We start from the raw sequence: 55,138 nt of genomic DNA, 5'->3' as shown, positions 1-55,138 counted from the left end.
AGTCACTACTACGGACGCGAGGCCGGTCTTGAACTCCGCGAGGACATTGACACCGTCCTGGAGCCCGGCATGGTGGTGTCCATGGAGCCGATGATCACGGTGATGGACGGCCAGCCAGGTGCCGGCGGCTACCGTGAGCACGACATCCTGGTGGTCGGCGAAGACGGCGCCGAGAACATCACCAAGTTCCCGTTCGGCCCCGAGTACAACATCATCGGAGCCTAGTGACCAACCGGTGGGCGCAGTGCACGGCGCCCACCGGCTTCCCAGTGGAAGACCGGACCGAGACCCGAAATATAGTGAACCCATGACTCCCACGGAAACCAGCGAGACTTTTGACACCGGCAACAGCAACGGCGACGGCAAGGGAACCTCTGTCATCGTCAACGCCATCGCTGTGCTGAAAAGCTTCAGCGCGGATGAACCCCTGCTTGGAGTCACCGAGATCGCGGGCCGTGTGGGCCTGCACAAGAGCACCGTCTCCCGCATCCTTGCGACGCTGGAACAGGAGAACCTGGTGGAGCGCGACGTCGATTCGCGCAGGTTCCGCTTGGGGCTCGGAATGATCGCCATGGCGGGCCCGCTCCTGGCCGAACTCGAAGAGCGCCGGGTTGCCTACCCCGTACTGCGCGAACTGACCGAGCGCACGGGGGAGACCAGCGCGCTCATGGTGTGGAACGGCGTCGAATCCATGTGTGTGGAGCAGATTCCCAGCAGGCATCAGGTGAAGCACCTTGCTCCTTTGGGTGCCCGTTACAACGAGGCCCTGAGCTCTTCCGTGCAGGTGTTCCTGGCGGCTGAAAACAGCGACAGGGTGCGGAACCTGCTGCGCAGCAACGCGATCACCTTGCCGGGCCTGGACGACGACTCCGTGGAGGCCTACATGGCCCGGCTGGCGGAAGCGGCGGAACGTGGCTGGTCCGTGAACTTCGGGGAGACGTCCATCGAGGAAGTCGGTGTCGCCTCGCCGGTGTACGACCACCGCGGCGACATCGTGGCAGCCGTTCTGATCCCTGCGCCTAAGTTCCGGGTTTCGCAGGACACTTTGACGAGCCTTGGCGAAGCCTGTGCTGCAGCGGCGGCCAAAGTGACCACCCGCCTGGGTGGGCGCGCCCCGCGCTAGGTGGATGTGAGTGAGCGTTGGGGGGTAGCACAACGGTACGGCGACCGCCCCCTCAAAGGGAGCGGTCGCCGTCGTGGTTCAGGACGTGTGCGGAGGGCTTACATGCTCCTTCGCGCTGTGGTCCTTTCGTCCATGACATCCCGGCCGAGCCAAACGCCCAAACCGATCATGGCAACGCCAAGGATCAGGTGCAGCCAGTTGTCAGCCGTGTTGAACGGGATGAAGTTGGCGCCCGTTTCCTGGTTGATGACCAGGCCGTAGATCCAAAGAACGATGTATACGGCGCCGCCGCCCAGGAGGAACAGGCGGGCCATACGATCGTTCCTTGCCATGGCCAAGCCGGCCGCGCCAAACAGCAGATGGACGATGTTGTGGAGTATGGACACTTGGAAGACTCCAAGCAGCATGGCGCCGGAATCATGTCCCGCAAAGGTCATGGCGCCGTAATTGGTGGTGATTCCCGGGATGAAGCCCAGGACGCCAACCAGCAGAAATACAATGCCAACGCCCATGGCGGTGTTGCGAAGTGTCAACCCCATCATGTGGTGGTGTTCGGCGGGGTGCGAAGCGGTGGTCATCAGTCCTCCCTTTCACGCGGTTACCCGGCTCTTCTCATGGAGAGCCGACCTGCGGCAAGGGTGTGGCAAAACCTTGCCGACGCCGCCATAATACTCCTGAAATGCCTCCGATAGCAGGGGATGTGCCCAGTTCAGCGACGATTAGCATGGTCTTATGAGCCAAGCTCCCCACGGACGCGTGCACACGATCTTCCATGACACGCGGGATTTCACGCCTTTCCGCGATGGCCACGTCCGCACCCCGGTCCGGGGGCTCACGGACGGCGTGGGCGGAGTGCTGTCCGGCGTGCTCACTGGCCGGGACCAGGCGAGGATTTCCGTCGTCGGCAGTGTGCCGCGGCTGCGGATGTGGTCGTCCAAGCCCGCCAAGGCCATGCACGACGCTGTTTTCACCTCCACCGAGCCGGAGCGGCTCCTCGCGCTTGGCCGAATGTACCCGGGGTGGGCCGGGTTGTGCCTTGTGGTGTCGGGTCTGCTGACCTACAAGCATGGGGGCTACCTGCGGGCTTCGGAACTGCTGCAGCGCGGCTTAACAACAAGGATCGACGACGACGCCAGCCAGTTCTCGTCCATCTACCTTGGGCAGGTGGTCACCCGGGTGGAGGTTGCCGAGCGCATTGAAGTTCCGGTTCTGTTCAGCGAGGAGTCGGTGTTCCTGGCGTTGTCCCATTGCCTCCGGGAGATGGGGATGATGGAAGCCGCGCTGGAAGCGGTGGTGGGCCTGCCGCCGTCGTTGCCTTCTGCCTTGGCGCGTTGCACGGCTGCCTATTCGCTGGGCCGCCACCGGGATGTGGTGTTGTGGACCGAGGGCTTGCTCAACACAGACGACCTCTCTGCAGCGTTGCTCCTGATCCGGGCCCGGTCGCAGCGGGCGCGGGGTGACGTGGACTCCGCGCAGGCTGCCCTGAAGGAAGTGCTTCGCCGCCGTAAGACCAGCCTGGTGTTGCGGAACGATGCCATGACCGACAGGGCTTTGTTGGCCTTGGACCAGGGGCGTCGGACGTTGACGCCGTGGGCCAGGAAACCAGCCCCGGCCGATGAACTGGAAACCCTGGAAGTCATCCGTAAGGATGCCGAGATGCGCCGGCTGTGGGAAAACGACTTCAGGCAGCTGGGCGGCGAGTAAAACCCATTGTGCACCTTCGGGTAGAGGCGTAATGTTGTAATCAACCTTGAGGTTGATAAAGCCATAGGTTGATTACGAAAGGTTGAGTGGGTATGGACCCGGCAGAACTGGGGCCCGACGCGTTGGACAGGGCCTTCATGGCCTTGGCTGACCCCGTGCGGCGGGCAATCGTGGCCCGCCTTTCCCGCAGTGACGCCACCGTCAATGAACTCGCAGAACCTTTCGCCATTACTAAACAAGCGGTTTCCAAGCACATCCAGGTCCTCGAGCATGCGGGGTTGGTGACGCGTTCACGCGACGCTCAGCGCCGCCCCGTTCACCTCGACGCCGCAGCCCTTGAGCGGTTGACGGCCTGGCTGGACCAGTACCGGCTGATCGCCGAGCGTCGGTTCCGGCTGCTCGACGAACTCCTGGCCAGCGATGGTCCCACGGGAGCTGCGGAGAAATAGGGAAGAGGAACTGACATGAGCAATCCAACCACCATCACCGCTGACGACGGTGTCCCGTTCGTTGACACAGTCCGCGAATTCGATGCCCCGGTCAGCGCGGTCTTCAAGGCCCACGTGGACCCCGACCTCCTGGTCAAATGGCTGGGACCGCGCAGCACCACCATGAACGTCACGGAATACAATGCGGTGACAGGCGGCAGTTGGCGGTACGAGAGCGGCGATGGCAACAACCCGTTTTCCTTCCGGGGTGTCTTCCACAAGGTAGACCCTGACGCGCTGATCATCATGACCTTCGAATTCGACGGCGCCCCGGACCAGGTGGGCATCAGCACCACCACGTTCGAGGAAGTGGATGGGCGGACCCGGATAGTCGCCCACGAGGTCTACCCCTCAGTGGAAGCACGGGATATGGCGCTGGCGACCGGCATGAATTACGGCGTGATCGAGGGCTATGAGCGGCTCGACGAGTTGCTTTCTGCCTAGGCTGAAGCGCTGGCCCACGCCTGGACCAGCAGGGGAATGAGCTGTTCGGACAATAGCACTGCCCCCAGCCCGATCATGATGATCCCGCTGACCAGGGTGACCACCTTGGCTGCGCCAGGCCGTGACGCCAGCAGCTTCCGGGAGGTCAAGGCAACCGCTGTGTAGACCACTGCAGCAAGGAACACGAAGGTCAGGCCGAGCAGGCCGGACTGGACGGGGACGGGAAGTGCTGCTTCGGGGCTCACGAACTGCGGCACCAGCGCCACGAAGAACAGCAGGCCTTTGGGGTTGATGCCGCTGGTGCCCATTCCCTGCAGGAACGTCCGGAGCGGGTTGGCGGAATGCACGACGCCGGCTTCCCCACTGAAGCTGGCACCTCGCCACGACCGGATGGTTGCGACGCCAAGCCACAGCAGGTAGGCGGCTCCGGCGACGGTGAGCCAGCCCAGCAGCCCCGGTACACCCGCCAGGAGTGCGGCCAACCCTGCCGCCATCAGCACGGTATGGATGACGTACCCGCTGCACAATCCGGCCACTGCCGGGACAAAGCTGCGCTGGCGCAGTCCGGCGGAAATGGAGTAAGCCCAGTCGACGCCCGGGGTGCAGGCCAGGGTGACCGCAACGAGGATGAAGGCGAGGAACAGCTGCGGATTCACGGTTTTCTCCAAGGGTTGTTGAGCTAGGAAAACTCTAGGCAAATTCGGGCCAAAAGTGTTCGCTTATTTAGCTCAGTCGCTGCTGTTCTGAGTAAGATATTTGCGTGATTGACGGAATCGATAGAAGTATTTTGCGCCAGCTTCGTGAAGACGGAAGAATGACTGCGACGGCTCTCGCCTCGAAGGTGGGTTTGACCGTGGCGCCATGCCACCGACGTCTCCGGGACCTGGAGTCCTCGGGGGTGATTCGTGGGTATCGTGCGGACATCGATCCCGCGGCGCTGGGGCTGGGGTTTGAGGCTATTGTCTTCGTCACCCTGCGCCAGGTTGAGCGCACCATCATGGCGGAGTTCGAAGAGCGCGTTGCGGCGAGCCCCAACATCGTTGAGGCCCAGCGCCTGTTCGGCTCCCCGGACTATCTGCTGAAAGTCATTGCCGCCGACCTGCCCGCCTACCAGCGCTTTTACGACGACGAACTTGCGGCACTGCCAGCGGTGGAACGGCTGACGTCAACGCTGGTCATGAAGAATCTGAAGACCAACGTCGGGCCTCCCGTCTAGGACTAGTCCGACAACAAGCCGGTTGTCCTGTACGGAATCACTTCCCTGAGGAACATGCTGGTAGAGGTGCGCACAATCCCCGGACACAGCCGGATTTCCTCGGAAACGCGGTACAGATCGTCGGGGCTTTTGGCGACAACCCGGATGATGAGGTCGGTGTCGCCTGCGGGCGCATGGCATTCCAGGACTTCGGGGATCTTCCGGAGCGCGGCGATGGCTTCGTTCAGGTGGCTTTGGTCGAGTTCGGCACTGACCGCGGCTGCAACTCCGCGACCCAGCGCCGATGGAAGGACGCGGCTGCTGTTGGCTCGCAGGGCTCCGGACGCGCTCATTCGTTCAAGTCGGGACTGAACGGTCCCGCGGGCAAGGTGCAACTTTTGGGCAAGCACCATGATGGGGACCCTCGGGTCTTCGTCCAGTGCGGCGAGGATTCGGCGGTCCGTCGCATCCAGTTCCTGCAAAGTGACCACTTCCTGCCGTCTTAGCCTGGCCCGACTGGTCAAATCGACCAATCAAGTCACTGTCTGTTGCTCCAACTGTATGCCTTCTGCTGAAATGGTGGCAACGAAGCAGGGAGAAGCTACCGCTGATCCCGGCACGGCGCCAAGGCACCCGGAACACCACCCGGAGCCCTGTACAGGTTTCCCGCAAGGAAGCAGCCGCTGATTGACTCTTGTTCACAGCATTGTCATTCACCACTCGCCCGTTCGTTTGGGCAGCAAGTAAGAGCCCCTGAGCCACCGGATCGTTGCGGTAGCTGAGGGGCTCTTGCTTTGCCTGGCCCGCGCGCCCCGCCGCATAGGCTTGGACCATGACTTCCGCTGGACGCTTCGCCCCGAGCCCTTCGGGCGAACTGCACGTCGGCAACCTTCGTACTGCGGTCCTTGCCTGGCTCTACGCAAAATCCACTGCCCGGACGTTCCTGCTGCGCGTCGAGGACCTTGACCGCGCGCGGTCCGGTGCGGAGGCTGAGCAGCTCCGCGACCTGGAGGCCATCGGCGTAAGGTGGGACGCCGCCGTCGTACGCCAGACCGAGCGTACGGCTCTCTACGATGACGCGATCGCCCGGCTGACTGCCGAAGGCCGCACCTACGAGTGCTTCTGCACGCGCCGGGAAATCCAGGAGGCTCCCTCGGCCCCGCACGCTCCGCAGGGCGCTTATCCGGGGACGTGCCGGGAGCTGTCGCACGCCGAAAAGGAGATCCGCAGGGCCTCGCGTCCGGCGTCCATACGCCTGCGGTCGGACGTTGCCGAATGGGCTGTTGAGGATCAGTTGAGCGGGAAATTCGTGGGCATGGTGGACGACTTTGTGCTCCGTCGGAACGATGGCGTCACCGCCTATAACCTGGCCGTTGTGGTGGACGACGCCGAGCAGGGAATCGACCAAGTGGTCCGCGGCGACGACCTCCTCCCGTCCACCCCGCGTCAGGCGTACCTGGCCACGCTGCTTGGCGTGCCAGTACCCGAATATGCCCACGTTCCGTTGGTGGTAAACCACGACGGCGTGAGGCTGGCCAAGCGCGACGGCGCGGTGACGCTGGGCGAGCTCGCCGCCGTCGGAATCCCTGCCGAACGTGTTCGCGACCTGATACTCGATTCACTCGGCCTGCCGGCAGGTCCATTGCAGGGTGCGCTCCCGTTTTTCGACCCCACACGGCTGCCCCGGGAGCCGTGGGTGTGGAAAACTCCCGCAGCCTGAAGCGCAGTCCCAGTAGGCTGTCTGGATGCACTCTCAAGTGATCGCCCCGGGTTTCGAACCAGTTGCCGAGCTCTTCGGTCGTTTCCTTGACCAGGATTCCGAGTATTCCGCGCAGGTGGCGGCCTACCATCGGGGCGTTAAGGTGCTGGACCTCAGCGGCGGTCCGCACATCCGGCCTGATTCGGTCACCGGAGTCTTCTCCTGTTCAAAAGGTATGGCTGGATTGGTGATCGCGTTGCTGGTGCAGGATGGCGTGCTGGATCTTGACGCGGAGGTGGTCAAGTACTGGCCCGAGTTTGGTGCGCAAGGCAAGGAGTCCATCACCGTCGCGCAGCTGCTGTCCCACCAGGCCGGGCTCCTGGGGGTGGAAGGCGGACTGACTCTGGCGGAGGTCAACAACTCTGAACTCGCTGCGGCCAAGCTGGCAGCGCTTGCTCCGCTATGGAAGCCAGGGGCCGCCTTCGGTTACCACGCGCTCACCATCGGGATCTTCATGGAAGAGCTGTGCCGTCGCATCACTGGTTACACGCTGCAGCAGGTCTTCGAGCAGCGAATCCGGTCTCTTGCGGGTGCGGACTTCTACTTGGGTCTGCCGGAAACCGACGACGCCAAGTTTGCGCGTTTCCGGTGGGCCGCGGATCCGTCGTGGCCGTGGGTGGATCCTGCCAGCCACTTCGGCCTGGCGGCGAATTCTGCAGTGGGCGACATTCTGGACCTGCCGAACATCCCGGAAGTGCGGGCCGCGGGGCTGAGCTCCGCGGCGGTTGTCGCCAGCGCCGATGGTATGGCCAGAATTTATGCTGCCGCGCTGACCGGTTTGGCTGTGGACGGTGACGCCACAGCGGGTGGCGGCCAGCCCGCCGTCGGCCCCTTCCTGACGGAGGAAACCATCCGTACGGTGACAGCTGAGCAGGTGTTCGGCATCGACCGCGTGTTGGGGAGACTGGTTGCTTTGCCACTGTTTTCATGAAGTCGCACACCCGGATGCCCTTCGGCAGTTACCGCGCTTTCGGGCACGACGGCGCCAGCGCATCTCTGGGGTTCGCGGACCCTGTGTATGAACTCGGCTTTGGATACGTGCCGCAGCAGGCCGAGCCCGGGGGAGTGGGCTGCCGCAACTTCCTGTTGAGTTCAGCCGTGCGCCAGGCGATCAAGGGACGCGCCGCGCAGGAAAGCTAGTGCGTGAGCTTCGCTGCGTGCACGCCGGCTGCCATTCCGGCCCACAGGGTGTCCGTGGTGGCGTTCACGATGTCGTCCACGGTTGTGCCGTCCAGGTGATTCCCTGCGGCAAGAACGGCCGCTCCGTGCAGGCTGACGAAGCACACCATTGCCAACGTCCCGGGGTCGCCTTCGGCCAACTCTCCGGCGTTCTGGCCTTCAACGATCATGGCTTGGGCTACATGGATTCCCTGTTCTGCCGTGCTTCTCAGTTCGGCGCTGGAATCCGGATGGTGCTTGCTGGAATACATGACCGTCAGGAGGGCCGGGTGGGCAACAGCGAACTCCACGTACGCCTTTCCGACGCCGACAAAACGGCTCCGAAGCCCGAGGCCGGTTTGCGAGGCGTTACTGATGAGGTTGTTCATCAATTCAAAGCCGGCCAGGGCCAGGGCGTCGATCAGGGCCTGCTTGTCACGAAAATGCTTGGCCGGCGCGCCGTGGCTGACGTTCATCTCCCGCGCCAACTGGCGCAGGGATAAGCCATCCACACCAACGTCCTCGATGGATTCCATGGCGCGCTCCAGCAGGGCCTCGCGGAGCTTTCCGTGATGGTAGGGCTGCTGGGTCATGCTTCAAGTCTAAATGAAAGTAGTCATTGACAACAAAGTAGGCACTGCCTACCATGTAGACACCGACTACTTCAGTTACCCATCCAATCGATCGGAACCCACCATGACCATGACCTACAAAGGCACCACGGCGCTCATCACGGGCGCAAGCTCAGGACTCGGCGCCGAGTTCGCCCGACAGTTTGCTGCCCGGGGTGCCGGCCTCGTCCTGGTCGCGCGACGTGCGGACCGGATGGAAGAGCTGGCAAAGGAACTCCGCGCCAAGCACGGCGTCACCGTCACGGTACTTCCCATGGACCTGGGCCGCCCCGGCGTTGGCAAAGAACTGTTCGAGGAAGTCAGCAGCCGTGGGATCGCCGTGGACACGCTGATCAATAACGCAGGCTTCGGAACCCACTCGCCGTTCGTTGAGGAAGAGCCGGATGTCATTGCCTCCGAAATAGCCCTCAACGTGGCTGCGCTTGTTGATATCACCCGTTCATTCCTTCCCGGCTTGCTCGCCTCCGGAACCGGGGCCTTGGTCAACGTGGCCAGCACGGCCGCGTTCCAGCCCATCCCCGGCATGGCAGTGTACGGAGCCACCAAAGCGTTCGTGCTCAGTTTCACGGAAGCCGTTGCCCATGAAACCAAGGATTCCGGGCTCAACGTGCTTGCCCTGTGCCCCGGGGCGACCAGCACGGAGTTCTTCGACGTCGTGGGAAGCCAGTCCGCAGCAGCAGGCCGCATGCAGTCCTCCGAACAGGTCGTTGGAACCGCACTGAAGGCACTTGATCGCAAGGGCACGCCAGGAAGCGTGGTTTCCGGCTGGGCCAACCGCATCGCGGCCGGTTTCGCGCAGCGACTGCCCAGGGCCGTCACCGTTGCCATCGCGGCGCGGGCTGTCCAGGACTGACGCGGGCCCTTCGCAACGGAACCTCCGGTGTCCTCCCTGCGGCGGAGCAGTTAGCCTGAAGACAGGGCCGAGCATCATCGGCACCCCACCCATCCGAAGGCCAACATGACCGAACCACGCTTCACCGTAGAGACCGCCCAAGTCCTGGCAGAGGTGGCCCACAACCGGCAGAAGGACAAGCTCAAGCGCCCGTATCGCGAGCATGTCCTGGCCGTTGGCGACGCGCTCGCGGATTTTGACGAGGACATCCAGATCGCCGGCTACCTTCACGACATCGCCGAGGACACCCCCATCACCAGGCAAGCCCTGCTGGACATGGGGGTGTCCGAGCGTGCCGTGGACATCATCGAACGCGTCACCCGTCGCTTCCACGACAATCCGGACGACTACGACGCCGGCATACGCTTCGTAGCGGAGGACCACGACGCCACGTTGGTGAAAATCGCCGACAACGCACACAACTCGCTGCCTGAAAGGGTCAGGGCGCTCGCGGAAAAGTGGCCTGACAAGCCGCCCACAACGCGGTACGCCGATGCCCGTCCGGTCCTGTACACGGCCGTTCCCCGGAAGGAAGTGGAGCTGATCCTGCAGCGGATCAACCCGTACCTGCTCCAGGAGCTGGACGAGATCGTTCCCGAATAGGCTGACCTGCCGTTGCGGGGCCCGCTCTGCACGCTATGAAGGCGATTTGGGGTGCAGAGCAGGCCCCGCAACGCGTCAGCCGGCGGCCGCTTCGAGCCGCCGAAGTGCAGCGGCCCGGCCCTTGTGCCCGCGTCGTTCGTCGAACGCGATGGACAGGCCCATCACCGCCATCATTTCCAGCATGCACAGAGGCACGGAAGCCCCAGCTGCGGCCATGGCAATGCTTCCCGCCAAGGCAAGGACTACTACGGCCGTGCTCACCAGCAGGTCGCGGTCACGGCCGAGCATGATGCTGTAGAGCGTGGTGAGTGAAACCTTGAAAAGGATGATCGGGATGGCGATCGATGCCACGGCTCCGGCCGCCGGGACCTGGGCTTCGTGGTCGATGAAGTAGGCCGCAATATGGAGCCCTGCGCCGGTGGCTGCGATGGCCGCGAAAATGATCATGTGCCCGTAGCCGAAGACCCAGGAGCGGTGCCGCTGCAGATGAAGGGCAGGGCCTGCGGGGAGGATGAAGTAGATCCACCACATGGCGAACGCCAACCCGGTACCGCTGAAACCAACCAGCGCAGCATCCACCGACCAGCCGTGGGTGGCGACGATGGCGCGCAGGGTTTCGATGGCCCCGATCAAGCACTCTCCCAAGGCAATGATGGCCAAGAGCCCGTACCTTTCCGCGATGTGGTGGGCGTGCCAGGGCGTACGGATCCTGCGTTCGGCGAAGTAGGGCGTCGCCATCTCCAGCACGAAGAGGGGAGCGGCCATCAGGAACGTGGTGAGCACATCCGTTTCGATCACCAGGGCAAGGACCCAGCCGACCTGGACAACCGCCAAGTACTTCGCGTAACGGAGGCATGTCTCGCGGCGTTCCGGGTCCTGGCGGGCAGCGCGCAGCCATTGGAAGATCAAAGCTACGCGCATGATGATGTAGCCGATAAGGATGGCCACGTTGTCCACGTGATCCCCGGCGACAATCGAGTGGAACATCGGTTCGATACCCATGGCCAGGATCAAGACGCCCACCATTTGCACCATAGTGACCACGCGGAACACCCAGTCATCCGTGTCGTAGGCGCTGGCGAACCAGGTGAAGTTGATCCAGGCCCAAATCACGGCGAACATCGCGAAGCTGAAACCCAGCAGGCCAGCGCCGAAATGCGCCTCGGCGACGGCATGCGCGAACTGGTTGCCGGCAACACCGAAGGCGATCACAAATGTCAGGTCGAAAAACAGCTCAAGCGGTGTGGCTGTGCGGTGTTTCTCGCGGGGATCGCGGCCGCCCATGGTGGACAGGGCATGGCGAAGTGGGTTTGTGGACATGGCTCAAAGATTACCGTTGCCGCGACCTCAGCGGGTGGCTCGGCCTAGACGCGGCCCAGGGCGTCGATGTCTTCCAGGAAGTCCTGGTGGACCTCGGCGCTGACGGTAGTGCGGGTGTCGGCGATTGCGTCGAGGTAGTCCTGCGTGACAGGTCCTTTCCGTCCGTTCGCCCCACCCGAAGCCGCACCGTCGTCGTACACGGCTTTTTCCAACGCGCGCTGGGAGGCGCTGCGGGCAGCGAACTCGATGTCCGCGGGCGAGAACCCCTCCGTCCTCGACACCAACAAAGAAATGTCCACCGAATCCACCACCGTGGCTGGGATGAAGCGTTGCCACATTGCCTCGCGGGCGTGCACGTCCGGCAGGCCGATAGGGATGACGTAGTCGAACCGGCCGTGGCGCAGGAACGCGGTGTCCAGGGCGCGGATGAAGTTGGTGGCGCACACCAGGAGCCGGCCGGGTTGTTCGCGGAAGGCCGGGATGATTTTGAGGAGCTCGTTGGTGACGCCCTGCAGCGGCGACGGCGGATCGCCGGCACGCTGCGAGGCGATCTCTTCGACCTCGTCGATGAACACGACCGCGTGCTCGAGCTCGGCGATTTCCAGGAACGTTTCGCGCAGTGCCCCGGCCAGGCCTTTGGGGTCGGAGGCCAAACGGGAGGGGAAGACTTCCACGAACGGCCACTCCAGCCGGGAGGCGATGGCCTTGGCGAAGGTAGTCTTGCCGGTGCCCGGCGGACCGAACAGCACCACTGCGCGCGGGGGCACGACGCCGTATTCGTCGGCGAGGTCTGCTTCGGCCAACGGCAGCACCAGCCGGCGCTCCAGGAGTTCCTTCTCCCGCCGCATGCCTGCGACGTTCTCCCAGAGATCACGGGCCAAGATGCGCCCGCCAAGCAGCCCGAGCGCGCCGAGTTCCTGGCGTTGCACCGGGATGGTCCGTTCGAAGTAGCGCAGGTTCTTCTTGACGACGAAGCCGCGGCCCAGGAACGCCTCGACGCGCGTTTCCGTTTCCGGCATCAGTGCGGAGAGCTTGTTGAGCCCGTGCGGGGCCATGCGGTTTTCGACGGCGGACAGCAGTGAGGTGCCGATGCCGCGGCCGCGGAACTCGGTCAGGGTGGCGAGGAATACGATCCAGCCTTGGTCGTGGGCGGCGCGTCCGACGGCGGCACCCACCACCTGATCGCCCTGAACAGCAACCACCGCGTGGTCCTTCTCGCAGGAGGCGAGGACCTCCGACAGTGCGTACACGGGTTCAACACCGTCAGCTTTGAGCGACTCCCAGAGGTGCAGGATGCCGTCCAGATCGGACGAGTGGAAGTCCCTGATTCGCCAGTTCGTCATGCTCATAACTCCTCGGTGGATCGCCGTTGATTCCTTGGAGTTGAGCATAGGCGAATCACTGCTGCCGAAGGTTGCGCCCCCGTTGCGTTACGAAACGGGATGCAACCGCACTCCTGGGGTGCTGCGTGCCGTGACCCGGAAGTACTCCTGGCGCTGGCGTCCCAGGCCCTCAATTTCCACCTCCACCACGTCACCGGGCTGGATGAAGGGGAACCGACCGGACATGGCTACTCCTTCGGGCGTTCCCGTGATGATGACGTCGCCGGGTTCAAGGACCATGTACTGGCTGAGGTGGTGGACGATCGTGGCGGGGTCGAAGATCATGTCCGAGGTGCTGGAGTCCTGGCGGGATTCGCCGTTGACCAGGGTCCGGAGGCGCAGGTTGTCCGGGTCGATGTCGGTGGCGGGTACCAGCCACGGGCCCAGGGGAGTGGAAGCAGGCAGGGATTTGCCCTTGGTCCATTGTCCGGCTGCGCCCGGGATTTGGTAGTCGCGCTCGGAGAGATCATTGGCTACGGCGTAGCCTGCGATGCAGTTGTCCGCCTCCTCAGGGGAGGAAAGGTATGACGCTTCCCGGCCGATCACGATTGCCAGTTCCACTTCGTAGTCGTACTTTTCCGACGACGGCGGGATGGGGGCGGCGTCGAAAGGGCCGACTATGGTGTTGCTCGGCTTGAGGAACACCACGGGCTCCTCGGGCGGAGTTGCGCCGGATTCGGCTGCGTGGGCGGTGTAGTTCAGGCCGATGGCCACCACGGAGCCGGGCCGGGCCACGGGTGCACCGACGCGAAGGCCCACCGCAGAGATTTCGGGGAGTTCGCCTTTGTTCAGGGCCTTACGGGTGCGTGCGATGCCGTCCGAGGCGAGGAAACCGCCGTCGACGTCGTTGGTCAGGGCCGCGAGGCTGAAGTATTTCTCGGTTCCGTCGGCGTCCTGGGCGATGACTGCCGGTTGTTCGTTTCCGGCTGTGCCCAGCCTGGCGAATTTCAAGGTCATGGCTTCCTCCGTGCGTTCGGGACTAACATCCGAACTCTAGTGTGCTGGGGTCGTCCCTGCTTCGGAAATGTGACCCGTTGACAAGTAATACATCAGATGTTTAGTGTCGGTGGGAATCCGGACGCACCTCAGGAGCCGCATGAGCACCGTGATACTCAGCTTTCCGAACAGCCCTGCATGGAAGGAAACCCGTTGATCCAGCACGCACCATGGTTTGAAGAGGCCCGTTTGGGGATGTTCGTGCACTGGGGACTCTATGCGCTCCCTGCCCGGCATGAGTGGGTGATGAACCGGGAGGAAATCAGTGTTGAAGCCTATGAACAGTACTTCCGGCGCTTTGATCCGGATCTTTACGATCCCCGTGAATGGGCCCGTGTCGCCCGTTCCGCGGGTATGAAGTACGTGGTCCTCACCACCAAGCACCATGACGGCTTTTGCTTGTGGGACTCGGCGCTGACCGAGTACAAGGCCACCAACACGCCAGCCGGCCGGGACCTGATCACCCCGTATGTCGAAGCGCTCAGGGCCGAGGGACTGAAAGTCGGTTTCTACCACTCGCTCATCGACTGGCACCACCCGGACTTCACCATCGACGGGGTACACCCGCAACGCAACGCACCCGACGTCGAGAGTTTGAACAGCGGACGGGACATGGCCCGCTACCGGGAGTACCTGCATGGCCAAGTGAGGGAGCTCCTGAGCAACTACGGCACTATCGACTACCTGTTTTTCGATTTCTCCTACGCGGGGCTCGGGCAGGAGGAGTTCTGGGGCGGCAAGGGCCGGAAGGACTGGGATTCCGAGGCCCTGCTGGCTATGGTGCGGGAGTTGCAGCCCGGAATCATCGTCAATGACCGGCTGGATATACCGGGAGACTTCATCACGCCGGAGCAGTACCAGCCCGCCGGCCCCATGATGCTCGACGGCGTCCCGGTCACCTGGGAGGCGTGCCAGACCCTCAATGGCAGCTGGGGCTACGACCGCGACAACCTCGACTACAAGTCCGTGGACATGCTCATCCGGATGCTCGTTGACGGGGTGTCCAAGGGCGGCAACCTGCTCCTGAACGTCGGCCCGACAGGGAGGGGCGCCATCGATCCCCGGGCATTGGCCTCGCTGGAAGGAATTGGCGAGTGGATGACGTTGCACTCCCGCTCCATCTACGGCGCCGGGGCCTCGGCATTCACAGCCCCGCCGGATGCCCGCTACACGCAGCGCGGTGACCGGCTCTACGTGCACCTCTTCGCGTGGCCGTTCGAGTACGTCCATCTCCCGGGCCTGGCCGGCAAGGTCGAGTACGCGCAGTTGCTGAATGACGCTTCCGAGGTGTTCCTCCGTGAAGTCGATCCCCAGCAGCAGGCAATGAACTTGACCCCTGGCGGCCAGCCTCCCGGAACGTTGACCGTGAAACTCCCGGTCCAGCGGCCCGACGTCGCGGTTCCGGTGATTGAACTGTTCCTGAAGCCGGGTGAGCGGGCGGATCGCGCTTAGCGGTTTGCCCGGGGGAGGATTGGGGTATCCACAAAGTATGGGAGTTGCCTTGACACCACTGAACCTCGGCAAGCTCGGCTTCGGCGGGGCGGGCATCGGTAACCTGTACCGGGCCATCCCGGACGGGGAAGCCCTCGCCACCGTTCTCGCCGCTTGGGACGCGGGCATCCGCTACTTCGATACGGCTCCGCACTACGGCTTGGGCCTCTCGGAGCAACGGTTGGGCGCGGTCCTCCGGGACAAGCCGAGGGACGACTTCGTGATCTCCACCAAGGTGGGCCGGCTGCTCGAGCCGAACGCCGCCGGTGGCCAGGATCCGGAGGGCTTCGACGTTCCAGCTACCGCCAAGCGCGTGTGGGACTTCTCCGAGGCGGGGATTCGCCGCAGCATCGAGGATTCGCTGGACCGGCTTGGCCTCACCCACGTGGACATCGCCTATCTCCACGATGCCGACGTCCACGATCTCCGGGAAGGAATCACGCAAGGGCTGCCGGCTTTGGAAAAGCTACGGTCCGAAGGCGTCGTCAAAGCCATCGGCGTTGGCCTCAACTCGGCCGAGGCGGCATTGGAATGCGTCGAGGCCGCCGACCTGGACCTCGTCATGCTCGCTGGCCGATACACGCTACTGGAGCAGCCCACGGTTCCGCTCCTGGAGCGCTGTGTGGAGCGCCGCACCGGCGTCGTCAATGTTGGCGTCTACAATTCAGGCCTCCTGGCCCGCGCAGACGTCCCGGACGATGCGCACTACAACTACGATCAGGCGCCGCCACACGTATTGGAGCGGGCGCGACGCCTGGCGGAAGTTTGCCGCGACTTCGGGGTGGAACTTCCGACGGCGGCGCTCCAGTTCCCGCTGCGCCATCCGGCCGTGGTGAACGTGACGGCCGGGGCGACCTCTCCCGAACAGGTAGCCTCGAACGCCGCGCGGATGGAGGAGTCTGTTCCCGAAGAGCTGTGGGACGCCCTGGCGGCCGTTGGCGGTGACACCCAGTCCGGCGGTTAGAGCGCCTGGCGCAACCAGTTCTCCACGCCGCTGATGTGCACGGTGGCCAATGCCCGCACCAATTCCGCATCACCGCGCTCCAAAGCGTCCGTGATGGCCCGATGCTCGGACAGGGTGTGGGCGACAGCCTTCTCCTGGGTCAGCCCCCGCCAGATCCTGGCCCGCACCGTGCTGCTCGACAGGGCTTCGAGGAGGCTGCCGAGGTAGTCGTTTCCCGCGGCTGCCGTGATGATGCTGTGGAACTCGAGGTCGTGGGCCACGAGCTCCTCGACGTCCGTGTTCTCGTCGATGCCATCCATGGTGCCGCGAAGCCTCTTGAGATCTTCGGCGGTGATTTTCCCGGCTGCCAAGTGTGCGGTGGCCGGTTCAAGGATTCGTCGGACCTCGAAGAGCTCAAGGATGGACCGGTCCTGGTGCAGGTCCACCACGAACGCCACGGCCTCGTTGAGGAGTTTGGCGTCGAGGCTGGTCACGTAGGTTCCATCGCCACGGCGGACGTCCAGCACGCGGATCAGCTCCAGGGCTTTGACCGCTTCGCGCAGTGAACTCCTTGAAAGTCCGAGCCTTTCGCTCAGTTCCTTTTCCGGCGGAAGTCGATCGCCGGCCTTGAGTTCCCCACGGATCAGCATGTCCTTGATCTTGCCGATCGCCTCATCTGTGACAGCCATGGACCAATAGTAGCCACCAATGATCGGATGTCTGCTTACGCCGCGAAGGGCGTTAAGCTACGACGGCGGCACCTGGGTTCCGCTGGTAAGGAACCCGGGTGCCGCCGTCGTGAGTTGGCGTTTGTTACCTGTCGCCGCCCGGGAGGGGGCGGTTGGCGATAACCGGCGCGCTGCCGGTGTAACCATCGCGGGTGGCGGCAAGCTCATGGATCTGCTTGCGGCACAGGAACCAGCCCCAGACCATGAGGCCACAGGCGATTGCGGTGACCAGCATGGTGAGCGGCGACTCGATGAACACCATGACCAGCACGCCGGCAAGGAAGATCAAGGACAGCCAACCCGTGTACGGAGCTCCGAAAAGCCGGAAGGACGGGCGCTTCACCCAGCCCTTGTCGGACCAGCGTTTCAGTTGCATCTGGCACAGGACGATGGTGGCCCAGGTGACGATGATGCCTACGGAGGCGACGTTAAGGACGATTTCGAAGGCGTCGGACGGGACGAGGTAGTTCAGCGGAACACCGAGGAGCGAGACGCCGGCGGTGATGGCGATGCCGCCGTAAGGAACGCCTGCCTTGTTCATGCGCTGTGCGAACTTAGGGGCCGAACCGGCCACCGACATGGAGCGAAGGATGCGGCCCGTGGAGTAGAGCCCGGCGTTCAGTGACGACAGGGCAGCGGTGAGGACCACGAGGTTCATGATGACATCCACGCCCTGGACGCCGATGGACCCGAAGAACGTCACGAACGGGCTGACGCCCTTCTGGTACGAGGTGTACGGGAGAAGCAGGGCGAGCAGGATGACCGAGCCAACGTAGAACACTGCGATACGGAAGACCACGGAGTTGATGGCCTTGGGCATGATCTTCTCAGGGTTGGGCGTTTCACCGGCAGCGGTACCCACGAGCTCGATGGAAGCGTAAGCGAACAGCACACCCTGCATGAGGATGATCATTGGCAGGATGCCGTTCGGGAAGATGCCGCCGTTATCGGAGATGAGGCTGAAACCGACCGTCTGGCCATCAACAGGGGTACCGAAGATGACAAAGTAGGTGCCAACCAGGAGGAAGGCCACCAGCGCGGCCACCTTGATCAGCGCGAACCAGAACTCCATTTCGCCGAAGACCTTCACCGACACCAGGTTGAGGCTCAGGACGACGACCAACGCGATCAGGGCCCAGGCCCACTGCGGAACGGCGCCCATCCACGGGACGTACTTTCCGAAGAAGTTCATGTACAGCGCGGCCGCCGTGATGTCCACAATCGTGGTGGTGGCCCAGTTGATCCAGTAGAACCAGCCCGAGACGAAGGCTGCCTTCTCACCATAGAACTCACGGGCGTAGGAGACGAAGGATCCCGACGACGGGCGGTGCAGAACGAGTTCACCGAGTGCGCGAAGGATCAGGAAGGCGAAAAAGCCGCAGACTGCGTAGGCGATGACGAGGGACGGGCCAGCTGCGTTGAGCCGGCCGCCGGCGCCCAGGAACAGGCCGGTGCCGATGGCGCCACCGATCGCGATCATTTGGATCTGGCGCGGCTTCAGGTCCTTGTGGTAGCCGGAGTCCTCCTTGTGGAGGGATTTCTCGGTGGCATGCGCTTGGGCCGGGACCGTGTGGTCCGTGATGGGGTTGGTCATTGGAATCCTTAGGGGTGTCCTGTTGGGGTGTCCATGGGAGTGCCCGGTTCGGGATCCGGGCTCGCTGGACAGTGCCGCGTGGGGGTATGCCTCATGGGGCGTAACGGCTGGCGGAAGCCGCTGGGTTTATTGGCCAGTTTGAGCCTATTTGCTCAGATTCGCCAGACGTTCAGGGCTGAGCAGTTCTTCGAGCTGGGACGCGGTCAGCAGGCCATGTTCCAGAACGAGTTCTGCAACGCCCTTGCCCGTTGCCAGTGCCTCCTGCGCAATAGCAGTGGCGGAGGCGTAACCGATATGGGGGTTCAATGCCGTGACAAGGCCGATCGACTGCTCCACGGTAAGCCGTAGCCGTTCGGTGTTTGCGGTGATGCCCCGGACACAGCGGGCCGTAAGGGTGCGGCACGCTGCTTCCAGGTGGGAAATGCTCTTGTGCAGGCTGTGCACAATGATCGGCTCGAAGGCGTTCAGCTGAAGCTGGCCCGCCTCCGCGGCCATGGTGACGGTTACATCGTTGCCGATGACCTCGTAAGCCACCTGGCTGACCACTTCCGGGATCACCGGATTGATCTTGCCGGGCATGATCGACGAACCGGACTGCACAGCCGGAAGGTTGATCTCGCCCAAACCCGCACGCGGTCCCGAGGACAGCAAGCGGAGGTCGTTGCAAATCTTGGAAAGCTTCACAGCCACGCGCTTGAGCACACCGGAGAGGTGCACGAAAGCGCCAACATCCTGGGTGGCCTCGATCAGGTCCGCGGCCGTGAGCAAAGGAAGACCGGTGATCTCTGCCAGGTGGCGGCATGCAGCGTCCGCGTAGCCGGCCGGGGCGTTCAAGCCCGTTCCGATGGCGGTTGCCCCCAGGTTGATCTCGTGGATGAGCATGTGCGACTCGTCCAGGCGGGCCCGGTCCTCGCCGATGGTGACGGCGTAGCCGCCGAACTCCTGGCCCAACGTCATGGGGACTGCATCCTGCAGCTGGGTGCGGCCCATCTTCACCACGGTTCGGAACTCACGGCCCTTTTCGGCGAAGGCCACCTCGAGCTCCTCGAGGGCCTCCAGCAGTTCCTTGACGGAGAAGATCGTGGCCAGGTTCACCGCTGTTGGGTAGACGTCGTTGGTGGACTGGCTCAGGTTGACGTGGTCGTTCGGGTGCAGCTTGGAGTAGTCGCCCTTGGGGTGGCCCAGGATTTCCAGCGCACGGTTGGCGATGACCTCGTTGGCATTCATGTTGGAGCTGGTGCCTGCGCCGCCCTGGATCACGTCCACCATGAACTGGTCCTGCAGCATGCCGTCCATGATGTCCTGGCAGGCTTGCTCAATGGCCCCTGCGCGCTCGGCATCCAGGAGTCCGAGCTCGTGGTTGGTGCGGGCTGCGGCTTGCTTCACAGCGGCCAGGCCCCTGACAAGGTGCTTGTTGGTGGAAAGCGGCTGCCCCGTGATGGGGAAGTTCTCGATGGCGCGGAGGGTATGGACGCCCCAGTAGGCGTCCGCGGGTACATTGCGGTCGCCAAGAAGGTCGTGTTCGGAACGGAGGGGGATCGCCTGATCGACGGTGGTCATAGCTGTCCTTGGTTTAGTTGCTGAAAATTTGGGCTGCACGGAGCTCGCCGACCGGAAGGCCGCCGCCCAGTACAGGTGGGCTTTGAAGCGTGTCCAAGCTGCCGCCGTCGACACCCAAGTGGCGGAGGACCTCAACGGTGACGGGCATGCGGGCGCGATCACCGCCGTCGGAAATCTTCACGGCGACGCCCGTGCCGTCGGGGAGTCCCACCAGCTGGAGGCCTTCAAAGCCGTCCTTCGCAAGCAGTCCCGGGACGGCGCGCATCAAAGCCGTGACATCGCGGCCTTCACCGGCGACCATCTCCGGGAAACGGCGCATGGCGTGCGCCACCTTGCCCTCGTTGGTGTCCGCGTCCGCGGCGGCCAGACGACCGTACGCCCGGGCCATTCCGTGCAGCGAGTGGGCAAAAAGCGGTGTTCCGCAGCCGTCAGTGCTGACCGCCGCGGCTTCCTCGCCGGTGAGTTCGGTAATGGTGTCGCGGACCAGGACCTGCAGGGGGTGCTCCGGGTGCAAGTACCCCTCCACAGGCCAGCCATTGATGACGCAAACGGCGGTCATGGACGCGTGCTTACCTGAACAGTTCTGCGCGATCTGGGTGGGACCGTTGCCGGCGCGAAGCCATTCCTCGCGCTCCTTTACTCCATAAGGGAGGTCAGTGCTGTTGGCGAGGTCCTTTTCGGTAAGGCCATGCAGCTTCAGGATTTCCTGGGCGCCGCTGCGGTGCATTTCTGCCCCCGAGTGGCTTGCTGCCGTGAGTGCCAGAAGGTTCTCCGAAATGTCCAAACCGGCTTTAAGGAGTGCAACCGCCTGGAGCGGCTTCAGGCTTGAACGCGGGTACATCGGCGCATCCGGCTCACCTGCTGATGCTGCTGTGCTGCCGTCTTCGTTCAAGGCGATCAGCGAGCCGTAATGGATGCTCTCCACCAACCCGTCGCGGGTTACCTCGACGAGCGGGACGTGGTTGGGCGCATTCCGCGCCTCGGCCTGATGGGCCGGTGCTGCTGGGACGGTCATGGTGTCCTTTTGGGTGGGTCATTTGCTGAGGATCGTGTCCAGGGCGACGCTGACGGCCTGAAGGTGGTCGGCCATTGCCTTGCTGGCGGCTTCGGAGTCGCCGGCTTCGATGGCGTTGAGCACTGCGAGGTGCTCCTCGTCGGAGCGGTGCTGCCGGTCCGCCACAAGGTTGAGGGTTTCGGACTGGTGGGCCAAAGCCTCGCGGATGTCTGAAACAACGCTGGCGAACACCCGGTTTCCGCTGGCGCGGGCTACGGCGGAGTGGAAAGTGGCGTCGAGGTTGACCCAGGCCTCGGGATCGGTCTCGTTGAGCATTTCCTGGACAATGTCCTTGAGGTGCTCGAGTTCCTCGTCGGTCCTCCGTTGAGCCGCGAGCCCGGCGGCCGGGATCTCGATGTGGGGACGTGCTTCGTTAAGATCGCGTGCGCTGTACTGTCCCAAGGTAAGGTCGTTAGCGACCTTGTTGGCCACAATGAACGTGCCCTTGCCGGTTTTGGTCATGGTCAGGCCCAAGGTGTTGCAGGACCTCAAGGCCTCCCGGATGACTGAGCGGCTCACACCGTACTGGGCGGCGAGCGTCGCCTCGGAGCTCAACTTGGTGCCGACGTCGAACTGGCCGCCCTCGATGGCACGCCTCAGGGCCGCGAAGACCGCTTCAGCTGCGGAAATGCGGGAGATCGGGGTGTGCGCAGCGGCATTGCCCGGAAACTCGGGTTGTCCAGCTGTCCGGCTGTCTGACAGGTTCACGCTTTGAATATGGCACGGGTCACAAGGCACTGTCAACGCTGAAAGAACCGCTTCACGGTTTGGTGATAATCCGTGGTCAAGCACAATGGACCATGCTCTTCACCAAAAAGTCCCTCACCGCCGATGGCTTCACCGGGTTCAGGCCGCTCGACGAACTCGATCCCATGCGGATTCCCCAGGGACCCGGCATCTTCGTGGTCCTTCGCCCAGCAGATTTTGAGCCCGCATTCCTTAGTAAGAGCACTGCCGGGACGTTCAAGAAAAAGGACCCCTCCCTCAAACGGGAAGCGCTGGAAACCGAGTGGCTCCCGGAAGCTTCCGTACTTTACGTGGGCAAGGCCGGCGCCGGCAGCCAAGGCAATCGCGGGCTTCGTAAGCAGATCCAAGAGTTCATGGACTACGGTCGTGGGCGTCCGACCGTCGTGTGGGATGCCCGACTCATCTGGCAGTTGCGGGACGCCCTCGACCTGGTGATCGCCTGGAAGGAACTCCCCGCGTCCGAGGTCAACGCGGCCGAAGCCGCCTATCACGCTGATTTTGTGGCCACTTTTGGCCGGCTTCCGTTTGCCAACCTTGTCCAGGCGCGCTCCAGGAAGTAAGGACCAACGTTCGACGGCGACGGCTGGCGGGCGCCGCCGTCGGCCTGCCGCTCGCTTCGCATCCGGCGCATAATGTGGTCATGACCGCCAGTGATCCCACCCGCGGCAGACCAGCGGGACCGCGCATTACAGTTGAGGTTCCGGCCCTTCGCGTTGGCGCCGGACTTGCCGACTATGAGGGACTCAACCGCTTTGTCGACTCACTGCGCAAGCCGTCGGGACTGCATATGACACTGTTGCACGTCGGCGTCCTGGACCACTTGGTGGCGGACATTGAGGCTTGGACCAGAGGACTCTCGACGGCGGATAAGGTGCTTCCGGAAATCGTGAGCTGGCTGACCGAACTGCCGGTTCTGGGAGGTTTCCTTGGAAAGTCGGGCCGACTGATCCCCTTGGGCGGCGGGCGGCTGATGGGCCTGGAAGTGGACGTACCCCAAGAAGTCCACGATTATCAGGCCCTTTTGGTTCAGGGGCTCCACGTGCTTCTGGACGATCTTGGCCTCGACAACATCGACGACTTTATTCTCAGCTCACCTGCCTTGGGCTACAGATCACCGCGGTGGCTGCCCCATATTGCCGTCGGCAAGGCAAGATCCCGACACGAAGAGCCTATCGAAATAGCTCCTGTGGCAATTGAGTTTGGTGATTCCCGGATCCGGAACAGGCAGGCGCTGCCCTCGGCACAATGAATTGTTGTTGGGAGTTGACGCACCGGGAAGTTCTACAGCCCGTAGAATATGATGCGTCTCCCGTTTTCTACCTGAGGACTCCCATGCAGCCGCGCACCCTGTTCCGTACCGTCGCTTTTGCCGAGGCCGTGACTTGGACGCTGTTGCTGATTGGGCTCTTCCTTAAGTACGTCACTCGCACCACCGATGTGGGGGTGAGCATCGCCGGAGGCATCCATGGATTCGTGTTCCTTTGCTATGCCGCCACGGCTGCCTTCACCTGGATCAACCAAAAATGGTCCACACGCACTGGCCTGCTCGCGATCATCTCGGCAGTCATTCCCTATGCCACTGTCCCCATGGAGAAGTCGCTGGACCGTCGCGGTCTCCTTGCCGGAGGCTGGCGTTTGGTCGCTGGGGGAGAGGACCCGCGCGGTGGTTTGGAAAAGACCCAGGCTTGGGTATTGAGGAATCCGATCCTCGCTGTGCTGGTGACGCTCGTGGCCGTGGGAGTGGTCTTTAGCTTCCTGCTCTTCATGGGCCCTCCAGGTGCCTGGTTCTCCTGACCTTTATCGGCCGAAACGATGAAATCCCGTGTCTTCCCTGGAGGGCCGGACACAAACGTTGGTCGAGGCCCCTTCGGCAGACACCAACACCGACGGCGGGACACAGTCCCGGCATGCGCTCAAAAGAAGCACACTTGCCAATGCCACAATGGCCGACTTCACGCGGGCAGAGGCTGAAAACCGGGCATTGAAATGTCGTTTCATCGCGGGTTTCTTCTCCCTTGGGGCTTGTTGGCATGGACGGTCCAAGGACTGGTCCGAAGCTGCCGATTTTGGGCGTGACGGCATCAGGTGACCGCCCAGTCGGTAGTGCTGTCCTGCTACTTGGCCGTTTGTGGGCAGCCCCATGATGTGGGGTTTTGGTCGCAGGTGTCGGCGACGAGGGCTTTTTCTGTTTTCCAGACGTGGATGGTTTTTGGTGGTGTGGTGAGGGTGAGGGTTCCGTTGATGGGTAGGGGTGGGCCGTTGTTGACGGAGTAGGTTCCGGTGTAGGTGGTGGTGAGTGTGGTGGGGTAGTTCCCGGTTTGGGTGTAGGTGTGGCTGTTGCGGGTGTTGGTGGTGAGCCATTGGTTTTGGGGGATTGGGTATCCGGCTTGGGGTGTGGGGCCGAGGGTGGTGCCGTCGCCGTAGTTGTAGGTGTAGTTGGTTGGTGTTGCGGTGAGGTGGACTGCTTGGCCGAGGATGGTGAGGTCGAAGGTTTGTTGTTGGGGTGTGGTGTAGAAGTTGGTGGGTCCGCCTTTGAGGGTGTTGGGGGAGGGTTGGGCTTGGAGGGTTCCTGGGTTGATGGGTAGTTGGCGGAAGTCGTTGAGGATCCGGGCGGCGATGTTGGCCAGGACGTTTTCGGGTTTGGTGTCGTAGAGGCAGGTTGGTCCGCTGACGGTGGGGTAGTCGGTCCAGACAGGGTTGGTGATTGATTTGGGGGCTTGCCGCCAGATCACTGGTGTGCCTGGTTCGCTGTCGAGTGTTTTCGGTGGGCAGTCCAGGGTGAGGCAGCCTTTGTCCGGGGTGTCCGAACCACCCGAGCGGCAGTGGACATCGGCCATGTACTGGTTCGGGTCCTCGGTGCCCGGAGCCGTGCCGGTGAGGCTGGGCGCCAGCTGTCCTGTTACTGGATCAAGGCTCCATACAGCTCCGAAGTCGACAGTCTTCGCCTGTCTGTTAGCGCTGCCCCAGGTATCAGACGTCTCAGTTGACCGCGCATGTGGGGTCGCGCCCATTATGGTTAGGGCCACAGTGAGAGCTCCCAATAGGAATCGGGATTTGTCAGCGGATAACACCCGTATCCACCAACTTCCAAGCCGATTGATAGGACGCAACAAAAACGAAGGCATCGTTTGTCGCTTTGTCTGCCGGGCGGCCCATGGTTCCGTCTGCGTTGTAGTAGGAGATTTCGTCCTGTAGAAGTTGGACCTTGGCCAGATGGGAAGTTTCCGTTGGGTCCCATTGCATCTCAATCGTCGGTATGCGAACTCGACCACCAACCATCCAACGACCATCTCTGTAGCTGTCCAGCGGTGCGCGATTCAAACTCGTGCAAACACCGCAGGCAGGATCGCTCAAGGCCTCAAGTTCGGTGATGTCTCCGGTCTCACTCGCGTAATTTGCGACCGCGTAGTAGTACCCAATAAACGCCTCCAACCCCGCCTTCGAGTTCTCCTTCGCGAGCTCCGGCATCACTGGGACAGGCACATTCTGGGCCTTGCCATTCGCATCAGCCGGCTTGTAGGCAGCGGAAGAACTCGAAGTAGCCGAAGCGGCCGGCATGGTCGCGCTCGAGGCGGGTGGCGCCGTCGTCGTGCTTGTGGCGGAGGGTGGCTCGCTGGGAGTTGGGCCGCCCTGGCAGCCGCCCAGCAGCAACACAAGGACGATGCCCACAACCAAAGTTCGGGCATCCGAAGACGAAAAAGTAGCACGTGAAACGCGAGACATGACAGGCTCCCCAGCAGCTGTTCGGCGGTGTGCCGGTCAGTCTAGGCCGGGGCAGGTGAAGGTTTCATGTCAGAAAATGCGGCCTGTGGAAAACCGCCACAAGAGCTATCCCCGCAGCTTCTCCATGTCCCGGCGGTCCTTCTTGGTGGGCCGGCCAGCGCCGCGATCGCGCTGGGGCAGTCCGAGCTTGGGGGCCACCGGCCGAGGGGGCGTGTGGTCTGTGAAGCAGTGCGAGGCAGCTTCGGCTCCGACACGCTTGGCGATGAGCCGCCGCACCTCAAGGATCCGTTCCCATCCGGATTCACGCACGCGGATGGTGTCGCCGATGATCACGCTTTGCGAAGCTTTTACCGGGTTTCCGTTGATCCGGATGTGCCCGGCGCGGCAGGCGGCAGTAGCGGCGGACCGGGTCTTGTAGGCGCGGATCGCCCATAGCCAGGCGTCGACGCGGACGTTCGCTGGGGATGACGACGGGATGCTCATCCATGAATTGTCCCCGATGACAGGGATCTGTGCACGGCGGACACGAGCCTCCTGGGCGCCCCGCAAGGGTCCACGGTCAATATGACTTGCAGCAATTCAATAATTCATATAGCTGGACAATAAATCCTGGATGGAAGGGCTCGGCGTCCAATTCCAATGCAAGGAGCTATTGCCGCGACGCCTAATAATGCAATCCAGGGGACCTCCGTTTTCGGGCTCAACCCATGTGTTAGCGTGTTTCCCGTACTGACCAGTACATATAGCTGGAGTTCAATTAGTCTTTGATCGAATGGAATAAGTAATTGACAAGAACTATGAGAATTTCCTTACTTCCGTCAGTGCGGCAGCAGCTGGCAGCAAGCTGAGCTGATGTCGAAACAGGTCAGTTCAACGGAGGATACGGCGGCGCCGGGGGCTGCCTCCCACACCATCCTTTCGCCGCGGACGTTCACTTCCTTGGCTGGGACCATGTTCGCAGTCGATCTCCTGAGCGCGGGAAACGGGGCCATTGACCTCGCCTTCGTGGCACCGTTTGGGGTGCTCATGGTGGCCGGCATAGGTCTGGGCGATCTGGTGACCGCACTGTTTATGGCCTTCTTTGCGGGCATCGTCGACGTTTTTGCTGTGAAATTGGCCCGTGCCGAGGGACGCGACGACGCCGGCAAGCTATTGCCCACATTGTTTACTGGCCTGCTTTTGGTCGCCGCCGTTTGGACTGCTGCCGGTCTGCTGGTCAGCCGGATTGTTCCGCTGATATTCGATGTTGTGGGCTCTGAGCCGACTGTGGCTGCTATTGCGACCGACTACTTGACGGTGCGAATGATTGGCATTCCGTTTACGTTGGCCTTGGCCGCTGTTTCGATCACCCTGCGCATTGTGGGACGACAACGCGCTTCGATAGTCCTCATCGCCACAGTATTTGTGCTGAACGCGGCCCTCAATGCGGCTCTGGTTTACGGCCCGCTGAAAGTGCTGGCAGCCAATCCGGTGATGGCAGTGGCCATAGCGACAGTTTTCGCCCAGGTTCTGACTGCTGCCTGCGGGTTTGTCGTCCTCGCCCGGCATTTCTCCCGATCCCGAGGTGAGCGCGCCGCGGGTGCTGAGCAACAGCGGATCATTCCCTTGACCCGGGAGATGTTCACGACGAGCCTCGGCGTCGGACTAAGGCAGATGAATAACTACGCCGCAGCCGTGGTGCCCTTTATGCTGATCAGCCGTTTGGACGTAGGCACTGTCGCCGCTGCAGCGGTGGCGACGAGAATCTGGACCCTCTACTGCCGGGTACCGCAAGCGACCCTTGGCGCCGTCGGCGTCTTTGTCGGATACTCCCGGGGTCGCAGCCAGCAGGATGCCCACGCCGTAGTGCAACGTTCGCGCAAGTACGTTGTCTGGCCGAGTTTCATCGCCGCTGGAGTCGTGGCAGTGGCCGTCCCGGTCCTTGCCAAGTTTTTGGGCGGTGACCAGGTTGACGTCGGTCTCGTCTGGACATTGACTGCCGCGTATCTCATCGCGGTTCCCGCCTACGTCGTGGAAAATCTGTGCGGCGAGATCCTGACGGTGGAACAACGGGCTTCATGGCTGTCCTTGCCATCAACGGTCGTCACGCATCTGGTAACCATTCCGATCGCCGTCGTCGGGATCCTGGTCTGGGAATCGGCGCTGGTGGCCGTTGCGTCCGCAGCTGCCGCATCGCTTCTGCTGGCCCTGACGTACAGCATGCGGACCCGGCAGCTCGGGTACCGGCTCATCGGAGGGTCCTGAACTACCGCACCGTCACCTCTACGCGTTGCGCCATGTTGTTCCCGATGCCCTGGTAATTCCACACCTGTTCCGTGGGTTGCAGCGCACCCGACGTATCCATCGCCCGGCACCGCAGTACGTGCTCTCCCAGGCTCGCGACCCACACCATGGACCACGAACGCCACGCAAAATCACCCAGCGCCGGTTCCAAGTGCGCGGGCATCCATTCGCCGTCGATCCCCACTTCGACCCGCTCCACTTCGCCGTGACCGGACCATGCTCGCCCATGCAGCATCACTGGACCGGCGTCCACTACGCGGCGACGCGTGAAGAAATCGGGAATGCCGGGAGGAATCATCAGGGAGCGCACACGGATATGCGTCACAGGCAGGCCCGGCCCGTCGGGTCCCTGCAGGTAGTGATACGCGACCGCCTGCTGGAATCCCATGAACCGCGATGTCACAGCTTCGATCGACGTCAACCACTTCACGCTCGCCATTCCATACCAGCCGGGCACCAGCAACCTCAAGGGGAATCCGTGCTGTAGCGGCAAGGGATTTCCGTTCATGGCATACACCAGCATGACTTCGGGATGCATCGCCTCAGCGATCGAAAGGCTGCGCGCGTATGGCTCTTCGACCCCGCTTTGGATGCCGCTGTCGGCACCGGTAAAGACAAGTTCGACGGCGTCACTCGCCAAACCCGCTTCCTCCAACAGGGGTGCCAAGGGAGTTCCCGTCCACTCCGCGGTGCCCACTGCTCCCAGACCCCAAGGCTGGCTTAGCGGACGCGGCTGCAGGAGCGAGCGCCCATTTCCGGCGCACTCCAAGGTGACAGGCATCGTGACGGAGGGCTTGGCTTTGATGTCATCCAGGCTCAACTCAAGGCCGCGTTGGAAAGAACCGCCCAACCGCAAACGCCAGGAATCAGCGGACACATGAGGGATGTCGAAGTGGATGAGCAGGTAATGAAGGCCAGCGGGCGTGATGTCGTCGTGCAGGGCCTCCAACGGCATGGAATGGTTCCGTCCGGAGAGCTGCAGCTCTTCGTGGGTCAGCGGACCGTCGGTGGGCTGCCCGGAAGTGGGCTGCCCGGAAGTGGGGTGCCCGGAAGTGGGGGCTTTTTGCTTGACGTGGTGATCGGACATGGGACGGCGGCGTTCTACTGGGAGCTAAACGCTGCGGAGTGCCGCAGCACCTAGGACAAGGATCACGCCGCGGGCAGAACTCCGTCAATAGCTCGTTGCGGGGCCCGCTGATCAGGGAAAATCACCCCAACACCCTGCAGAGCAGGCCCCACAACGGAAAGTGACTACCGGCGTCGTAGTTCCGGGTATTCAAGGTGCGGCGCGACAGTGCCGGCGTCGCGTTCCAGGAAGTTGACGGCGGGCGCCACGATGTCGTCGATTTCATCCAAAACAGACTCGCTCAGGACCACGTCCGCTGCCTTGAGGTAGTCGGTCAGGTGGTCCTCGGTGCGTGGCCCGATAATTACACTGGTCACGGCAGGGTGGTTCAGTGCAAAGGCAACAGCGAGTTGGATCAGGGTCAATCCGTGCCTGGCTGCCAGCTGGGCCAAGGCATCGGCGGCGTGCAGCTTGCCCTGGTTGAACGGAGCGTTAACGTCGAACCGGCCGGGAAGAGCGGAGAATCGCGAACTTTCCGGCTGTCCGGAGCCGACGCGGTAGCCTCCGGCCAGCCACCCGCCGTCGAGCGGTCCGTAACTCAAAACGCCGACGCCGTATTGCTGGGTGATGGGGAAGACGTCGCGTTCGTTGGCACGCACCAACAGAGAGTACGGAACCTGGTCGACCACCGGCGGCGTCAGGTGGTTGGTGTTGGCGATCCACTGGGCCTCAACAAGCTGTGCCGGGCTGAACACGGAGGTGCCGTAGTAGAGGATCTTGCCCTGCCGGATGAGGTCGTTGAGCGCGGTGATTGTCTCAAGCAGGTCGGTGTTGTAGTCCGGCCGATGCGCCTGGTAAAGGTCGATGCGGTCGGTATTCAGGCGCCGCAAGCTGTCCTCCACAGCCCGGACTATCCACCTCCGGGAATTGCCGGCGTGCGCAGGGTTGGATCCCATCTGGCCATGGAACTTCGTGGCAAGGAAAACGTCGTCGCGCCGGCTGTGGATAGCTTGGCCCACAACTGTCTCGGCTTCTCCCTGCGAGTAGATGTCGGCTGTGTCGACGCTGGTGATGCCGGCGTCAAGGGCGGCCTTGATGATGCGGATGCTCTCGGCCGGACCCGTAGGTGCGGCGCCGGTGCCGAAGTTCAGGGTGCCCAAGGTGAGGGGGCTGATCAGGGCGCCAGTGCGCCCAAGCGTACGTAGCTCGTTGAGGCTCATGGTGGCTTCCTGTGGAGGGGTAGTGCTGGGATGTTCAATCGAGGCTACACACGGCCGTCGATGGCATAAACGCAAGCGGTAGAACTTCTTCGTTTTTCGTCTTGCGGAGTAATGGAAGGGGCCATATTCCGCGACATTTCTTGACACACGGCAACACAAATGTCTTCCGGATCAACAAATATTGCCGTTCTCCTGCACAGGTGAATTATGGGAAGGGAACTCAAGCAACGCACGAAGGGGACAGCGGAATGACACAGACCACAGTGGAAGAAACGGCGGCCATCAAGGCTGCCTTTGCGCAGTTCCCGTCAGGAGTCGCAGCGTTCAGTGCGATGGTGGACTTCACGCCGGAAGCCCTGGTGGCATCGTCCTTTACGGTGGGTGTTTCGCTCGAACCACCATTGGTGATGTTCGCGGTGCAGAACTCCTCCACAACCTGGCCGAAGCTCAGGCAGGCCCAGCGTCTGGGCGTCTCGGTCCTCGCCGAAGGGCAGGAAGGGGCCGCACTCCAACTGGCCTCGAAGACCCGTGATCGCTTCGCCGGACTCGACACGAGCGTCAGTGACTCAGGCGCAGTCCTGATCGACGGTGCGGTGCTGGGATTCGAATGCGAAGTTGTGTCTGAGACGCCGGCCGGGGACCACGCAATCGTGGTCCTGGAGGTCAAAGCAACCACCATCAACCATGAAACAAAGCCGCTGATCTACCACGGCGCAGCGTTCCGGCAGCTGGCCGCCTAGGCACCGCTAGGAGTTGCGGCTGGCGCTGCTCAGCGAACCCTTACGGATCGGGCTCGAAGACTTTCCATTCTTGGAAGTGTTCGGGCCTGACTTTTTGGTCCCGTTTCCCGAGCCCGGTTTGCTGGGTGCATCAGACTTGGATGTGCTGCCTGGTGTGTCCGGGGTCTTCGGGGCAGGCGTCTTTCCATTGGGCGAGGGGGCGGGGTCATCCAGATCGCGGACCGTGACCTTAATGGCCGGCGGTTGAGTGGCTTTAGCGCGTTCAGCGGCCCGTCGGTCAGCTTCGGCCACGGCGTCTGCCCAGTCCTTGGCGAGAACGGGTGGTTCCTTGGCGGCGGCCACAACGATCGGATGGTGCGCGGCCTGGTGTTCGACTACGGACTTCACTTCCGCGGGTTTGGGCAGCTTGCGGGGGTCGACTTTAGCCTTCCACGCGCCGTCCTTGACGGCTGCGGACGCACCTGAGAGTCGCCGTCGGACGCTTCCAAAAAGGTCCCGCGAAGGCGCCGCGGGAGCGGCAGGTGCAGTGGCAGGCGCGGGCGCCGGGGCCTCGGAAGACGAAACATTGGCAAGGGCCGATTCCAGGACGTCGGCCTCTTCGGGAGCCGGTACACGCGCGGGGTGCGGGGGCAAATGAACGATGGGGGTTGTGGCCTTCTTCGGGAAAATTCCCACCAGCGCCAGAAGAATGATCGACAGTAGCCGCCCGACTCCGGCAACAACCAGAGTGATGATAACGATCAACCCGAGACCAAAGAACATCAGGACAGCGAGTCCCAGCGTTCCCAAGTACGTCAGGTTGATGGCGAGTGTTGTCGGATCCTCCACGTAGCCCCCCTGGCTGTCGTTTTGTGATGCGCGCATTGCCCACCTCGCTTGCTTACCTAGCCTAAGGTCCAGCACCGACGGAATCACGCCCCGCCCCACACTCTGGCCGGGTTGTTTCAAAGCTGTTATCTCGCATGGGAAAATATGTTGCCCAGCTCTCATTTAAAGCCTCAGATTGGGACTCCGTGACCCCTGACTTGACCCGCCTCCGCAGCGGAATATGCCCATGTCTCTCCGGGGACCAGTACGACGATTGCTGCGGCCGTTTTCATCGCGGCGAATCCGACGCGCCGACAGCCGTTCAACTCATGCGTTCCCGGTATTCGGCTTTCGTTGTCCTTGATCCGGAATACCTGCTCAGGACCTGGCACGCCTCCACCCGCCCGGAGTCCATGGACCTGGACCCGGACATCCAATGGCGTCGACTGGACATTCTGGACACATCGAGCGGCGGGCCCCTGGACTCGAAGGGCACCGTGGGGTTCGCTGCCCATTACAGGCTCGACGGCGAACGGGGGCTCCAGCGGGAACTCAGCCGTTTTGTGCGGGAGGGCAAGCGCTGGTTCTACGTGGACGGCGACGTGCGCTGAGCGCGCTCCTTCCCAGTTGCCTCCACATTGCCGGCGGCTATTGAGGAAACTCCGCGGCCTCGCGTGTGGTGCTCACGTTGTTCTGCGCACTAACTGGGAGGGAACGCAGCGGGAAGCCCTCACCGATACTTTCGGTGCAGGTTCTCCTTGCTGGAAGCGCCCGGCGCCGCATCCCCAATCCACGGACCGGTGCCCTCCGACTGGTCCAGCACGCCTTCCTCCATCCAGACGTAGTCACCGGCAAGGACTTTGCGGGAAAGATCGTGGTCCCCGTCGTCGGTGTTTCGCCACAACTGATCGAAGTACTCGTCCACGCGGACGCGGGCCTGTTCGCAGAAAGCATCAGCGAGTTCGAACGCGCCGGCACCCTGCGCCGGGTTGGTTCGGAGGATCATCTCAGCCCGTGAACAGCACGCAGCCATCGCAAACAGCTCCGCACCAATATCAACGATCCTGCCCAGGAACGCCTGCTTGAACTCGAGTTTTGCCTGCCACCTGCCCATCCCGTAGAACGTTTGCCGGGCAAGCCGCCGGGAGGACCGCTCCACGAACCGCAAGTGCTTGCCGAGCCGCCCGAACTCCGCGAAGGATCGCGGGTCCATGCCGGCGCCGGCGACCAGCTTGGGCAACCAGCGCGCATAGAAACCGGAGGCTCCGACGGCGGCCCTCGCCTTGTCCTGCAGGCTTGCGTCCGCTGCGGCAAGGTCGCCCGCCGCGGCAAGGTGGGCATCCACGGCTTCGCGGGCGATCAGGAGTTTCATGATCTCGCTGGAACCTTCAAAGATGCGGTTGATGCGGAGGTCCCGGAGGAGTTGTTCGGCGGGTACCGCACGTTCTCCGCGGGCCTCCAGGGACTCAGCGGTTTCGAAGCCCCTGCCGCCCCGGATCTGTACCAGTTCGTCGGCGATCCGGCAGCTTAGTTCGGTGGACCACAGCTTGGCCAGCGCCGCTTCGATGCGGATGTCCTTCAACCCGGCGTCGGCCATCTCTGCGGACAGTTCAAAGACGGCTTCCAACGCAAAGGTGGTAGCCGCGATGAACGCGATCTTCTTGCCTACGGCTTCGTGCTGACCTACCGGGCGGCCCCACTGGGTCCGGGCGTTGGACCATTCACGCGAGATCTTCAGGCTCCACTTCCCTGCGGCGACACAGAGCCCCGGAATGGAAAGCCGGCCCGTGTTCAGGGTGGTCAGGGCGATCTTCAGTCCTTGGCCCTCCCTGCCCAGGCGGTTCGCCGCGGGCACGCGGACCTGATGGAACCGGGTCACACCGTTTTCAATACCGCGCAGGCCCATGAAGACGTTCCTGTTTTCCACCGTGATGCCGGGGGAGTCCATCTCAACAACGAAAGCGGAAATACCGCCCTTGTGCTCCGTCCCATCGGCATCCGTGTGCGCAGGCACCCTGGCCATCACCACCACCAGTTCGGCGATCACGCCGTTGGTGGTCCACAGTTTGACGCCGTCCAGAAGGTAAGAGTCGCCGTCGTCGGCCAGTACGGCAGTGGCGCCCATGCGCGCGGGGTCGCTGCCGACGTCGGGCTCTGTCAGGAGGAACGCCGTGATGGCGCCGGCGGCGCAGCGCGGCAAGTACTCCTTCTTCTGTTCGGGTGTGCCGAATTCCTTGACTGGTTCCGGAACGCCGATGGATTGGTGTGCCGAGATCAGCGCGCCGAGGCTCGGGTGCACGGAACCCAGCAAAGCCAGGGCGCGGCCGTAGTAGACCAGGGACAGTCCCAGGCCGCCGTATTCACGGGGAATCTTCATGCCAAAGACGCCCAAATCGGCGAGCCCGGCCAGGTATTCATCCGGGATCCGGGCGTCCCGCTCGATGACCCGGCCGGACATGGTTTTGGCGAACGCGACCAGACGTTCCATGAACCCCTCGCCCCGTTCCACATCTTCCGCCTTGGACTGCGGCCAGGGGTGGATGAGGCTGAGGTCGAAGCTGCCCAAGTAGAGGCCCTTTGCGAAGCTGGGCCTCTTCCACTCGGTTTCGCGCGCGGCTTCTGCAACGGCGCGCGCTTCTTCAGCGGTGGCGTTGACGCTTGCGGCAGTGAGGCTGTTGTCAGTGGCGGACGTCATGGTTTAACTCCTCTAGCCGGTTGTGCCGGATGGAGCCAGGGTCCGCCTCGGGTGGGAACCCTTCAGCTGTCCCTCAATGCTACCCGCGGGTAGCTCCCTGTGCCAGAGGAGATCTGCGGCTGGAATTCGGCCGGGATTTCCACCTGGCCGGCGTGGTGGACCAGGCTGTCCCACGCAAAGTTGATGCCATGGACAAGGCCTCCCAGCACGCCTTTTACGGTGTACCAGACCATGCCCATTGACCCAATGAGAACGATGGTCGCCATTGCTGCTGCCGCAATGAATGCGGCCAGAAGCACGGCGATCAATAGCGTTCCAAGAACTACGTACGTGCCAGTTTCAAGCGCAGTGACATCGAAATCCATGGTTCCCCCCGGGGCGACGGTGCGTGGGTCGGCGCGGCGTGGCTGCGTCGATGCTCTGACATTAGGGGCGGGCGAGCATTCCGGCCAGTGCAGACCCGCGCCGCGGACGCGTTGATACGGGATCGAAACCATACCAGACGGTAGGTTACGGAATGGTTGCGGCGGCGGTCCCCGCGGGTGCTCGGCGGGGGTCCCTGCTGGCGTCCGACGGCGGTACGTCGGTGCCGTCCGACGCCCCTGCGACGCTCTGCCGTAACCTTGTACGGGGCAGTTTCCGCTGCCAGCCAGGTTTCGCAGCAGCTGAAGGAGAGTAATTGTCCCGTTCAGCCATGTCCTCAGCGGACGCCATCAGTGCAAGGCTCCGCGACCTCGAACTGTTGACCAAGGGCCCGGCATGGGCTCTGACGCGGTCCGCGCCTTGGGTGATCGCAGTGCTTCAGGCGTCCTTCACCCGCACCAGGCCGCAGCTTCCGCTCGAAGAGTTCCATGCCGACGTCGACGCCTTCCTTGAGCAGCTCCGCCGGCAGGACCCGGCGCTGGGCGGCCAGCAGAACGGCAAGCTGTTCGGTGACGAATGGACCCGCAAGCAATTCCTGACCCGTCGCAACCAGTCGGGCCAGATCGTCTACGAAGTAACAGAACCTGCGGCCCGCGTGCTGGCATTCCTGGACAGCCTGTCGAGCGAGCGGTCCACGCTGAATGGTTCGCGGCTGGGCACCCTGTTGGGCGACGTGGAGAAGCTCGCCAACGAGACCAACCCGGATCAGAGCGCCCGACTGGAAGCCCTCGAGGAGGAGATCCAGGAACGCCAGCAACTGGTGGAGGACATCAGTTCAGGCGAGTTCGATGGCTTGCTTGACGACGAGGAAGCCGTGGAAGCTGCCGGCAACATCCTGGACCTCGCCGCCAGCCTGCCCGCGGACTACAAGAAGATGCGTGACCGTATCGAGGAACTGGTGGGCGAACTCCGCAACCAGATCATCGAGGAGTCGTTGAGCAAGGGTGCCACCATGGCCCAGGTCCTGGAGGCCGACAAGCGGCTGCGGCAAAGCCCCGAGGGACGCACTTTCCGCTCTTTCACGGCTTTCCTGGAAGACCCGCAGCAGCAGTTGCGCTTCCGTTCGGCAATCGGCGAAGTGCTGAGCCGGCAGTTCGCGGACGACCTTTCCCCTGAGGATCGCGAAACCCTCAAGAACCTCGTGGCGGAGTTGCGGTATCAGCACAGCCAAATCCAGCGGATCTACGGCAAGCTCTCGGAGAGCCTCAACACGTACATTCAAAGCGACGACGTGCGGCAGTCGGTCAGCTTGCGCAAGGTCCTCGCCGAGGCCGAGCAAGCTATCCGCTCACTGCCCTACGAGCGCGACCGGCCCGGCCTGGTCCGTGGACCTGTCCTGTTCAACGCCGGGTTCGAGTCGCTGGCCATGGTCAAGCTGTTCGACCCCGACGAGTTCGCCACGCCTCCGCGCCTGGCCGATCCCATCGCTTTCAGCGACTCGGACCGGGTTCGCTCGGCCCGCACCGGCAAGGCCAAACCCGCCGTTGTCCGGGCCGCGATGGCAGGATCAGCCACCCTGGCCGAGGCCTGGGAAAACCTTCCCGCCGAGGAACGGCACATCAACACGGTCCGCACCCTGCTCTCCATGGCGCTCCAGGGCGGCGCGGGCTTCGACCGCACCGCCTATGAACACATTGACTTCGAACAAATCGACGGCAGCATCCGCACTGCGTACCTGCCTGTCGTCACGCTGAATGAGGATTCTGATGACTGAGGAAATCACGACGACGGACATCACCGACGCCGGCGAGGTCACCGTGCCGGACGGGGTAACCGAGGAAGTCAGCCATCTTGATCCGTTCCGGGTCACTCCCCGCGACTCTTTCGTTGACGGCGCTGCCCTGTTCCCGGGCGACACCGGGGTGCTCCCGATGAAGGTCCGCCAAGCATTGGTGAAGCTCCTCAAAGGCCCGTACATTGATGGCGGCCGGGAGGAGAAGCTGTGGACCACCCTGCTGGACAACCAGTTGATTCTCCGCAGCCGGCTCTCGGAACTCTTCCTCACCTTGCAGCTGGACCACGACCGCAAAATCGCCGTCCTCCGCCCCGTCGATCCGGAGCTCATCGGAGCCAGCTCCCGCTCCAGCATCCTCCGTCAACAGCGTGCCCTGAGCCGCGTCGAAACGATCGTGCTGTTGAGGCTCCGCCTCCTGCTGGACCGCCATGTCACGGCCCAGACGGACCCGACGATCACCCGCGAGGAGATCTCGGACCTCGTCGCCAATTACACCCCCGCCGGCCAACAGGATGCCCTGCGCGACTCCGACGTGGTCACCCGCACTATCACCAAACTCCTGGCCCGCCAACTGCTCCTGCCCACGCCCTTGGACGACAGTTACACGATCAGCAATGCACTCCCGCTGGCCCTGCCCTTCGAAAACATCGGCGACATCCCGGCCCAAATCGAAGCCCTCGTGGCCGTAGCAGCCGACGAATCAGGCACAGAACCCCTCCTGGACCTGGACTCCGATTCGAATCAACCCGCGCCCGCAGAGGAAGATCTGGACGACGAAGCGGAAGATGACGGGCCCACGAAGGCGAGCACCGCCGTCGAGCGTTCTTCGGCAGAAACCGGCGGTGACACAGAACTGAGCGGCGATGCCGGAGACATGCGGCAGCATGCGTCTAAGCGAGGCACGAGCGAGCATGCAGAGCATGTGTCCGGTACCGCCGCGGACGGTACCCGCGCGGACGCAACTACTGAAGGGCAAGCCAAGTGACTATCGCAAGCATGCTCCCCCTCGGCGAACTCACCAATCCCGGCCAAATGCGCCTGGCCCTGGTTCAGGTGGTCAACTGGGGCACCTTCCATGGCGCCCACACCATGCACGTTGACCGCAAGGGCACCCTCCTGACGGGCAACTCGGGCGTCGGCAAGTCCACGCTGTTCGATGCCATGCTCCGTGTGTTCGATGCCCGCCCCCGCTCCAACGAGGCCGCGGCCCAGCGGTCCGGCGGCGCTGTGGAGGACAAGAGGACCACGTTCACCTACATGCGCGGCAAGGTTGGTGATAAGGCGGTGGGCGATAGCTCGGCCAGTGCCTTCCAGCGGCCGGGTGCCACCTGGTCCGCCGTCGCCCTGACGTTTGATAACGCGGCCGGTACGAAGGTGACGGTGTCGGCGCTGTTTGACCTGCCGAAGAATGGCACTGAATCCAGTGTGGGGCGTTTCTACGTCATCGACAGCAAGCCCCTGGACCTCGAGGCGATCGAGGGGATCGCCCAGAAGCGCTTCACGAAGGGCGCGCTGGAGGGGATTTTCCCGGACGGCCAGGTGTTCGATGTCCATAAGGCGTTTGCGGAGCGTTTCCGCAGGCTCCTGGGCATCAATTCTGACCAGGCGTTGCCGCTGCTTCGGGTGATCCAGGCCGGGAAGGGCCTGGGCGGCAGCGTGAACACGTTCTTCCGCGAGCAGGTTCTTGACGCGCCGGCTACCTTGTCGGCCGCGGACGATGTGGTGGAAGAATTCAGCAACCTGATGTCCATTCGGCAGCGTCTGGAGGACGTCCGCCAGCAGCGCGACCAACTGGCTCCTGTTCCCGGGTTGAACAAGGAGTACGCACAGGCGTTGCTGGACGCGAACCGCCTCCGGGAGCTGGCCGGCGAGGAGTTCGAGGCCTACAAGCAGCAGCTCGCCGTCACAGTGCACGCCAAGACGCTGGCCCGGTTCAAGGAGCTCGCGCAGTCCAAAGCCCAGGAGCTGGCCGCCGAGCGCGCGGTCCGGGATGCCCTTTCCAAGGAACTCCGCGACCTTGAGCTGGACTACAACAACCGCGGCGGCAACGCCATTTCGGCCATAGAGCAGTCGCTGGAGAACGCCAGGGTGGGCTTGAAGCTGCGTGAACAGGTTGAGGAGTCCGCCAGGAAAGCGTTGGCGGACGCCGGCCTGAACCTTGAATGGTCGGCCGAGGGCTGGGATCAGGCGCATGAGCAGGCGGCCGCCCGGTCGGCCGAGTTGAAGGATGATTCGGAGGCCCTGAAGGAGCTCCGTTTCGAAGCTTTCGATGGCCATGCCACGAAGAAGCGCGAGCTGGCGGCCGCCCAGCAGGAATTGTTGTCGTTGCGATCGCGCAAATCGTTGTTGCCGCCGTCGAGCATTGAAAACCGGGCCGCCATCGCAGCTGCGACCGGTGTCCCGGAAGAGCGCATGCCGTTCGGCGGCGAGCTGATCGACCTCTCCGAAGGCCAGGAGCAGTGGCGCCCCGCCGCCGAACGCGCCCTGCGGAACCTGGCCACCACGTTGCTGGTTCCGGGCGAGCATTTTGCCGCAGTAACGCGGTATTTGAACGACAACGCGGTCCGCGGGGCCCTGCGCGCAGTGGACGTGTCCAAGCCCTTGGCAGGCGGCGCCCTGGCTGTGGAGGACGTGTCCGACGGCGACCTCTTGACTAAGTTGAGCATCCTCACCTCTGGTGCCAATGCCGACGCCGGGGAATGGATCCGCGAACGGATCGCCTTGGACTTCGCGTACCCGTGCGTGGAGGACCCGGACGAATTGGCCTCAATGGAGAAGGGCCTGAGCCTGGGCGGCGTAGTCAAACGCAACAGGCACACCGTGGAGAAGGACGACCGGTTCACCAGCCGGCAGGATTACGTCCTCGGATTCGACAACGCTTCGAAGCTCGAACTTGTCGCAGCCCGCGTTGGTGAACTCGAAAACGAGTTGGCCAAAGCAGCCGAGTTGGCCCAAAGCCGCGAAGATTCCCACCAGGGCATGGCCCGGCAGCTCGAAGCGCTGCGCCGGGTTGCTGAAGACGAGCGACCGTGGGAACAGGTTTCCGCGGCAGTGGCAGCCGATGACCTGGCCCGGATCGAACAGCGCCTGGCCGATGCGCTCGCAGCCCAGGCTGACCTTGAACCACTGCGGGCCACCATCGAAGTCGTGCGCGAAAAGCATCAGTCATCGACGGGTGCGGCCGCTGTGCTGCAGAGCGAATACAAGGCGCTCGACCATCAGATGACCACCGCTGACGGCCTGCTCGACGCGGCGAGGCTGAAGCTTGAGCAGGCACCGCCGTCGGGGTCCACCGTGGCCGCCCTGGAGCCGTACTTCGCGGGTGCCGCGGAGGTGTCAGAGCTGCACGAGCTGGACAACCTGGCTAACGCAGTCCGGAACACCTTGCTCGATGAGCTGCGCGGCGCGGAGTCGCGCGCCCAGGCGACGGCCGAGCGGCTGACCCGCATGTTCGAGGCGTTCGTCCGCGACTGGGGGAGTGCCATCAGCGCGGATCATGGCACGTCAATCGGGGCCGCCGGCGACTTCGAATCCCGGTACCACGCGATTGTTAGCGATGGTTTGCCCGCCCAAGAGGCCGAGTTCCGGCGGTTCTTCAACCAGCGCACGCACGAATCGTTCAGCACGCTCCTGCATTTGCTGGATGAGGAACGCCGCAGCATCACCAGCCGCATCCTCCCGCTCAACGGGATCCTCTCCCAGGTGAACTTCCATGAGGGAAGCTACCTGGAACTGGATATCAAGCAGACCCTGCCTCCGACGGCCAAGGTCTTCAAGGACGCCATTCAAAACGCTTTGAAGGCCAAGCACACCCGCCCATCCCGCGGCGCCTCCGCTTCAGCTACGGAGGTGGACGACGACGCCGAGCTCACCGCCCGCTACAAGTCGCTCGAAACCCTGGTTAAGCGGCTCGGTTCGCAGACGCCGGAGGATCGTCGGTGGCGTGCCGAGGTGTTGGATGTCCGCGGGCACTTGTTCATCCAATGCAAGGAACACCGGGAGGTGCCTGCGAAGTCGGGCAAGGCTGGGAAAAAGAAAACCGAAGTCTTCATGCATGCGGATACCGGCTCCATGTCCGGCGGTGAGCGCCAGCGCTTTACGGCGTTCATCATGGCTGCTGCGCTGAGCTACCAGTTGGGCATCGCAGAGCAGGGTTTCACGACCTACGGCACAGTGATGATGGACGAGGCTTTCGTGCTGGCCTCGGAGGAGTTCGCGGGTGCCGGCATCAAGGCCCTTCACGAGTTCGGCTTCCAATTGCTGTTGGCTGCCCCCGAAAACGTGATCGACCTGTCCCGGCACCTTGGCTCCGTCACTGAAATCCTGAGGGACAAGCGGACCAACCGTTCGGGTGTCCTCACGGCGCCCGTCATCGCCGGACCCGGTGAGTCCGGGGCGTGGCGCTCTGAGGCAAACCCTGTGGACATCGTCCTGCGCTAGAAAAGCAACGCGGGGTCACTTATGGCCCTTTGGGAGGCCCTTTATGGGCCAAAAGTGACCCCGCGTTGTTCCAGGGCGCTACTTTGAGTCGCCGCGGACGCGGTCAAGGAACAGCGCCGTGCGGGATTCCAGCCCGGCGATCTGTCGGAGGACGACGGCGGCCGGGTCCGGGTTGATTTCGTTGGCCGGCGGTTCTTTGCGCACATTGGTGCTGCAACCGAACTCAGCGCAAATCAGGGTTCCCACGGTGTTCCCGTCTTTGCCGGATTGCCCGGCTTTCTTGGCGACCCACAGGTAAACGTCGTCTTTGGAGAACACGTCGCGGCACAGTTCGCAGAGGACTACCCGCCTCTTCCCGGAGCCGCCGTCGGGTGCCCGGAGCAGGACGCCTTTGAGCTTCCCCTGGTGCGGCACCACGAGGTAGCCGCGCTGGGGCATCTTCTCGTCACGCCAACCCAGGAACTCGAGGTTGTCCCAGTCGAGGCTGTCAAAGTCGGCGGGAAGGTTGAGTTTTGCAGCCTCGGAACGGCTGGCGTTAATAAAGGACGAACGGACCTGTTGGGCGGTGATTTTATGCATGACAGTGCTTCCTTGGAAATGGTCGACGTCCGCGCACCGTGAATCGGCCGCGGGGTGGCAAGGGACGTCGGTCATCAGCGCGAAGGGCACAGCAAGGGGCGCCCGCTGGAATCCGGGGCGGTCCGTGATGCCTGAATTGCCTAAAAGGATGCCGACGTGTGGGGGAGTGCCAAGCAGGCCAAAATGGCCACCTCGCTGACTGTGGCAGCAGCAACTGATGCAGTGCGCATGCTCAACCCCTCGTCGTTCTTTGGAAGCGGTAGTCCGCTGCCGCTATCCTCCCAAATTCCCGGCGGCGCTGTCCACCCGATGTGAGTGAGGGTTGGTGGGAAGGGGTGGGGATGTGAGTGAGGGTTCGGGGGAAGGGGTGGGGATGTGAGTGAGGGTTCGGTTACTGTGATCTGCGCCTCAATCGGGAATAGGTGACGTAAATGTTTCTTAATTATCCTCAGGCTAGGCTAGCCTTACTTAGGTTCGCATCACTTACCTAAGGAGTCCCGTGGCTTCCCTTCTCCCACGCCGCGCCCTGCTGAAAACCGCAGGTACCGCGACAGCCGCTTTGGCCGCCGTCGCCCTCACCCTCACCGGCTGCTCCACTGGCCCCGCAACGTCCACGCCGGCGAGTGAGCAGGCTCAGTCCGCAGCATTCCCGGTGACCATCAAGAACGTCTTCGGTGAGACCACCATCAAGGAACAGCCCAAGCGCGTAGTCACCGTCTCGTGGGTCAACGACGACGTCGCGATCGCTTTGGGCGTTGTCCCGGTAGGAGTTCCCAAGAACGAGTGGGGCAACAACGACAAGGGCTCCACCCCTTGGAAGGACGCAGCACTCGAGAAGCTCGGCGCCGGTTTCGGCACCGATAAGGCTCCCGTCCAGTTCTCCGAAGCTGACGGCATCAACTTCACCGAGATCGCGAAGCTCAACCCGGACGTTATCCTGGCTGCCTACTCCGGCTTGGAAGAGGCTGACTACAAGAAGCTCAGCGAAATCGCCCCGGTTGTGGCGCAGCCCGAGCTTGCCTACGGCACGCCGTGGCAGGAAAGCACCACCCTGATCGGCAAGGCGCTGGGCAAGGAAGCCGAAGCCAAGAAACTGATCGAGGACACCCAGGCCACCGTTAAGGACAAGGTTTCCAAGTTCCCGCAGATCAAGGACAAGACCTTCATCTACGGCAACCTCGAACCTGCCAAGGGCGACGGCGCCAACGTTTACACGGCCATCGACAACCGTCCCCGGTTCCTCTCGGAAATCGGCATGAAGCTCGCCCCCGTGGTGGAGCAGAACACCAAGAGCAAGACCGAATTCTTCATCCCGTGGTCCGCTGAAAAGGCGAATGAGCTGGCATCCGATGTCTTCGTCACCTGGGTCCCGGACTCCAGCACGGCAGACGCCATCAAGGCGGACCCGTTGCTCGGCCAGATTCCCGCCGTCAAGAAGGGCGCACTGGTTGCCGACTCGGACCAGACCCTGACGCTCGCCATCTCCGCTTCCTCGCCGCTGAGCCTGCCGTGGGCACTGGACACGTTCCTGCCGCAGCTGGGCAGCGCAGCGGACGCAGCAGGCAAGTAACCGCGATGAAATCGAGTACGACGACGGCACTCCAGGTGCGTGGCAACGGCACTTTGGTGTCGGCTGGCCTGGGGGACACTACCTCTGAGGCCGAGGGATCCGGTGCTTCCATCGGTTCCCGCGGCACCACAGCGAAGCGCTCTGCGTGGCTGATGGTGGCCGTCGTCGTACTTGCCGCAGTATGTGCCGCATCCCTGGCGATCGGCGCCCGCGGACTTTCCCTCACCACTGTGTGGGAAGCCCTCACCCACTTCAATCCGGCGGACGGCAACCACGCGGTTGTTATTGCCCGCATTCCCCGGACAGTCCTTGGACTCCTGGCCGGTGCAGCACTCGGCCTGGCCGGTGCAGCGATGCAGGGTGTGGCCCGCAACCCGTTGGCCGATCCCGGCATCCTGGGCCTGAACGCTGGCGCTGCCCTGGCAGTCGTCCTCGGCATCTACGTCTTTGGCATTGGATCACTCTCCGGCTACATCTGGTTCGCCTTCATCGGCGCCGCAGTGGCCGCCGTCGTGGTTTATGCCATTGCGTCCCGTGGCCGCGACGGCGCGACGCCGGTCAAGCTCGCCTTGGCGGGCGCGGCTTTGAGCGCCGGGCTCTTTTCCCTTATGAACGTGATCCTGGTTTCAAGCCAGGACACCTTCGACCGCTTCCGTTTCTGGCAAGTAGGCAGTATTGGTGGCCGTGACTGGTCCGTGCTCCTGCCCGCGCTGCCATTCCTGGCGATTGGTGCTGTCATAATCCTCGCCGGTGGCAGGGTCTTGAACAGCCTGGCGCTCGGTGACGACATCGCCCGGGGCTTGGGGCAAAATGTCGCACTGTCCCGTGGAATAACCGGACTGGGCATTGTCCTGCTGTGTGGATCCGCTACCGCGTTGGCCGGTCCCATTGGATTCCTGGGACTTGTCATTCCCCACGCCGTCCGCTCCCTGACCGGCCCGGACTACCGCTGGATCCTTCCTTTCTCCGTGGTGACCGCCCCTATCCTGCTGATCACGGCCGACATCATAGGCCGCGTCATCCTGCTTCCGGGCGAAGTACCCGCCGGGATCATGACGGCCCTCATCGGAGCCCCCGTCTTCATCTGGCTCATCCGCCGCGGCAAGGGGGCAGGCCTGTGAGCACCCTCCATAAAGCCCCCGCCGAGGTGGCACCTAATGCCAACAAACACCCTCATCTTTTGCCACTTCGGCGCGTGCTGAGCCCTACGTTCTTCCTTGGCCTGGCCCTCGTGGTCATGTTTGCCGTGTACGTGCTCCTGGGCAGCTACACCGTCACCATCCCGGACTTCTTCACGATCGTCATCAACCACTTGACCGGTGGGGAGAAAATCCCCGGCGCCAGCTTCATCGTCATGGAGCACAAACTGCCACGCGCCGTAGTTGGAACCATGATCGGCATCGCGTTCGGCCTTGCCGGGGCGCTGTTCCAAACCATGCTCCGGAACCCGCTGGCAAGCCCGGACATCATCGGCATCAGCTACGGCGCCAGCGCGGCGGCCGTGACGGCGATCGTGATCTTCGGCGCGTCCGGCGCTGTTGTTTCCTGGGCTGCGCTGGGCGGAGCGCTCGGTGTCGCAGCCATCATCTACGCAATCTCCCGAGGCACTGGCTCAGGCGCGGGCGGTGGCAGCCGGGGCAACGCGGCAGGCAACCGCCTCATCCTCGCCGGAGTGGGCATCGCCGCAGCCCTCCACGCGGTGGTCAACTTCCTCATGACCCGCGCAGATATCCGCACGGCCGCCGACGCCCTCATCTGGCTCAACGGCTCCCTGAACTCCTCCACCTGGGACCGTGCCGGAGTTCTTGCAGTCTCGTTGCTGGTCCTGATCCCTGCTGTCATCGCACTGGCTGGCCCGTTGCGGATCCTCGAACTCGGTGATGACGCTGCAGCCGGACTTGGCATCAAGGTCAACGCAACCCGGCTGGGACTGGTGCTGACCGCCGTCGGATTTGCCGCCGTCGCAACTGCCGCGGCTGGCCCGGTAGCGTTCGTCGCGTTCCTCGCCGGACCGATCTCGCGCCGCGTCGTCCGCAAGCCCAGCCTTCCGGCGTCGGCCCTTACCGGTGCGCTGATCGTACTGCTGGCAGATTTCTTCGCTTCCAACATTGCCCCCGTCATCCTCGACGGAACTGTCCTCCCGGTCGGCGTCATCACCGGCGCCCTCGGTGCACCCTTCCTGCTGTGGCTGCTGGTCACGTCGAACCGAAAGGAAGCCTGATATGGCCGTCCTCAATGCCCAGGACCTGACGCTCCAGTACGAGCAACGAAAGGTAGTGGAGGGGCTCTGCACCGAAATCCCCGAAGGAAAGGTGACCATGATCGTGGGCGCCAATGCCTGCGGCAAATCCACGCTCCTTCGCGGACTCTCGCGGCTCCTTAAGCCGGCTGGCGGTGCCGTGACCCTCGATGGCAAGGACATCCACACCCGCCCCGCCCGCGAACTTGCCCGCACGCTGGGCCTGCTGCCGCAGCACCCCACTGCTCCTGACGGCATCACCGTGCGCGACCTGGTGGGCCGTGGGCGCTATCCGCACCAGGGCTTCTTCCGGAGCTGGAGCACAGCGGACGACCTCGCGGTGCAGCGCGCGCTCGAGGCCACGGACACGCTGGAACTTGCTGAGCGGAGCATCGACGAACTGTCCGGTGGGCAGCGGCAGCGCGTCTGGATCGCCATGGCCCTGGCGCAGGAAACCGACGTCCTGTTGCTTGACGAGCCCACTACCTACCTGGACCTTGCACATCAGGTGGAAGTCCTGGACCTGATCACCGATCTCAACAGACGCCGCGGAACCACCGTCGCAATCGTGCTCCATGACCTCAACCTCGCCGCGCGGTACGCAGACCACGTCATCGCCATGAAGGGCGGGTGCATCGTGGCCGAGGGTCCAGCCTCTGCAGTGGTGACCGAGGAACTCGTGTTCAACGTCTTCGGCCTGGAATCCCGAGTGGTTCCGGACCCCATTTCAGGCACACCGCTGATCGTCCCCATCGGACGCCACCACGCACGCCCCGCAGCAACCAAGGAACTGGAGATCGCCTCATGAGTGCACAACCGACACAGGCCGCGGCAAGTGCCGCAGTGGAGCCCATGACCCTCGCCTTCGACGTCACCGTGACGGCAGTGCAGGAATTGAGCCCCAACTTCCGACGCATCACGTTCGGTGGATACTCCCTGCGTGACTTCGGCGTTGCCGGGGACACCCTGGACCTGCGCGTGAAGCTGATGATTCCCTCCTTCGACGCCGCCGGGCAGCAGATTCCGCTGCCTCCCTTCAAGATGGAAGAAGCCGGCTGGTACCGGGAATGGTTGGCCATGGATCCCGCCGTCCGCGGTGACATGCGCACCTATACGGTCCGCTCCGAACGGCTCGACGCCGTGTACCCCGAAATCGACATCGACTTCGTCATGCATTTCGACGACGACGGCCACGGCGGCCCCGCCGCCAACTGGGCCGTTGCCGCGAAGCCGGGTGACGCGATCACCATCATCGGGCCCAACAACCGGGCAGCCCAGTGCACTACAGCCGGGGCCTACGGTGGGATCGAATGGCGTCCGGGCCTTGCCCAACGTGTCCTGCTGGCGGGCGACGAAACCGCGGTGCCGGCCATCAGCGCCATCCTCGAAAGCCTCCCCACCGACATGACCGGCCATGCGTTCTTGGAAGTGCCCTCGGCAGCGGATTTCCAGGACATCTCCACCCCGGCCGACATCGAAATCACGTGGCTGGCCCGGGGCGCTGCCATTGGGCGATCCCGTCCGCACGGCGAGCTCCTCAAGGAAGCCGTGGCCAAAGCAGTTCCTGTGCCCGGCTGGGTAGGCCTCAAGGGCGCCGCTACGGCCGCAGGCCCCGAGCCCGAAGACGTCAATGTGGATCAGGACATCCTCTGGGAAACCCCGCAACGCATGGACGCCGCAGCTATCGAGGCCACCAAGAACCCCACGCTGCCCGCCGGTGCGCTGCCGTTCTACGCCTGGATTGCCGGCGAGGCATTCGTTATCAAGGAGATGCGGCGGTACTTGGTGCGGGATGTGGGTATCGACCGCAAGCAGGTTGCGTTCATGGGGTACTGGCGTCGGGGCAAAGCGGAAGGCTGATCCTCTCCGCTGGGTGGGCGGTTCCGACGCTCAATCACATCCCTCCCACTTCCGGCCGACGCTCTCTCACATCCCTCCCACTTCCGGCCGACGCTCTCTCACATCCCTCCTGCTTCCGGCCGACGCTCTCTCACATCCCTTTTCCCGAGTTCACTTGGGGTTGGCTCGCACTTAACCGCGCGGCGGTAGCGTCGGGCAGGTGGTGGCTGGGGAGAACGTACGACGGCGGTTTGTCGCCTTGGGGGATTCCTTCACCGAAGGCGTGGGGGACCCAAGCAAGGTCCTGCCCAACGGGGTCCGTGGCTGGGCCGACCGGGTGGCCGAAAAGTTGGCCAAGGCCGAGCCGGGCTGGGAGTACGCCAACCTGGCTGTGCGCAGCAAGAGGCTCCGGCACGTCATCGACGAACAGCTTGAGCCGGCGCTTTCCATGGAACCGACGCTGATCACGCTGTATGCCGGCGGTAACGACATCCTGGATTTTGGAACCGACATGGATGCGCTCCTGAATGACTACGAACTGCTCGTCGCGCGGTTGAGCGGAACCGGCGCTACGTTGGTGCTGTTCACTGGCTTCGATGTGAAGGTGTCCGCCGTCCTGGAGCCCTTCAAGAAGCGCAACACCCTTTATAACCAACGCGTCCGCGACATAGCAGCCAGATACGGAGCCGTCCTGGTGGACTATTGGTGCTTCGACGCCTACAAGGATTCACGGATGTGGGCCCCGGATCGGCTCCACATGTCCAAGGCAGGCCACAAGTACCTGGCCGCCCAGGTCCTGGACCACCTCAACGTGCCGCACAAGATCTCGCTCAAGGAGTGGGATCCACCTACCCGCTTGTCTGTGCGCGAGTGGGAACGCCGGCAGCGCCGTTGGGTCAATGACTGGGTGGTGCCTTTGTTCGGACGCAAACTGCGGGGCATCACGCTGGGGGATACCTTGAACCCGCGTTGGCCGCAACCGGTCCAGGTTCCGCGCAAAGGCGGGTTGAAAAAGCTCATGCAGGACCGGGAGGCAAGGCAGTGAAGGAACAGACCAGGTTCGTGGCCCTCGGCGATTCCTTCACCGAGGGTGTTGGCGACATCGACCTTCGGCTGCCGAACAATTGCCGCGGCTGGGCCGACAGGGTGGCCGAGGAACTCGCCAGGGCCGATGACCGGACAAGATACGCCAACCTGGCCATCCGGGGGCGCCGGCTCCAGCGGATCATCGATGAACAGATCGAGCCCGCGCTGGCCATGCGTCCTACGTTGGTCAGCTTCTACGCGGGCGGGAACGATCTATTGATGGCAAGGCTGAACATGGCCCAGCTCATGCGGGACTATGAGCATGCAGTGCGCCGCCTGAAAGCCAGCGGAGCCACGTTGCTGTTGTTCACGGGCTACAACGTCCCTTTGTCCCCGTTGCTTGAACCCCTCAAGGTCCGCACGGCCATCTATAACCGCAACATTCGGCGGATTGCCGCGAAGTATCAGACGCTCCTGGTCGACTACTGGTGCTTCGAAAAGTTTCAGGATCCCCGCATGTGGGCCCCAGATCGCCTGCACTTGGACTCACCCGGACACAGCTACATGGCCAAAAAGGTCCTGGAGGTCCTGGGGGCGCCGCACTCGCTCCAGTCACCGGCGCTCGCCGCTCCCCTTCAGCGGTCCCTGGCCAAGAACATCGTCGACGACGTCACCTGGCTGAAGCGCGACGTCGGACCGTGGTTTTCGCGCCGGCTCCGGGGCGTCTCAAGCGGAGACCACCTGGGTGCCCGTTGGCCGGAACTGATGCCCGTGGTGCTCCCCGAACGGCTTGGTACCGCCAGCGCGCGGGAGGATCAGTTGTCGAGCAGGTTTTCGTAACCCTCCGCGACGCTGGTTGCGGTGAATTCGATGATCTCGAAGTCAGCTACGCCATTGCTGTAGAAGGGGTCCTTGGCCAAGGACGCGTCCAGCGTTGCCCGGTCGACTTTGGACAGCAGCACACCTCCCGTGGCTGGGACGCGACGGCCCGACGCGAGGAAGATCCCGCCGTCGAACGCGTCCTTAAGCCAGGCCATGTGGCCTGGGCGGTGAAAGTCGACAATTTCGTCGGGAACCTTGTAGGTCAATGAGACAACGAACATGCGCACAGCCTATCTGTTGGGCCGTCAGGAAGACCTAAGGAAGCTGCGGATTCTCATAAGATGGGTTCATGACTCAACCCCGCTGGCTCAACGCCGACGAACGCCGTGCCTGGCTGGCGCTGCTCAGCATCAACACCTTGCTCCCTTCGGCGTTGGACACCCAGCTGCAGTCGGCCGGCAAACTCTCCCTTTTCGACTACAACGTGCTGGCCATGCTCTCCGAAACTGAAGGCCGTTACCTTCCCATGAGCGAGCTCGCTGCGCGGACAAGTGCCTCCTTGTCGCGGCTCTCGCATGTGGTCACCAAGTTGCAGAAGCGCGGCTGGGTTGAACGGCAGGCTCACCCCGGCGATGCCCGTGTCACCGTTGCGCACCTGACTGAGGCCGGCATGTCCACCATCGTGTCCCTTGCCCCGGGACACGTGGAATCCGTGCGCACACTGATGCTCGATTCGTTGAGCCCGGAGGACGTCGCGGATCTCGCACGCATCGGTGAGAAGATCGTGGCCCGCCTGGACAACAACCACTGGATCCTTCGGGACTCCTAGGCGGACGAATAACCCCGGGCTTTGTGGCCGCAACAGGTGAAGTGGCAAACTGGCGGCATGGATTTTTCTGCCCGATATGTTGCCCTGGGGGACTCGTTCACGGAGGGTGTCGGAGACGACGACCCCACCCGTCCCAACGGCGTTCGCGGCTGGGCCGACGTGGTGGCCCAGCAGCTCGCCCACAGCAACGCGGGCTTCGGCTACGCCAATCTCGCCATCCGCGGGCGGAAACTCCGCCAGATCATGGCAGAGCAAGTGGATGCCGCCGTCGCCATGAACCCAACCTTGGTGACGCTGTACGCGGGGGCGAACGACATCCTGCGGCCCAAGATCGATATTGATGCGCTCTTGGAGGAATACGACGCCGGGATCGCCAAGTTGAGCGCGACGGGCGCCACGGTGGTCCTCTTCACGGGCTTTGACGCGAAAGGCTCAAAAGTCTTCAGTGCCATGCGCGGGCGTACGGCCATTTACAACGAGCTGGTCCGTGAGATCGCGGAAAACCATGGTGCCCTGCTGGTGGACTACTGGCGATTCGACGAATACGACGATTGGCGTATGTGGGGCGAGGACCGGATGCACATGTCCACCGCAGGCCACGTCAATATGGCAAAGCGGGTGCTGGACGTCCTGGAGCATGAGCACGCGATCGAGGTGCCGGAGCTCGCACCGATAAAGCTGGCCAACAGGGTGGAATCCTTGAAGGCCAATGCCCGCTGGGTCAGGGAATCCGCGGCTCCCTGGGTATCGCGCCGCCTGCGGGGAGTCTCATCAGGGGACGGCTTGAGCCCGAAGTACGCCGAACTGGTCAGGCCGCTCTAAGCGGCTTCCCTGAAACCGGGCGTCGAAAGAAGCGTTCCATCCCGGCGGACCGCCAGCACTTCGACGCCCCAACCCTCCACGGAGCGGTCCAGTGCATTCGTACCACCGGCGACGATGGCCGTCGCAAGGACGTCGGCTGTCACGATGTCCGACGCCGCAACGGACACTTGGGCGAATTCGGGCCTGCTCGAACCAACTGCCCAAATATGTTCCCCGCGTTCGGATGATCCCGACGTAGCCAAGGCGCTCAGGGGACCCAAGGGAAAAGCCCCCAGCAACGCCTGCCGATTCAACGGATCCACGATCCCCGCAAGCCACGGTTCACGGGTGTCCGGAGCTGTGTGGCCGGGATCGGGCGACCCACTCACCAGCACGTCACCGCCGGCGTTGACGCACCAGTCTTGCAACCCAATCGCCCTCAACGACAATGCCGCTTCCCGCATGGCATGTGCTTTCACGATCCCTGACAGGTCCAAACCGCCATCCGGCCGCTCTGCCGTGAAGGCTCCTTCCGTGGCGAGCCGCCACTCGGATGCCTCGGAGTAGAGCTCCTTCATTGTGTCCGAGGCGGAGGCCAGGGCCAGCTCGCCGCGGTTCAAACGGCTCGCCTCCGAGCCTGCCCGGTAAAGGCTGAACGTCAGGTCCAGTTGCGTGAAAATGCCTTCAACCACCTCGACGGCGGATTCAACCTCATCGACAGCGGTCTCAGCAGGCGCTGTGCTTGCCACCGTCAGGCTCACCACGGTGCCCATGCTGGGGAACGTACGGGCCCGGAGCCGTTGCGGCTTAGAAGTTCGCTGCATCGAGGGCCGCCTGGAGGGAAGTGAGGTAAGCATCGCTGGTAACAGTCGCGCCTCCGACGGTTTGGACGTTGGCGGACTGGGCCTGCAGGACTTCGGACCTCAGGATGGGAGCTGCCCGGCTGCTGATCTGCGCGGATTTCCGTTCCGCATCCGTGAGCTGGAGTGGCGTGACCTCGGTGATCTTGCCGTCCTGGATGGTGACCCGGACCTGGACTGTACCGAAGCGGGTCTGGACCTGAGTGCCGTCGTAAGTGGCCGCCGTCGTACTTCCTGCACTGCCGCTGCCGCTGCTGGTTCCGGACTTGCCGGTTGTCCCACTGGTTCCAGTACTTCCGGAATTTCCGCTGCTGGCCGTGCTGCTCAGGCTGGTTGTGGTCGCTGTGCCGGTCTCGGCGATATGGGCCCCTGACTGCCAGCCGGCCAGGAGGACGCCTGCCGATGCCACTGCGGTTGCGAGGGCTGCTCGAATTCTCACCAGTCGAACCTTTCGTAGTGGAGTTGTTCCGTGGGGACACCTGCGAGCTCGACGTCCCGGATAACCGACGCTGCCCAAGGGGCGGGGCCGCAAACATAGACGTCGGCATCAGTGATGTTCTGAACGTAGGAGGGGAGTCCGAAGCCGGCCCGAACCGCGTCCTGCGGTAGCCACGGGTGATCGCCCTGGGACCGCGGCCCCGTCAGGTGGAAGAGGGTGGCGCCCCGGGTTTGACACAGGGCCATGATTTCCCGGTCGAGGAAGAGTTCGGTTTCGTCGTGGCCGCGGAGCAGCACAGTTGCGTCGCCGGGCTGGAATGGCGTTGATTCAAGCAACGAGCGCAGGGGAGTAATTCCAATTCCGGCGCCGATCATCACCACCTTGTTGCGGGTCCTGGCGGCCGTGCTGAACATGCCGTAGGGTCCCTCGATGGCCACTCTGGTGCCGGGTTTGATGTGCTCCAGTTTGGCTGTGCCTTTGCCAAGGGCGCGGACGGTGATGCGGAGTTTCCCGGGCTGGTTGCCTTGTCCGGTAAAGGGCTCTGCGGACAGGCTGAACGGATGCGGTTGCCACCATTGGCCTGGCGCCAGGAAGCGCCAGAAGAAGAACCGGCCGCCGGAACCGGCCAGCTGCGCAAGGTTGCGACCTGTCATTTCGATGCTGAAGACGCCCGGGGAAACCCGGACCACCCTGCTCACGGTGATTTGATGCCTGAATGTAGCCGCGATGGGCTGCCAGATCCGGAACCAGAGCAGGGCCGTGCCGGTACCCACGCAAAGCACCAGCCAGTACCAGCGCTGCCAGGTGCCCTCCGCAAACAGCCCGCCCACGCTGAACTGGTGCGGGATGGCAGTCCCCACCGCCGCGTAGGTGAGCAGGTGTATTGCGTACCAAAATTCGTAGGGGAACTTGCGGCGGACAGCCACCAAGGACGTCACCACCACGGCAATGAACAGCGCCGTTGAGACGAAAGCAAGCCACATGTCCGGAACATTCACCCACAGCGAGACCGACTCACTGACAGGATCCAGTCCCTCCGCAGCGCCGTACCCGACAGCCAGCAGCACACCGTGGGCAAGCAGGAGATAAAGCGCCGGCTTGCCCAAGGTCTTGTGGACCTCCACGGCACGGTCGTGTCCGATGGTGTTGTCAATGAACGGAATCCTGGCGGCCAGCAGCAACATCAGCAGGACGATATCCATGCCAATCAATCCGGCAACGATCCCGAGCGCCGTCATCGTTCCCGCGAAGCTCGAGAAACCGTTCGCCCCGCCGTCGGCCAGCCACAGGGCCACCGACGCTGCACCCGACAACCACGCGAGGCCTCCCAGAAAGTCGGTCCGGGCCAGCCGCCGTCGTGCCTGCGAATGGAAACGTTCGACGGCGGTGGGCCGCTTCCCTTTGGCCCCTTCCGGAGCGCTTTTCACCGGTGAGCCGGAGGTAAGTAGCGAGGTCATGAATCAAGACTCGCCATGATTCCTTTCATTCTGCTGTGAAAGGGCTGGCGAGGGCTTATGATTCCTGATTGGTCTTAATTTGGCCTGACCCGTAGAATAATTAGGCGCTAGGTAGTGCGGATCGTGTGCAATTGCTCCGGTTGGTGGTGAGTGTCAGTCTGACTGACCTCCCGGTGGCCGGTAGTTAGGGGCTCAAGTTGCGTGCATTCCTGTATTCGCCCGGTATCCCAGGTTCCGATTCAGTGGTTTCCACTGCTCTGTCCTGAGGCCAACCTTCTTCGCCGCAGTTGCTGCGGAAACTACCGAAATGGTTTGGACCGGATGCGGACACTGCCTGTCGCACGGTAACGCAGGAACATCTGCACGCCGTTACATTCAATCTTTGGAGGAGAGTCATGGCAGCACACTGCCAAGTGACCGGAGCCGAGCCGGGCTTTGGACACAGCATTTCGCACTCGCACCGTCGCAACAAGCGTCGGTTCGACCCGAACATTCAGAAGAAGCGCTACTGGGTTCCGTCCCTGCGCCGTAATGTCACGCTGACCCTGTCAGCCCGTGGCATCAAGACCATCGACGTACGCGGCATCGACTCAGTCGTTGCTGACATCCTGGCACGAGGAGTAAAGCTCTAATGGCAAAGGACAAGGACGTACGTCCGATCATCAAGCTGAAGTCCACTGCGGGCACCGGTTACACCTACGTAACCCGCAAGAACCGTCGTAACGACCCTGACCGCCTGGTCTTGAAGAAGTACGACCCCAAGATCCGCCAGCACGTCGAATTCCGAGAGGAGCGCTAAACACATGGCAAAGAAGTCCAAGATTGCTCGCAACGAGCAGCGCAAGGTCATTGTTGAGCGTTACGCTGCCAAGCGTCTCGAACTGAAGAAGACCCTGGTTGACCCCAACGCGACTGACGAAGCACGCGAAGCTGCACGCCTCGGCCTGCAGAAGCTGCCCCGCAACGCCTCCCCGATCCGTCTGCGTAACCGCGACCAGATCGACGGCCGTCCCCGCGGTACGCTCCAGAAGTTCGGTATCTCCCGTGTTCGCTTCCGCGACATGGCTCACCGTGGTGAGCTCCCGGGCATCACCAAGTCTTCCTGGTAATCACGAAGTCCTGAAAAGGCCGGCAACCGTTATGGTTGCCGGCCTTTTTTGTGTTTGGGCCCCGTGGCTTTCTGACGCTCTTTCATGTTCCGCCTGTTTCAGGCGGACGCTCTTTCATGTTCGGCTGGTTGGGGGTGTTCGACGGCGGTGGGTTGGGGTTGGGTGTTTGGCGTTGGGTGGTGGGGTGGGTGGGTGTTGTGACGGGGTTCACGCCTGCGGTTTTGTGGTTGTTTTTGGTGGTTGGGGGGTGGTTTGGGGGGTTTTGGCCTGTGTTTGTAAGGGTTTGTTGTGGTGGTGGGGGTGATTTGTGTGGGGGCGTGTGGGCGTGTAATGTCTTCTGAGTCGCCGCGAGTGAGACAGCCTGGTGCTGGACGCCGCGGAGGCCGAACCCCTTGATGACAGCCTGAAAAATGGTTCGCTTTTTAGCGTTCCTGTGTAGGGTGGGGCCGGTTGATTGGTTCGGGAATCACGGAAACGTTGATTTGCGAAGTGCTGGTTGATCGGGTAAGTTTGAAAAGTTGCTCCGGAGCGATCCTGGACCCCTTGTGGGGTGTGGGTGGTGCCGGTAAGTGTCTGTTGTTTGAGAACTCAATAGTGTGCCAAGTTTGTTGATACCGATTGTT

At 63.0% G+C, this 55,138-nt stretch carries 56 protein-coding genes and 2 pseudogenes (1 of these 58 cut by a window edge); 33 read left to right on the top strand and 25 right to left on the bottom strand.

Annotation, left to right across the window (positions count from 1 at the left end; translation table 11 throughout):
• Positions 1-225: the 3' end of an aminopeptidase P family protein gene (locus QRM57_RS11375; RefSeq protein ID WP_257370800.1), read on the top strand. The gene continues 1,032 nt to the left of window position 1, outside the view; 225 of the gene's 1,257 nt are visible here — the last part of the coding sequence; its start codon lies beyond the left edge, outside the window; its stop codon occupies positions 223-225.
• A gap of 82 nt (positions 226-307) precedes the next feature.
• Positions 308-1,123, top strand: a complete 816-nt coding sequence (locus QRM57_RS11370) for an IclR family transcriptional regulator (protein ID WP_284986667.1) — start codon at positions 308-310, stop codon at positions 1,121-1,123.
• A gap of 98 nt (positions 1,124-1,221) precedes the next feature.
• On the opposite strand, the gene QRM57_RS11365 is transcribed toward QRM57_RS11370, so the two are convergent.
• The gene (locus QRM57_RS11365) at positions 1,222-1,701 is read right to left on the bottom strand and encodes a DUF4383 domain-containing protein (RefSeq protein WP_235521020.1); all 480 of its coding nucleotides are present in this window, start codon (positions 1,699-1,701) and stop codon (positions 1,222-1,224) included.
• Between the two features lie 154 nt (positions 1,702-1,855).
• Between QRM57_RS11365 and QRM57_RS11360 the strand changes: the two genes are divergently transcribed.
• The 3 genes from QRM57_RS11360 to QRM57_RS11350 all read left to right on the top strand — a co-directional run bounded on the left by QRM57_RS11360 (position 1,856) and on the right by QRM57_RS11350 (position 3,759).
• Positions 1,856-2,827: a hypothetical protein gene (locus tag QRM57_RS11360; protein ID WP_284986665.1), complete on the top strand. Its 972-nt coding sequence runs from the start codon at positions 1,856-1,858 to the stop codon at positions 2,825-2,827.
• 92 nt (positions 2,828-2,919) lie between these two features.
• Entirely contained in the window at positions 2,920-3,276 is a 357-nt protein-coding gene (locus tag QRM57_RS11355) for an ArsR/SmtB family transcription factor (RefSeq protein WP_284986663.1), read from the top strand.
• A gap of 15 nt (positions 3,277-3,291) precedes the next feature.
• A complete protein-coding gene (locus QRM57_RS11350; protein WP_284986662.1) occupies positions 3,292-3,759 on the top strand; it encodes an SRPBCC family protein in 468 nt (155 codons plus the stop codon).
• Here QRM57_RS11350 and QRM57_RS11345 read toward each other — a convergent pair.
• Entirely contained in the window at positions 3,756-4,415 is a 660-nt protein-coding gene (locus tag QRM57_RS11345; RefSeq protein WP_284986660.1) for a LysE family translocator, read from the bottom strand. The two genes, QRM57_RS11350 and QRM57_RS11345, sit on opposite strands and share 4 nt — an antisense overlap.
• A gap of 104 nt (positions 4,416-4,519) precedes the next feature.
• Between QRM57_RS11345 and QRM57_RS11340 the strand changes: the two genes are divergently transcribed.
• Positions 4,520-4,975: an Lrp/AsnC family transcriptional regulator gene (locus QRM57_RS11340; protein WP_284986659.1), complete on the top strand. Its 456-nt coding sequence runs from the start codon at positions 4,520-4,522 to the stop codon at positions 4,973-4,975.
• 2 nt (positions 4,976-4,977) lie between these two features.
• Here the strand turns inward: QRM57_RS11340 and QRM57_RS11335 are convergent, their stop codons facing one another.
• On the bottom strand, positions 4,978-5,436 hold the full coding sequence (locus tag QRM57_RS11335) for an Lrp/AsnC family transcriptional regulator (RefSeq protein ID WP_284986767.1): 459 nt from the start codon (positions 5,434-5,436) through the stop codon (positions 4,978-4,980).
• A 350-nt stretch (positions 5,437-5,786) separates the two neighbouring features.
• On the opposite strand from QRM57_RS11335, the gene gluQRS reads away from it, so the two are divergent.
• Both gluQRS and QRM57_RS11325 read left to right on the top strand, forming a co-directional pair.
• Positions 5,787-6,674: a tRNA glutamyl-Q(34) synthetase GluQRS gene (gene gluQRS / locus QRM57_RS11330; RefSeq protein ID WP_284986658.1), complete on the top strand. Its 888-nt coding sequence runs from the start codon at positions 5,787-5,789 to the stop codon at positions 6,672-6,674.
• Between the two features lie 25 nt (positions 6,675-6,699).
• Positions 6,700-7,853, top strand: a pseudogene (locus tag QRM57_RS11325) (serine hydrolase domain-containing protein).
• Here QRM57_RS11325 and QRM57_RS11320 read toward each other — a convergent pair.
• The gene (locus tag QRM57_RS11320; RefSeq protein WP_284986656.1) at positions 7,850-8,464 is read right to left on the bottom strand and encodes a TetR/AcrR family transcriptional regulator; all 615 of its coding nucleotides are present in this window, start codon (positions 8,462-8,464) and stop codon (positions 7,850-7,852) included. The pseudogene QRM57_RS11325 and the gene QRM57_RS11320 overlap by 4 nt on opposite strands.
• 13 nt (positions 8,465-8,477) lie before the next feature.
• Here QRM57_RS11320 and QRM57_RS11315 point away from each other — a divergent pair, with 13 nt between their 5' ends.
• Positions 8,478-9,356, top strand: a complete 879-nt coding sequence (locus QRM57_RS11315; RefSeq protein WP_284986654.1) for an SDR family NAD(P)-dependent oxidoreductase — start codon at positions 8,478-8,480, stop codon at positions 9,354-9,356.
• Positions 9,357-9,461: 105 nt separating this feature from the next.
• Entirely contained in the window at positions 9,462-9,998 is a 537-nt protein-coding gene (locus tag QRM57_RS11310; protein WP_284986653.1) for a phosphohydrolase, read from the top strand.
• Positions 9,999-10,073: 75 nt separating this feature from the next.
• Here QRM57_RS11310 and QRM57_RS11305 read toward each other — a convergent pair whose 3' ends face one another.
• From QRM57_RS11305 to QRM57_RS11295, 3 genes are all read right to left on the bottom strand, one after another.
• Positions 10,074-11,318: a low temperature requirement protein A gene (locus QRM57_RS11305; RefSeq protein WP_284986652.1), complete on the bottom strand. Its 1,245-nt coding sequence runs from the start codon at positions 11,316-11,318 to the stop codon at positions 10,074-10,076.
• Between the two features lie 44 nt (positions 11,319-11,362).
• Positions 11,363-12,661, bottom strand: coding sequence for an ATP-binding protein (locus tag QRM57_RS11300; RefSeq protein WP_284986650.1), 1,299 nt, complete (start codon positions 12,659-12,661; stop codon positions 11,363-11,365).
• A gap of 87 nt (positions 12,662-12,748) precedes the next feature.
• Positions 12,749-13,657: a fumarylacetoacetate hydrolase family protein gene (locus QRM57_RS11295; RefSeq protein ID WP_284986648.1), complete on the bottom strand. Its 909-nt coding sequence runs from the start codon at positions 13,655-13,657 to the stop codon at positions 12,749-12,751.
• Between the two features lie 192 nt (positions 13,658-13,849).
• Between QRM57_RS11295 and QRM57_RS11290 the strand changes: the two genes are divergently transcribed.
• Together QRM57_RS11290 and QRM57_RS11285 are read left to right on the top strand one after the other, a co-directional pair.
• Positions 13,850-15,148, top strand: coding sequence for an alpha-L-fucosidase (locus QRM57_RS11290; RefSeq protein WP_284986647.1), 1,299 nt, complete (start codon positions 13,850-13,852; stop codon positions 15,146-15,148).
• Positions 15,149-15,185: 37 nt separating this feature from the next.
• Positions 15,186-16,151 (top strand): aldo/keto reductase, encoded by a 966-nt coding sequence (locus QRM57_RS11285; protein WP_284986646.1) that lies wholly within the window; start codon positions 15,186-15,188, stop codon positions 16,149-16,151.
• Here QRM57_RS11285 and QRM57_RS11280 read toward each other — a convergent pair.
• The 5 genes from QRM57_RS11280 to QRM57_RS11260 form a co-directional block, all read right to left on the bottom strand.
• The gene (locus tag QRM57_RS11280) at positions 16,148-16,819 is read right to left on the bottom strand and encodes a FadR/GntR family transcriptional regulator (protein WP_284986645.1); all 672 of its coding nucleotides are present in this window, start codon (positions 16,817-16,819) and stop codon (positions 16,148-16,150) included. The genes QRM57_RS11285 and QRM57_RS11280 overlap by 4 nt on opposite strands.
• A 124-nt stretch (positions 16,820-16,943) precedes the next feature.
• Positions 16,944-18,452, bottom strand: a complete 1,509-nt coding sequence (locus QRM57_RS11275) for an amino acid permease (protein WP_257370815.1) — start codon at positions 18,450-18,452, stop codon at positions 16,944-16,946.
• A 144-nt stretch (positions 18,453-18,596) separates the two neighbouring features.
• On the bottom strand, positions 18,597-20,012 hold the full coding sequence (locus tag QRM57_RS11270; protein WP_257370816.1) for an aspartate ammonia-lyase: 1,416 nt from the start codon (positions 20,010-20,012) through the stop codon (positions 18,597-18,599).
• 13 nt (positions 20,013-20,025) lie between these two features.
• Positions 20,026-21,027: an asparaginase gene (locus tag QRM57_RS11265; protein WP_284986643.1), complete on the bottom strand. Its 1,002-nt coding sequence runs from the start codon at positions 21,025-21,027 to the stop codon at positions 20,026-20,028.
• Positions 21,028-21,045: 18 nt separating this feature from the next.
• A complete protein-coding gene (locus tag QRM57_RS11260; protein WP_257370818.1) occupies positions 21,046-21,774 on the bottom strand; it encodes a FadR/GntR family transcriptional regulator in 729 nt (242 codons plus the stop codon).
• A gap of 92 nt (positions 21,775-21,866) precedes the next feature.
• On the opposite strand from QRM57_RS11260, the gene QRM57_RS11255 reads away from it, so the two are divergent.
• From QRM57_RS11255 to QRM57_RS11245, 3 genes are all read left to right on the top strand, one after another.
• Positions 21,867-22,373 (top strand): hypothetical protein, encoded by a 507-nt coding sequence (locus QRM57_RS11255; protein ID WP_284986641.1) that lies wholly within the window; start codon positions 21,867-21,869, stop codon positions 22,371-22,373.
• Between the two features lie 80 nt (positions 22,374-22,453).
• Complete coding sequence (locus QRM57_RS11250) at positions 22,454-23,062, top strand: hypothetical protein (RefSeq protein ID WP_284986640.1); 609 nt, start codon at positions 22,454-22,456, stop codon at positions 23,060-23,062.
• 83 nt (positions 23,063-23,145) lie between these two features.
• The gene (locus QRM57_RS11245; RefSeq protein ID WP_284986639.1) at positions 23,146-23,607 is read left to right on the top strand and encodes a DUF3817 domain-containing protein; all 462 of its coding nucleotides are present in this window, start codon (positions 23,146-23,148) and stop codon (positions 23,605-23,607) included.
• A 320-nt stretch (positions 23,608-23,927) separates the two neighbouring features.
• Here QRM57_RS11245 and QRM57_RS11240 read toward each other — a convergent pair whose 3' ends face one another.
• The 3 genes from QRM57_RS11240 to QRM57_RS11230 all read right to left on the bottom strand — a co-directional run bounded on the left by QRM57_RS11240 (position 23,928) and on the right by QRM57_RS11230 (position 26,019).
• Positions 23,928-24,824: a hypothetical protein gene (locus QRM57_RS11240; protein ID WP_284986638.1), complete on the bottom strand. Its 897-nt coding sequence runs from the start codon at positions 24,822-24,824 to the stop codon at positions 23,928-23,930.
• 46 nt (positions 24,825-24,870) lie between these two features.
• Positions 24,871-25,536 (bottom strand): DUF6318 family protein, encoded by a 666-nt coding sequence (locus QRM57_RS11235; RefSeq protein ID WP_284986637.1) that lies wholly within the window; start codon positions 25,534-25,536, stop codon positions 24,871-24,873.
• Positions 25,537-25,641: 105 nt separating this feature from the next.
• On the bottom strand, positions 25,642-26,019 hold the full coding sequence (locus QRM57_RS11230) for an RNA-binding S4 domain-containing protein (protein WP_018779945.1): 378 nt from the start codon (positions 26,017-26,019) through the stop codon (positions 25,642-25,644).
• A gap of 369 nt (positions 26,020-26,388) precedes the next feature.
• Between QRM57_RS11230 and QRM57_RS11225 the strand changes: the two genes are divergently transcribed.
• Positions 26,389-27,780, top strand: a complete 1,392-nt coding sequence (locus tag QRM57_RS11225; RefSeq protein ID WP_284986636.1) for an MATE family efflux transporter — start codon at positions 26,389-26,391, stop codon at positions 27,778-27,780.
• 1 nt (position 27,781) lies between these two features.
• Here QRM57_RS11225 and QRM57_RS11220 read toward each other — a convergent pair whose 3' ends face one another.
• Both QRM57_RS11220 and QRM57_RS11215 read right to left on the bottom strand, forming a co-directional pair.
• The gene (locus tag QRM57_RS11220; protein WP_284986635.1) at positions 27,782-28,906 is read right to left on the bottom strand and encodes a sulfite oxidase; all 1,125 of its coding nucleotides are present in this window, start codon (positions 28,904-28,906) and stop codon (positions 27,782-27,784) included.
• A gap of 164 nt (positions 28,907-29,070) precedes the next feature.
• Positions 29,071-30,105 carry an aldo/keto reductase gene (locus tag QRM57_RS11215; protein WP_235520962.1) on the bottom strand — a complete coding sequence of 345 codons (1,035 nt, stop codon included), beginning with the start codon at positions 30,103-30,105 and terminating at the stop codon, positions 29,071-29,073.
• 248 nt (positions 30,106-30,353) lie between these two features.
• On the opposite strand from QRM57_RS11215, the gene QRM57_RS11210 reads away from it, so the two are divergent.
• On the top strand, positions 30,354-30,845 hold the full coding sequence (locus QRM57_RS11210; protein WP_235520960.1) for a flavin reductase family protein: 492 nt from the start codon (positions 30,354-30,356) through the stop codon (positions 30,843-30,845).
• Between the two features lie 6 nt (positions 30,846-30,851).
• Here QRM57_RS11210 and QRM57_RS11205 read toward each other — a convergent pair whose 3' ends face one another.
• Positions 30,852-31,709: a hypothetical protein gene (locus QRM57_RS11205; protein ID WP_284986634.1), complete on the bottom strand. Its 858-nt coding sequence runs from the start codon at positions 31,707-31,709 to the stop codon at positions 30,852-30,854.
• Positions 31,710-31,807: 98 nt separating this feature from the next.
• Here QRM57_RS11205 and QRM57_RS11200 point away from each other — a divergent pair, with 98 nt between their 5' ends.
• Positions 31,808-32,263: a YchJ family protein gene (locus tag QRM57_RS11200; RefSeq protein WP_284986633.1), complete on the top strand. Its 456-nt coding sequence runs from the start codon at positions 31,808-31,810 to the stop codon at positions 32,261-32,263.
• Between the two features lie 119 nt (positions 32,264-32,382).
• On the opposite strand, the gene QRM57_RS11195 is transcribed toward QRM57_RS11200, so the two are convergent.
• Both QRM57_RS11195 and QRM57_RS11190 read right to left on the bottom strand, forming a co-directional pair.
• Positions 32,383-34,347: an acyl-CoA dehydrogenase family protein gene (locus QRM57_RS11195; protein WP_284986632.1), complete on the bottom strand. Its 1,965-nt coding sequence runs from the start codon at positions 34,345-34,347 to the stop codon at positions 32,383-32,385.
• Between the two features lie 62 nt (positions 34,348-34,409).
• Entirely contained in the window at positions 34,410-34,712 is a 303-nt protein-coding gene (locus tag QRM57_RS11190; RefSeq protein ID WP_235520955.1) for a hypothetical protein, read from the bottom strand.
• 314 nt (positions 34,713-35,026) lie between these two features.
• Here QRM57_RS11190 and QRM57_RS11185 point away from each other — a divergent pair, with 314 nt between their 5' ends.
• From QRM57_RS11185 to QRM57_RS11175, 3 genes and pseudogenes are all read left to right on the top strand, one after another.
• Positions 35,027-36,484, top strand: a complete 1,458-nt coding sequence (locus tag QRM57_RS11185) for a DUF3375 family protein (RefSeq protein ID WP_284986631.1) — start codon at positions 35,027-35,029, stop codon at positions 36,482-36,484.
• Positions 36,477-37,295, top strand: a pseudogene (locus QRM57_RS11180) (DUF4194 domain-containing protein); the annotation flags it as partial. The gene QRM57_RS11185 and the pseudogene QRM57_RS11180, both read left to right, overlap by 8 nt.
• A 191-nt stretch (positions 37,296-37,486) precedes the next feature.
• The gene (locus QRM57_RS11175; protein ID WP_284986630.1) at positions 37,487-40,945 is read left to right on the top strand and encodes an ATP-binding protein; all 3,459 of its coding nucleotides are present in this window, start codon (positions 37,487-37,489) and stop codon (positions 40,943-40,945) included.
• A gap of 78 nt (positions 40,946-41,023) precedes the next feature.
• On the opposite strand, the gene QRM57_RS11170 is transcribed toward QRM57_RS11175, so the two are convergent.
• A complete protein-coding gene (locus tag QRM57_RS11170; RefSeq protein WP_284986629.1) occupies positions 41,024-41,524 on the bottom strand; it encodes an FBP domain-containing protein in 501 nt (166 codons plus the stop codon).
• A gap of 499 nt (positions 41,525-42,023) precedes the next feature.
• Here QRM57_RS11170 and QRM57_RS11165 point away from each other — a divergent pair, with 499 nt between their 5' ends.
• The 7 genes from QRM57_RS11165 (at position 42,024) to QRM57_RS11135 (ending at position 49,038) form a co-directional block, all read left to right on the top strand.
• Positions 42,024-43,094, top strand: coding sequence for an iron-siderophore ABC transporter substrate-binding protein (locus tag QRM57_RS11165; protein WP_284986628.1), 1,071 nt, complete (start codon positions 42,024-42,026; stop codon positions 43,092-43,094).
• A 5-nt stretch (positions 43,095-43,099) separates the two neighbouring features.
• A complete protein-coding gene (locus tag QRM57_RS11160; RefSeq protein WP_284986627.1) occupies positions 43,100-44,215 on the top strand; it encodes a FecCD family ABC transporter permease in 1,116 nt (371 codons plus the stop codon).
• Positions 44,212-45,315, top strand: a complete 1,104-nt coding sequence (locus QRM57_RS11155) for a FecCD family ABC transporter permease (protein ID WP_284986625.1) — start codon at positions 44,212-44,214, stop codon at positions 45,313-45,315. Before QRM57_RS11160 ends, QRM57_RS11155 begins: the two co-directional genes overlap by 4 nt.
• A 1-nt stretch (position 45,316) precedes the next feature.
• A complete protein-coding gene (locus QRM57_RS11150) occupies positions 45,317-46,141 on the top strand; it encodes an ABC transporter ATP-binding protein (protein ID WP_284986623.1) in 825 nt (274 codons plus the stop codon).
• A complete protein-coding gene (locus tag QRM57_RS11145) occupies positions 46,138-47,193 on the top strand; it encodes a siderophore-interacting protein (RefSeq protein ID WP_284986622.1) in 1,056 nt (351 codons plus the stop codon). The genes QRM57_RS11150 and QRM57_RS11145 overlap by 4 nt, the downstream gene beginning before the upstream one ends.
• A gap of 202 nt (positions 47,194-47,395) precedes the next feature.
• Positions 47,396-48,217, top strand: coding sequence for an SGNH/GDSL hydrolase family protein (locus QRM57_RS11140; RefSeq protein ID WP_235520936.1), 822 nt, complete (start codon positions 47,396-47,398; stop codon positions 48,215-48,217).
• Positions 48,214-49,038, top strand: a complete 825-nt coding sequence (locus tag QRM57_RS11135; RefSeq protein WP_284986621.1) for an SGNH/GDSL hydrolase family protein — start codon at positions 48,214-48,216, stop codon at positions 49,036-49,038. Before QRM57_RS11140 ends, QRM57_RS11135 begins: the two co-directional genes overlap by 4 nt.
• Here the strand turns inward: QRM57_RS11135 and QRM57_RS11130 are convergent.
• Positions 49,014-49,301, bottom strand: coding sequence for a YciI family protein (locus QRM57_RS11130; protein WP_235520931.1), 288 nt, complete (start codon positions 49,299-49,301; stop codon positions 49,014-49,016). The genes QRM57_RS11135 and QRM57_RS11130 overlap by 25 nt on opposite strands.
• A gap of 68 nt (positions 49,302-49,369) precedes the next feature.
• Here QRM57_RS11130 and QRM57_RS11125 point away from each other — a divergent pair, with 68 nt between their 5' ends.
• Both QRM57_RS11125 and QRM57_RS11120 read left to right on the top strand, forming a co-directional pair.
• The gene (locus QRM57_RS11125) at positions 49,370-49,849 is read left to right on the top strand and encodes a MarR family winged helix-turn-helix transcriptional regulator (protein ID WP_235520929.1); all 480 of its coding nucleotides are present in this window, start codon (positions 49,370-49,372) and stop codon (positions 49,847-49,849) included.
• 57 nt (positions 49,850-49,906) lie between these two features.
• Positions 49,907-50,671 (top strand): SGNH/GDSL hydrolase family protein, encoded by a 765-nt coding sequence (locus tag QRM57_RS11120; protein WP_284986620.1) that lies wholly within the window; start codon positions 49,907-49,909, stop codon positions 50,669-50,671.
• Here the strand turns inward: QRM57_RS11120 and QRM57_RS11115 are convergent.
• From QRM57_RS11115 to QRM57_RS11105, 3 genes are read right to left on the bottom strand one after another with little or no spacing between them, the layout of a single operon-like run.
• Positions 50,668-51,474, bottom strand: coding sequence for an FAD:protein FMN transferase (locus tag QRM57_RS11115; protein ID WP_284986619.1), 807 nt, complete (start codon positions 51,472-51,474; stop codon positions 50,668-50,670). The two genes, QRM57_RS11120 and QRM57_RS11115, sit on opposite strands and share 4 nt — an antisense overlap.
• Positions 51,458-51,949 carry an FMN-binding protein gene (locus QRM57_RS11110; RefSeq protein WP_284986618.1) on the bottom strand — a complete coding sequence of 164 codons (492 nt, stop codon included), beginning with the start codon at positions 51,947-51,949 and terminating at the stop codon, positions 51,458-51,460. The genes QRM57_RS11115 and QRM57_RS11110 overlap by 17 nt, the downstream gene beginning before the upstream one ends.
• On the bottom strand, positions 51,946-53,406 hold the full coding sequence (locus QRM57_RS11105) for a ferredoxin reductase family protein (RefSeq protein ID WP_284986617.1): 1,461 nt from the start codon (positions 53,404-53,406) through the stop codon (positions 51,946-51,948). The genes QRM57_RS11110 and QRM57_RS11105 overlap by 4 nt, the downstream gene beginning before the upstream one ends.
• 395 nt (positions 53,407-53,801) lie before the next feature.
• Between QRM57_RS11105 and rpmB the strand changes: the two genes are divergently transcribed.
• From rpmB to rpsN, 3 genes are read left to right on the top strand one after another with little or no spacing between them, the layout of a single operon-like run.
• Positions 53,802-54,038, top strand: coding sequence for a 50S ribosomal protein L28 (gene rpmB, locus QRM57_RS11100; protein WP_011776361.1), 237 nt, complete (start codon positions 53,802-53,804; stop codon positions 54,036-54,038).
• Positions 54,038-54,205: a 50S ribosomal protein L33 gene (rpmG, locus tag QRM57_RS11095; RefSeq protein WP_003798558.1), complete on the top strand. Its 168-nt coding sequence runs from the start codon at positions 54,038-54,040 to the stop codon at positions 54,203-54,205. The genes rpmB and rpmG overlap by 1 nt, the downstream gene beginning before the upstream one ends.
• Positions 54,206-54,209: 4 nt before the next feature.
• Positions 54,210-54,515: a 30S ribosomal protein S14 gene (gene rpsN / locus QRM57_RS11090; protein WP_011776360.1), complete on the top strand. Its 306-nt coding sequence runs from the start codon at positions 54,210-54,212 to the stop codon at positions 54,513-54,515.
• The last annotated feature ends 623 nt before the right edge of the window (positions 54,516-55,138 follow it).

This window comes from Arthrobacter sp. fls2-241-R2A-172 (assembly GCF_030208885.1).
Taxonomy (GTDB): Bacteria; Actinomycetota; Actinomycetes; order Actinomycetales; family Micrococcaceae; genus Arthrobacter.
Note: the sequence above shows the minus strand (reverse complement) of the source record. Positions and strands in the feature narration are given on the sequence as shown.

What these genes read in the sequence shown, in the direction of transcription:
- QRM57_RS11370 (WP_284986667.1), top strand. Translation starts at nt 308, where the DNA reads ATGACTCCCACGGAAACCAGCGAGACTTTTGACACCGGCAACAGCAAC.
- QRM57_RS11365 (WP_235521020.1), bottom strand. Translation starts at nt 1,701, where the DNA reads ATGACCACCGCTTCGCACCCCGCCGAACACCACCACATGATGGGGTTG.
- QRM57_RS11360 (WP_284986665.1), top strand. Translation starts at nt 1,856, where the DNA reads ATGAGCCAAGCTCCCCACGGACGCGTGCACACGATCTTCCATGACACG.
- QRM57_RS11355 (WP_284986663.1), top strand. Translation starts at nt 2,920, where the DNA reads ATGGACCCGGCAGAACTGGGGCCCGACGCGTTGGACAGGGCCTTCATG.
- QRM57_RS11350 (WP_284986662.1), top strand. Translation starts at nt 3,292, where the DNA reads ATGAGCAATCCAACCACCATCACCGCTGACGACGGTGTCCCGTTCGTT.
- gluQRS (WP_284986658.1), top strand. Translation starts at nt 5,787, where the DNA reads ATGACTTCCGCTGGACGCTTCGCCCCGAGCCCTTCGGGCGAACTGCAC.
- QRM57_RS11320 (WP_284986656.1), bottom strand. Translation starts at nt 8,464, where the DNA reads ATGACCCAGCAGCCCTACCATCACGGAAAGCTCCGCGAGGCCCTGCTG.
- QRM57_RS11315 (WP_284986654.1), top strand. Translation starts at nt 8,478, where the DNA reads ATGAAAGTAGTCATTGACAACAAAGTAGGCACTGCCTACCATGTAGAC.
- QRM57_RS11310 (WP_284986653.1), top strand. Translation starts at nt 9,462, where the DNA reads ATGACCGAACCACGCTTCACCGTAGAGACCGCCCAAGTCCTGGCAGAG.
- QRM57_RS11305 (WP_284986652.1), bottom strand. Translation starts at nt 11,318, where the DNA reads ATGTCCACAAACCCACTTCGCCATGCCCTGTCCACCATGGGCGGCCGC.
- QRM57_RS11300 (WP_284986650.1), bottom strand. Translation starts at nt 12,661, where the DNA reads ATGACGAACTGGCGAATCAGGGACTTCCACTCGTCCGATCTGGACGGC.
- QRM57_RS11295 (WP_284986648.1), bottom strand. Translation starts at nt 13,657, where the DNA reads ATGACCTTGAAATTCGCCAGGCTGGGCACAGCCGGAAACGAACAACCG.
- QRM57_RS11285 (WP_284986646.1), top strand. Translation starts at nt 15,186, where the DNA reads ATGGGAGTTGCCTTGACACCACTGAACCTCGGCAAGCTCGGCTTCGGC.
- QRM57_RS11280 (WP_284986645.1), bottom strand. Translation starts at nt 16,819, where the DNA reads ATGGCTGTCACAGATGAGGCGATCGGCAAGATCAAGGACATGCTGATC.
- QRM57_RS11275 (WP_257370815.1), bottom strand. Translation starts at nt 18,452, where the DNA reads ATGACCAACCCCATCACGGACCACACGGTCCCGGCCCAAGCGCATGCC.
- QRM57_RS11270 (WP_257370816.1), bottom strand. Translation starts at nt 20,012, where the DNA reads ATGACCACCGTCGATCAGGCGATCCCCCTCCGTTCCGAACACGACCTT.
- QRM57_RS11265 (WP_284986643.1), bottom strand. Translation starts at nt 21,027, where the DNA reads ATGACCGTCCCAGCAGCACCGGCCCATCAGGCCGAGGCGCGGAATGCG.
- QRM57_RS11255 (WP_284986641.1), top strand. Translation starts at nt 21,867, where the DNA reads ATGCTCTTCACCAAAAAGTCCCTCACCGCCGATGGCTTCACCGGGTTC.
- QRM57_RS11250 (WP_284986640.1), top strand. Translation starts at nt 22,454, where the DNA reads ATGACCGCCAGTGATCCCACCCGCGGCAGACCAGCGGGACCGCGCATT.
- QRM57_RS11245 (WP_284986639.1), top strand. Translation starts at nt 23,146, where the DNA reads ATGCAGCCGCGCACCCTGTTCCGTACCGTCGCTTTTGCCGAGGCCGTG.
- QRM57_RS11240 (WP_284986638.1), bottom strand. Translation starts at nt 24,824, where the DNA reads ATGGGCGCGACCCCACATGCGCGGTCAACTGAGACGTCTGATACCTGG.
- QRM57_RS11235 (WP_284986637.1), bottom strand. Translation starts at nt 25,536, where the DNA reads ATGTCTCGCGTTTCACGTGCTACTTTTTCGTCTTCGGATGCCCGAACT.
- QRM57_RS11230 (WP_018779945.1), bottom strand. Translation starts at nt 26,019, where the DNA reads ATGAGCATCCCGTCGTCATCCCCAGCGAACGTCCGCGTCGACGCCTGG.
- QRM57_RS11225 (WP_284986636.1), top strand. Translation starts at nt 26,389, where the DNA reads ATGTCGAAACAGGTCAGTTCAACGGAGGATACGGCGGCGCCGGGGGCT.
- QRM57_RS11220 (WP_284986635.1), bottom strand. Translation starts at nt 28,906, where the DNA reads ATGTCCGATCACCACGTCAAGCAAAAAGCCCCCACTTCCGGGCACCCC.
- QRM57_RS11215 (WP_235520962.1), bottom strand. Translation starts at nt 30,105, where the DNA reads ATGAGCCTCAACGAGCTACGTACGCTTGGGCGCACTGGCGCCCTGATC.
- QRM57_RS11210 (WP_235520960.1), top strand. Translation starts at nt 30,354, where the DNA reads ATGACACAGACCACAGTGGAAGAAACGGCGGCCATCAAGGCTGCCTTT.
- QRM57_RS11205 (WP_284986634.1), bottom strand. Translation starts at nt 31,709, where the DNA reads ATGCGCGCATCACAAAACGACAGCCAGGGGGGCTACGTGGAGGATCCG.
- QRM57_RS11200 (WP_284986633.1), top strand. Translation starts at nt 31,808, where the DNA reads ATGGGAAAATATGTTGCCCAGCTCTCATTTAAAGCCTCAGATTGGGAC.
- QRM57_RS11195 (WP_284986632.1), bottom strand. Translation starts at nt 34,347, where the DNA reads ATGACGTCCGCCACTGACAACAGCCTCACTGCCGCAAGCGTCAACGCC.
- QRM57_RS11190 (WP_235520955.1), bottom strand. Translation starts at nt 34,712, where the DNA reads ATGGATTTCGATGTCACTGCGCTTGAAACTGGCACGTACGTAGTTCTT.
- QRM57_RS11170 (WP_284986629.1), bottom strand. Translation starts at nt 41,524, where the DNA reads ATGCATAAAATCACCGCCCAACAGGTCCGTTCGTCCTTTATTAACGCC.
- QRM57_RS11160 (WP_284986627.1), top strand. Translation starts at nt 43,100, where the DNA reads ATGAAATCGAGTACGACGACGGCACTCCAGGTGCGTGGCAACGGCACT.
- QRM57_RS11150 (WP_284986623.1), top strand. Translation starts at nt 45,317, where the DNA reads ATGGCCGTCCTCAATGCCCAGGACCTGACGCTCCAGTACGAGCAACGA.
- QRM57_RS11145 (WP_284986622.1), top strand. Translation starts at nt 46,138, where the DNA reads ATGAGTGCACAACCGACACAGGCCGCGGCAAGTGCCGCAGTGGAGCCC.
- QRM57_RS11130 (WP_235520931.1), bottom strand. Translation starts at nt 49,301, where the DNA reads ATGTTCGTTGTCTCATTGACCTACAAGGTTCCCGACGAAATTGTCGAC.
- QRM57_RS11125 (WP_235520929.1), top strand. Translation starts at nt 49,370, where the DNA reads ATGACTCAACCCCGCTGGCTCAACGCCGACGAACGCCGTGCCTGGCTG.
- QRM57_RS11120 (WP_284986620.1), top strand. Translation starts at nt 49,907, where the DNA reads ATGGATTTTTCTGCCCGATATGTTGCCCTGGGGGACTCGTTCACGGAG.
- QRM57_RS11115 (WP_284986619.1), bottom strand. Translation starts at nt 51,474, where the DNA reads ATGCAGCGAACTTCTAAGCCGCAACGGCTCCGGGCCCGTACGTTCCCC.
- QRM57_RS11105 (WP_284986617.1), bottom strand. Translation starts at nt 53,406, where the DNA reads ATGACCTCGCTACTTACCTCCGGCTCACCGGTGAAAAGCGCTCCGGAA.
- rpmB (WP_011776361.1), top strand. Translation starts at nt 53,802, where the DNA reads ATGGCAGCACACTGCCAAGTGACCGGAGCCGAGCCGGGCTTTGGACAC.
- rpmG (WP_003798558.1), top strand. Translation starts at nt 54,038, where the DNA reads ATGGCAAAGGACAAGGACGTACGTCCGATCATCAAGCTGAAGTCCACT.
- rpsN (WP_011776360.1), top strand. Translation starts at nt 54,210, where the DNA reads ATGGCAAAGAAGTCCAAGATTGCTCGCAACGAGCAGCGCAAGGTCATT.